48 protein-coding genes and 2 tRNA genes (2 of these 50 cut by a window edge) are annotated in these 57,671 nt (G+C 39.5%); 17 read left to right on the forward strand and 33 right to left on the reverse strand.

What is annotated here, in order from left to right; genetic code table 11:
• Positions 1-2,154, forward strand: the 3' portion of a protein-coding gene (locus LDB17_RS04995) for a two-component regulator propeller domain-containing protein (protein ID WP_252638395.1). The gene continues 1,893 nt to the left of window position 1, outside the view; the window shows 2,154 of its 4,047 coding nt (coding positions 1,894-4,047); its start codon lies beyond the left edge, outside the window; it ends in the stop codon at positions 2,152-2,154.
• A gap of 85 nt (positions 2,155-2,239) precedes the next feature.
• Here LDB17_RS04995 and LDB17_RS05000 read toward each other — a convergent pair whose 3' ends face one another.
• From LDB17_RS05000 to dut, 16 genes are all read right to left on the reverse strand, one after another.
• Positions 2,240-2,743, reverse strand: a complete 504-nt coding sequence (locus LDB17_RS05000; protein ID WP_252638394.1) for an OmpH family outer membrane protein — start codon at positions 2,741-2,743, stop codon at positions 2,240-2,242.
• A gap of 55 nt (positions 2,744-2,798) precedes the next feature.
• Positions 2,799-3,314 (reverse strand): OmpH family outer membrane protein, encoded by a 516-nt coding sequence (locus tag LDB17_RS05005; RefSeq protein ID WP_006843849.1) that lies wholly within the window; start codon positions 3,312-3,314, stop codon positions 2,799-2,801.
• Between the two features lie 89 nt (positions 3,315-3,403).
• Positions 3,404-6,079 (reverse strand): outer membrane protein assembly factor, encoded by a 2,676-nt coding sequence (locus LDB17_RS05010; protein ID WP_006843848.1) that lies wholly within the window; start codon positions 6,077-6,079, stop codon positions 3,404-3,406.
• A 68-nt stretch (positions 6,080-6,147) separates the two neighbouring features.
• On the reverse strand, positions 6,148-6,897 hold the full coding sequence (locus LDB17_RS05015; protein WP_252638393.1) for an isoprenyl transferase: 750 nt from the start codon (positions 6,895-6,897) through the stop codon (positions 6,148-6,150).
• A gap of 17 nt (positions 6,898-6,914) precedes the next feature.
• Positions 6,915-7,619 (reverse strand): DUF6089 family protein, encoded by a 705-nt coding sequence (locus LDB17_RS05020; protein ID WP_135104580.1) that lies wholly within the window; start codon positions 7,617-7,619, stop codon positions 6,915-6,917.
• 89 nt (positions 7,620-7,708) lie between these two features.
• Positions 7,709-9,091: a DUF6242 domain-containing protein gene (locus LDB17_RS05025; RefSeq protein WP_252638392.1), complete on the reverse strand. Its 1,383-nt coding sequence runs from the start codon at positions 9,089-9,091 to the stop codon at positions 7,709-7,711.
• Positions 9,092-9,184: 93 nt separating this feature from the next.
• Positions 9,185-10,231 carry a bifunctional diaminohydroxyphosphoribosylaminopyrimidine deaminase/5-amino-6-(5-phosphoribosylamino)uracil reductase RibD gene (ribD, locus tag LDB17_RS05030; protein ID WP_252638391.1) on the reverse strand — a complete coding sequence of 349 codons (1,047 nt, stop codon included), beginning with the start codon at positions 10,229-10,231 and terminating at the stop codon, positions 9,185-9,187.
• A 74-nt stretch (positions 10,232-10,305) separates the two neighbouring features.
• Entirely contained in the window at positions 10,306-10,683 is a 378-nt protein-coding gene (locus LDB17_RS05035) for a RidA family protein (RefSeq protein WP_006843843.1), read from the reverse strand.
• Positions 10,684-10,709: 26 nt separating this feature from the next.
• A complete protein-coding gene (gene rlmB, locus LDB17_RS05040; protein WP_252638390.1) occupies positions 10,710-11,450 on the reverse strand; it encodes a 23S rRNA (guanosine(2251)-2'-O)-methyltransferase RlmB in 741 nt (246 codons plus the stop codon).
• 77 nt (positions 11,451-11,527) lie between these two features.
• Positions 11,528-13,213, reverse strand: a complete 1,686-nt coding sequence (locus LDB17_RS05045) for an amino acid permease (RefSeq protein WP_252638389.1) — start codon at positions 13,211-13,213, stop codon at positions 11,528-11,530.
• Positions 13,214-13,299: 86 nt separating this feature from the next.
• The gene (locus LDB17_RS05050) at positions 13,300-14,235 is read right to left on the reverse strand and encodes a GNAT family N-acetyltransferase (protein ID WP_252638388.1); all 936 of its coding nucleotides are present in this window, start codon (positions 14,233-14,235) and stop codon (positions 13,300-13,302) included.
• Positions 14,225-14,953: an FdtA/QdtA family cupin domain-containing protein gene (locus tag LDB17_RS05055; protein ID WP_252638387.1), complete on the reverse strand. Its 729-nt coding sequence runs from the start codon at positions 14,951-14,953 to the stop codon at positions 14,225-14,227. Before LDB17_RS05055 ends, LDB17_RS05050 begins: the two co-directional genes overlap by 11 nt.
• A 5-nt stretch (positions 14,954-14,958) precedes the next feature.
• Complete coding sequence (locus tag LDB17_RS05060; protein WP_252638386.1) at positions 14,959-16,260, reverse strand: murein hydrolase activator EnvC; 1,302 nt, start codon at positions 16,258-16,260, stop codon at positions 14,959-14,961.
• Complete coding sequence (locus tag LDB17_RS05065) at positions 16,257-17,102, reverse strand: DUF4292 domain-containing protein (protein ID WP_252638385.1); 846 nt, start codon at positions 17,100-17,102, stop codon at positions 16,257-16,259. The genes LDB17_RS05060 and LDB17_RS05065 overlap by 4 nt, the downstream gene beginning before the upstream one ends.
• Positions 17,099-18,880: a tetratricopeptide repeat protein gene (locus tag LDB17_RS05070; protein ID WP_252638384.1), complete on the reverse strand. Its 1,782-nt coding sequence runs from the start codon at positions 18,878-18,880 to the stop codon at positions 17,099-17,101. The genes LDB17_RS05065 and LDB17_RS05070 overlap by 4 nt, the downstream gene beginning before the upstream one ends.
• Positions 18,881-18,899: 19 nt before the next feature.
• Positions 18,900-19,334, reverse strand: a complete 435-nt coding sequence (dut, locus tag LDB17_RS05075; protein ID WP_006843835.1) for a dUTP diphosphatase — start codon at positions 19,332-19,334, stop codon at positions 18,900-18,902.
• A 200-nt stretch (positions 19,335-19,534) separates the two neighbouring features.
• On the opposite strand from dut, the gene ribH reads away from it, so the two are divergent.
• The 5 genes from ribH (at position 19,535) to LDB17_RS05100 (ending at position 21,937) form a co-directional block, all read left to right on the forward strand.
• Positions 19,535-20,032: a 6,7-dimethyl-8-ribityllumazine synthase gene (gene ribH, locus LDB17_RS05080; protein WP_252638383.1), complete on the forward strand. Its 498-nt coding sequence runs from the start codon at positions 19,535-19,537 to the stop codon at positions 20,030-20,032.
• A gap of 35 nt (positions 20,033-20,067) precedes the next feature.
• Positions 20,068-20,150: transfer RNA gene (locus LDB17_RS05085), tRNA-Tyr, on the forward strand.
• Between the two features lie 25 nt (positions 20,151-20,175).
• Positions 20,176-20,248: transfer RNA gene (locus LDB17_RS05090), tRNA-Gly, on the forward strand.
• Between the two features lie 742 nt (positions 20,249-20,990).
• Positions 20,991-21,428: a hypothetical protein gene (locus LDB17_RS05095; protein ID WP_135104593.1), complete on the forward strand. Its 438-nt coding sequence runs from the start codon at positions 20,991-20,993 to the stop codon at positions 21,426-21,428.
• Between the two features lie 167 nt (positions 21,429-21,595).
• Positions 21,596-21,937 (forward strand): hypothetical protein, encoded by a 342-nt coding sequence (locus tag LDB17_RS05100; protein ID WP_135104594.1) that lies wholly within the window; start codon positions 21,596-21,598, stop codon positions 21,935-21,937.
• A gap of 95 nt (positions 21,938-22,032) precedes the next feature.
• Here the strand turns inward: LDB17_RS05100 and LDB17_RS05105 are convergent, their stop codons facing one another.
• Positions 22,033-23,283: a DUF5018 domain-containing protein gene (locus tag LDB17_RS05105; protein ID WP_252638382.1), complete on the reverse strand. Its 1,251-nt coding sequence runs from the start codon at positions 23,281-23,283 to the stop codon at positions 22,033-22,035.
• A 403-nt stretch (positions 23,284-23,686) separates the two neighbouring features.
• Here LDB17_RS05105 and LDB17_RS05110 point away from each other — a divergent pair, with 403 nt between their 5' ends.
• The gene (locus LDB17_RS05110) at positions 23,687-24,949 is read left to right on the forward strand and encodes an ABC transporter permease (protein ID WP_252638381.1); all 1,263 of its coding nucleotides are present in this window, start codon (positions 23,687-23,689) and stop codon (positions 24,947-24,949) included.
• A 13-nt stretch (positions 24,950-24,962) separates the two neighbouring features.
• The gene (locus tag LDB17_RS05115; RefSeq protein WP_252638380.1) at positions 24,963-26,228 is read left to right on the forward strand and encodes an ABC transporter permease; all 1,266 of its coding nucleotides are present in this window, start codon (positions 24,963-24,965) and stop codon (positions 26,226-26,228) included.
• 118 nt (positions 26,229-26,346) lie between these two features.
• Here the strand turns inward: LDB17_RS05115 and LDB17_RS05120 are convergent, their stop codons facing one another.
• Entirely contained in the window at positions 26,347-28,014 is a 1,668-nt protein-coding gene (locus tag LDB17_RS05120; protein WP_252638379.1) for a nucleoside kinase, read from the reverse strand.
• A gap of 112 nt (positions 28,015-28,126) precedes the next feature.
• Positions 28,127-29,164 carry an aspartate--ammonia ligase gene (gene asnA, locus LDB17_RS05125; RefSeq protein WP_252638378.1) on the reverse strand — a complete coding sequence of 346 codons (1,038 nt, stop codon included), beginning with the start codon at positions 29,162-29,164 and terminating at the stop codon, positions 28,127-28,129.
• 750 nt (positions 29,165-29,914) lie between these two features.
• Here asnA and LDB17_RS05130 point away from each other — a divergent pair.
• The 3 genes from LDB17_RS05130 (at position 29,915) to LDB17_RS05140 (ending at position 37,158) form a co-directional block, all read left to right on the forward strand.
• On the forward strand, positions 29,915-33,319 hold the full coding sequence (locus LDB17_RS05130; RefSeq protein WP_252638377.1) for a SusC/RagA family TonB-linked outer membrane protein: 3,405 nt from the start codon (positions 29,915-29,917) through the stop codon (positions 33,317-33,319).
• Positions 33,320-33,337: 18 nt separating this feature from the next.
• Positions 33,338-35,245, forward strand: coding sequence for a SusD/RagB family nutrient-binding outer membrane lipoprotein (locus LDB17_RS05135; RefSeq protein WP_252638376.1), 1,908 nt, complete (start codon positions 33,338-33,340; stop codon positions 35,243-35,245).
• Between the two features lie 158 nt (positions 35,246-35,403).
• Positions 35,404-37,158, forward strand: a complete 1,755-nt coding sequence (locus LDB17_RS05140; protein ID WP_252638375.1) for a hypothetical protein — start codon at positions 35,404-35,406, stop codon at positions 37,156-37,158.
• 85 nt (positions 37,159-37,243) lie between these two features.
• Here LDB17_RS05140 and LDB17_RS05145 read toward each other — a convergent pair whose 3' ends face one another.
• The 4 genes from LDB17_RS05145 to LDB17_RS05160 form a co-directional block, all read right to left on the reverse strand.
• Positions 37,244-37,678: a copper resistance protein NlpE gene (locus tag LDB17_RS05145; protein WP_252638374.1), complete on the reverse strand. Its 435-nt coding sequence runs from the start codon at positions 37,676-37,678 to the stop codon at positions 37,244-37,246.
• Positions 37,675-38,004, reverse strand: coding sequence for a heavy-metal-associated domain-containing protein (locus LDB17_RS05150; protein ID WP_252638373.1), 330 nt, complete (start codon positions 38,002-38,004; stop codon positions 37,675-37,677). The genes LDB17_RS05145 and LDB17_RS05150 overlap by 4 nt, the downstream gene beginning before the upstream one ends.
• 167 nt (positions 38,005-38,171) lie before the next feature.
• Positions 38,172-41,024: an aminomethyl-transferring glycine dehydrogenase gene (gene gcvP / locus LDB17_RS05155; RefSeq protein WP_252638372.1), complete on the reverse strand. Its 2,853-nt coding sequence runs from the start codon at positions 41,022-41,024 to the stop codon at positions 38,172-38,174.
• A gap of 17 nt (positions 41,025-41,041) precedes the next feature.
• Positions 41,042-41,683, reverse strand: coding sequence for an MBL fold metallo-hydrolase (locus LDB17_RS05160; RefSeq protein WP_135104605.1), 642 nt, complete (start codon positions 41,681-41,683; stop codon positions 41,042-41,044).
• A gap of 513 nt (positions 41,684-42,196) precedes the next feature.
• Here LDB17_RS05160 and LDB17_RS05165 point away from each other — a divergent pair.
• A complete protein-coding gene (locus tag LDB17_RS05165) occupies positions 42,197-42,499 on the forward strand; it encodes a hypothetical protein (RefSeq protein WP_252638371.1) in 303 nt (100 codons plus the stop codon).
• Positions 42,500-42,683: 184 nt separating this feature from the next.
• A complete protein-coding gene (locus LDB17_RS05170; protein WP_252638370.1) occupies positions 42,684-43,733 on the forward strand; it encodes a bifunctional transcriptional activator/DNA repair enzyme AdaA in 1,050 nt (349 codons plus the stop codon).
• A gap of 66 nt (positions 43,734-43,799) precedes the next feature.
• On the opposite strand, the gene LDB17_RS05175 is transcribed toward LDB17_RS05170, so the two are convergent.
• The 4 genes from LDB17_RS05175 to LDB17_RS05190 form a co-directional block, all read right to left on the reverse strand.
• A complete protein-coding gene (locus tag LDB17_RS05175) occupies positions 43,800-44,453 on the reverse strand; it encodes an NAD(P)-dependent oxidoreductase (protein WP_252638369.1) in 654 nt (217 codons plus the stop codon).
• Between the two features lie 74 nt (positions 44,454-44,527).
• Positions 44,528-44,938, reverse strand: coding sequence for an Rrf2 family transcriptional regulator (locus tag LDB17_RS05180; RefSeq protein WP_252638368.1), 411 nt, complete (start codon positions 44,936-44,938; stop codon positions 44,528-44,530).
• A 355-nt stretch (positions 44,939-45,293) separates the two neighbouring features.
• Positions 45,294-45,914, reverse strand: coding sequence for a 16S rRNA (guanine(527)-N(7))-methyltransferase RsmG (gene rsmG / locus LDB17_RS05185; RefSeq protein WP_252638367.1), 621 nt, complete (start codon positions 45,912-45,914; stop codon positions 45,294-45,296).
• Positions 45,914-46,642, reverse strand: a complete 729-nt coding sequence (locus LDB17_RS05190) for an RsiV family protein (protein WP_252638366.1) — start codon at positions 46,640-46,642, stop codon at positions 45,914-45,916. Before LDB17_RS05190 ends, rsmG begins: the two co-directional genes overlap by 1 nt.
• Positions 46,643-47,030: 388 nt before the next feature.
• Between LDB17_RS05190 and folD the strand changes: the two genes are divergently transcribed.
• Positions 47,031-47,912: a bifunctional methylenetetrahydrofolate dehydrogenase/methenyltetrahydrofolate cyclohydrolase FolD gene (gene folD / locus LDB17_RS05195; protein WP_252638365.1), complete on the forward strand. Its 882-nt coding sequence runs from the start codon at positions 47,031-47,033 to the stop codon at positions 47,910-47,912.
• Between the two features lie 114 nt (positions 47,913-48,026).
• On the opposite strand, the gene LDB17_RS05200 is transcribed toward folD, so the two are convergent.
• The 4 genes from LDB17_RS05200 to LDB17_RS05215 all read right to left on the reverse strand — a co-directional run bounded on the left by LDB17_RS05200 (position 48,027) and on the right by LDB17_RS05215 (position 52,493).
• On the reverse strand, positions 48,027-49,970 hold the full coding sequence (locus LDB17_RS05200; protein ID WP_252638364.1) for a carbohydrate-binding domain-containing protein: 1,944 nt from the start codon (positions 49,968-49,970) through the stop codon (positions 48,027-48,029).
• A gap of 124 nt (positions 49,971-50,094) precedes the next feature.
• Positions 50,095-50,967, reverse strand: coding sequence for a ribonuclease III (gene rnc, locus LDB17_RS05205; protein WP_252638363.1), 873 nt, complete (start codon positions 50,965-50,967; stop codon positions 50,095-50,097).
• 5 nt (positions 50,968-50,972) lie between these two features.
• Entirely contained in the window at positions 50,973-52,235 is a 1,263-nt protein-coding gene (gene fabF, locus LDB17_RS05210) for a beta-ketoacyl-ACP synthase II (protein ID WP_135104616.1), read from the reverse strand.
• A gap of 21 nt (positions 52,236-52,256) precedes the next feature.
• Positions 52,257-52,493 (reverse strand): acyl carrier protein, encoded by a 237-nt coding sequence (locus tag LDB17_RS05215; RefSeq protein WP_006798850.1) that lies wholly within the window; start codon positions 52,491-52,493, stop codon positions 52,257-52,259.
• Positions 52,494-52,647: 154 nt separating this feature from the next.
• On the opposite strand from LDB17_RS05215, the gene purN reads away from it, so the two are divergent.
• Positions 52,648-53,220 carry a phosphoribosylglycinamide formyltransferase gene (gene purN, locus LDB17_RS05220; protein WP_252638362.1) on the forward strand — a complete coding sequence of 191 codons (573 nt, stop codon included), beginning with the start codon at positions 52,648-52,650 and terminating at the stop codon, positions 53,218-53,220.
• Here the strand turns inward: purN and LDB17_RS05225 are convergent.
• The gene (locus tag LDB17_RS05225) at positions 53,217-54,230 is read right to left on the reverse strand and encodes a hypothetical protein (protein ID WP_252638361.1); all 1,014 of its coding nucleotides are present in this window, start codon (positions 54,228-54,230) and stop codon (positions 53,217-53,219) included. The two genes, purN and LDB17_RS05225, sit on opposite strands and share 4 nt — an antisense overlap.
• Positions 54,231-54,450: 220 nt before the next feature.
• Between LDB17_RS05225 and LDB17_RS05230 the strand changes: the two genes are divergently transcribed.
• The gene (locus LDB17_RS05230; RefSeq protein WP_252638360.1) at positions 54,451-56,091 is read left to right on the forward strand and encodes a fumarate hydratase; all 1,641 of its coding nucleotides are present in this window, start codon (positions 54,451-54,453) and stop codon (positions 56,089-56,091) included.
• Between the two features lie 101 nt (positions 56,092-56,192).
• Here LDB17_RS05230 and LDB17_RS05235 read toward each other — a convergent pair whose 3' ends face one another.
• Positions 56,193-57,272 (reverse strand): hypothetical protein, encoded by a 1,080-nt coding sequence (locus tag LDB17_RS05235; RefSeq protein WP_252638359.1) that lies wholly within the window; start codon positions 57,270-57,272, stop codon positions 56,193-56,195.
• A 228-nt stretch (positions 57,273-57,500) separates the two neighbouring features.
• Between LDB17_RS05235 and LDB17_RS05240 the strand changes: the two genes are divergently transcribed.
• On the forward strand, positions 57,501-57,671 hold the 5' end (the start) of the coding sequence (locus LDB17_RS05240; protein WP_252638358.1) for a carboxymuconolactone decarboxylase family protein. The gene runs 273 nt beyond the window's last position; 171 of the gene's 444 nt are visible here — the first part of the coding sequence; its start codon is at positions 57,501-57,503; its stop codon lies beyond the right edge, outside the window.

The following is a 57,671-nucleotide window of genomic DNA, read 5'->3' on the forward strand; positions in this document are numbered from 1 at the left end:
GGGGCTTATTTTAAGGATGAAGAATTCGATATCTTATTCTTTGGTGGCATCAATGGCTTTGTGGCTATCTCGGAGACGGGTATGGCTCAGCCCGAGTATTTTCCTCGCATTCAGTTTGACAATCTGATGATTTTTGGTCAGGAGAAAAATATATTCGACTTCTTACAGTCGAATGGAGAAAATGAGACGCTTGAGCTTAATTACAATCAAAACTTCTTTTCTATATCTTTTACTGCACTCGACTACGTAAACGGGAATAATTACACATATTATTACAAACTGGATGACCTGAGTAAACAGTGGATTGATAATGGAACGTCTAATAATATTTCGTTTACAAGTTTATCGCCGGGAGAATACACATTGTTTATAAAGTACATGAACCGTCTTACCGGCAAGGAAAGCCCCGTATATTCGATTACAATAAAAATAACACCTCCGTGGTATCTATCCCCGTTGGCGTATGTGTTGTATGCAACAATGGTGATATCCGTTATATATTTGCTTATACGAGCAGCTATCATAAAAGACAAGAAGAAAAAATATAAGGCGATGATGAAAATAAAACAACGTCATCAGGAGGAAGTACACGAGTCTAAGCTGCGTTTCTTTACCAATATCGCCCATGAATTTTGTACTCCACTGACGCTGATATATGGCCCTTGCAACCGTATCTTGTCGCATGCCGGGTCCGATAGTTTTGTGAGGAAATATACACAGCTTATACAACGGAATGCCGAACGCCTGAATGACCTGATTCAAGAACTTATCGAGTTTAGGCGGATCGAAACCGGTAATAAATCTCCTCAGATAGAGCCGCTCTCGATCACAGATATAGCGCATGATATAAGCGACTCGTTCAACGACTTGGCCGAATCGAAAAACATACAATTCAGCAAGGATATTGAAGGCTCTTTGATTTGGAATTCAGATCGGGGATTCGTATATACCATTTTGTCTAACTTGGTATCGAATGCATTCAAATATACGGCTATCAATGGGTTTATACAGGTTGAAGTATATCAGGAGAACGATGAGCTGTTGATGATTATATCCAATACAGGGAAAGGAATTAAAGCCGAAAATATAACAAGGATTTTTGACAGATATAGTATCCTCGACGACTTTGAGAATCGTGAAGGCAAGAGAGAGTTCTCCCGCAATGGTTTGGGATTGGCCATCTCTTATAGTATGGTAAAGCTGCTGGATGGCACGATTGAGGTAAACAGCATACTCGATGAGCGTACCGACTTTATTGTGAAACTACCGCAAAAGGAAGTTTCCGATGTGCTGATTGATAAAAATCAGGCCTTACCCGAAATCACTATCAGAAAAGATTATGAACCGATGATGGAGCTTCCGAAATATGCATTTGATAAGTTGAAGCCAACAATCTTTATTATCGACGATGATGTGGAAATCTTATGGTTTATCAGTGAGATATTTGCCGATGAGTATAATGTAATTCCTATAGATAAACCATTGCTTGTAGATGAGATGCTGACACAGATACATCCTAACATTATCATTTGTGACGTTATGATGCCCGGCAGGGATGGAATCTCTCTTACGAAGGAAATAAAATCGGATAAAAAGACAGCACACATTCCGATGATATTGGTTTCGGCAAAACATACAATAGAGGAACAAATAGAAGGTTTGTCATCGGGCGCAGAGATGTACCTTGCCAAGCCTTTTAATGCAGACTATTTGCGCACATCTGTAAAGCATCTTATTTCGCGCAAAGAGACGCTGAAGGACTATTTCAGTTCACCGTTAAGTGCATTTGACCTATCCGAAGGTAAGATGACTCACAAGGAGAATACAAAGTTTATTCAGGATATCTACAATATCATCGAAAAGAATATAATGAATAGCAAACTCTCGGCTCAGTTTATTGCCGCAGAACTGAATATGAGCCCACGTCACTTGTATCGTAGGTTGAGCGAAGTAGAAAGTGATAGTCCCGCAGATATGATACGGGAGAGCCGTTTGTACATAGCCCGAAACTTATTGCTAAATACTAAAATGACAATTGATGAGATAATTTATAAATCGGGATTCTCCAACAGAGCCACCTTCTTCAGGCAGTTTGCTCAAAAGTATGGGTGTACACCTAAGGAATATAGAGATAGGGAAATGTATGATGTGTAGTGTGAAAATATAAAGTAAAGTCACAATAAAAAAGCTCTGATAAAACTATCAGAGCTTTTTTTGTATGATTTATAACTAACGAAGATTAGTTAGTAATGCCTAATTTAGCTTTTACTTTAGGTGCAGCATCTACAGCAGCCGTAGGGCTTGTATAAAGAGTTGCAGCAGCATTAAAGATATAAGTATAGCCATTTTCGTCGCCAACATCTTTGATCGCTTTTCTCAATTTTTCTTGCAATGGAGTGATCAATGCTTGTTGTTCTTTTTCGTATTCTTGTTGGCTTGTTTGCAAGAATGTTTGATATCTGTTTTGCAGATCTTCCAACTGTTTTTGTCTGTCAAGTACGATCGATTCGGTAAGCCCGGTTGTATCTGCCTTGAAAGCCTCAACTTTATCGTTGTACTCTTTTTCTAAAGCTGTCAGATTTTTTCTTATCGTCTCGCTTTTTGTTGCAAGTTTAGATTCAACTTCTTTTAGTTCCGGCATTTTAGAGAACACCTCTTCTGCATTTATAAATGCCAATTTATCTTGTGCAAATATTGAAACCGGAGCAACAATCAGCAGCAATAAAAATAGTTTTTTTAACATAGTGTATAAGTCTATTTGATTAGTTATTCTTTATTTAGGTGACAAATATAAATAATTATTTTGAATATCCGAGCTTTGCTAAAACTTCATTACTTATATCTATTCGGGGGGAAGCAAAAATAACACTTTCGGCTGATGATCTGTCCATCACTAGCTGATATCCTTTGGCTTCCGATATCTCTTTTATTGCGTTGTAAATGTCGTCCTGTATGGGTTTTACAAGGGCTTCTCTTTTCTTGAAAAGCTCGCCTTCGGGCCCAAAATATTTACGATTCAATTCTTGCAAACTCTTTTCTTTTTCTACAATTTCGTTTTCTCTTTTAGTCTTTTGTTCTCCCGATAGAAAAACAAGGTCAGACTGATACGACTTGTACATATTTTTTACTTCCTGCTGTACTTTGTCAACTTCTCCCTGCCATTTTTTAGACATTACGTTTAGTTGCTCCTGAGCAGTTTCGTACGTGCTTATATTTTTTAATATATATTCCATATCTATCAATGCAAACTTCTGAGCATAGCTTCCGGCTGCAATTCCGATAAATAGAGCAAATAGTAATAATAATCTTTTCATAACTGTCAAATTTAATGTGTTATATCTATTAGACGCACAGTTAATCTTTTAGTTTAGTAACTTGCTTATAAATAATGTTAAAAGGCTTTTTAGAACTCTTGTCCAATGATAAAGTGGAATTGGCTTCCGCTGTTATCACGAGATCCATTGATCGGGTCGAATCCGTATGCCCAGTCTATACCCATTAGTCCGATCATCGGTAGCATGATACGTGCTCCAAATCCTGCCGAACGTTTAAGATCGAATGGATTGAATTTATTCAGATCACTCCAAGCGTTACCTGCTTCAACAAAACCCAGTAGGTAGATCGTAGACGATGGTTCTAGGATAAGCGGATATCTCAACTCAAGAGCCAGACGAGAATATGCACTGGCCTGTGTGCCCAACGATCCGTTTTCATATCCACGAAGTCCGATTGTTTCTGTTGCGTATGTGCTCGAATACCCTGACATACCATCACCCCCCATATAGAATGTTTCGAATGGAGATTTCTTATTCTTGTTGAAATAACCCACAAATCCATACTCGGCACGAGTCATCAATACAGGTGTTTTCACCACATCAGATAATGATGTATATGTTCTTGCTTTAAATTTCCATTTGTGATATTCTATCCATGTGAATTTTTCGCTTGGCTCATAATAGCCATCGATTTTCTTCATCGACGCATAGTCTTTGCCATCCCACAACGAGAATGGAGGTGTTACCTGTAAGCTAAGAGATAGGTCTGTTCCGCGACGTGTGTATATCGGGTTGTCGGTAGATCTTCTGCTCAGTGTAAGATTCAAGCTTAGGTTGTTTGCAATACCATCTTTAACGATGAAGTATGCCCAATCTTTCATGCTATATCTTTGGTAAGACAACTCTGTTTGGAATGTAAAATAGTCATCAGGCCATGTCAAACGTTTTCCGTAACCTACCGATAGTCCGATCATTGTTATCGATTTGTTCGGGTCGGCTGCAAAACTGTAATCTCCGTAGCCACTGCCATAGCCACTACCATAGCCACCATAATAGTTGCTTAGAGCAGAATAACCATAACTGTTGTTTATGTAACGGCTGTTTATGTCTGTTTGACGAGAATAGTAAGCACCTACAGATAAGGAGTTAGGACGTTTTCCTCCAAACCAAGGATCGAAGAATGAAACGGAATAGGATTGATAATACTTAGCATTTGTTTGTGCGCTAAGAGTCAATGTTTGTCCTTCACCTTGAGGAATAATTCCTTTATATGTGCCCGGATTGAATAAGTTTTTCAGAGAGAAGTTTGTAAATTTCAAGCTCAGTTTACCTATAATACCTGTTTGTCCCCATCCCGCAGAGAACTCTACCTGGTCGTTTGCTTTAGACACCAACGGTAAGCCTACATCTACTGTTCCTGAATCCTGATCCGGTTCTATTTTCGGATTATTTAATTGCTCAGGGTCAAAGTGTCCCATTTGAGCTATTTCACGTATCGAACGGATAATGTCATCACGGCTGTATAGAGCTCCCGGCTTTATTCTTAATTCGCGGCGTACGATATCTTCATATACCCTATCGTTACCCGATATAGTTACTTTACGGATTTTAGCTACAGGGCCTTCTGTAATACGTATCTCGAGGTCGATAGAGTCATTTTCTATATTTACCTCTACTGGGTCGGCATTAGAGAATAAGTAACCGTGATTTTGATAGAATACATTCATCACAGCACCTTCGTCTACCGAAAGACGCTCGGTTAGTTTCTTCTGATTGTAAACATCACCCGGTTTCATATTCAACTGAGTTTGCAATTGCCATGTCTGATACACGGTATTACCTACCCATTTGATGTCTTTAATGAAGTATTGTTTACCTTCATCCACTTTTATGTCGATGTTTACCTTATCAGGTTTGCCTTCTGCATCAGCTGTATATACTGTATCCCAAAGGATTGTAGCATCACGGTAACCCAATTCGTTATATTTGGCGATCAAGTTGTTCTTATCTTCTTCAAAGCTTTCAGGTACATACTTTGTAGAACGGAGGAAGTTGGCAAGCCAAGACTTAAAATTGCTTTTATGTCTGGTCTTTTTCATCGCTTTCTCCAGCGTTCTGGTGGCTACCTCTTCATTCCCTTCTATGGTGATTCTGTTCACCTTGGTCTTGTTTTTCTTAACCACATCAATGTTAAGAATAACATGATTTTCTTTCGACAAATCAGGCGTTTCAGTCAGAGATATCTCTGCTTTGTTGAATCCTTTTTCGTCAAAGTATTTTTTTATGATTGTCTTGGCTCTGTCCATTTGGTATGGGGTGATTTGCAGATTTTTCACCATCCCAACCTTAGCGGCGATATCCTGACGTTCCGACTTCTTCATTCCTGTATACACGATATCAGAAATACGAGGCCTTTCTTTCAGGTTGATTTCGAGCCATATTTTATTACCTTCTATTTTTGTAGCGGCAATTTTTACATCCGAGAATAATCCTTGTCTCCAAAAGCGGCGAACTGCATTTGTTACTTCAGGGCCGGGTACCTCTATTATATCTCCGACTTGTAGCTGTGCAAAACCAAACAATGTGTAATCTTCATACATCGGATTCACTAAACCGGTGAGTTTAAGGTCGGCAATTTCATACTTCTTACTGGAGTTGTATGTAATTAGCGGTAAATCCTGAACATTTGCTTCAAGAGCCTTATTCACATTTTTGATTTCGGTGCTGTCTACCCCTTGTGCTTGTATTCCTGTGGATACAAGGCATAGAATAACAGTCAGAAAGAATAAACCTTTATTTAACATATTTGGTCTAAGAATTATTATCGAATAATATTTTTATTAGTATTAATGCTACTCTTATATTTGTGAACCTATGGTTTTGTTGATACCTGTTCACTGGTTTTACCAAAACGGCGTTCCCGGTTTTGGAAATCTACAACGGCCTTGAATAACGATTCTTCGTTAAAGTCGGGCCAAAGCTCATCTGTGAAATAAAGTTCGGAATATGCTATTTGCCAAAGAAGGAAATTGCTGATGCGCAGCTCGCCTCCGGTTCTTACTAATATATCAGGATCGGGAATTCCTTTCGTAGACAAATACTGTGGAATTAGAGATTCTTCGATGTCTTCCAATTTTATTTTTCCGGCTTTCACATCACTTGCTATTGTCTTCATGGCCTTTGTCAATTCCCACTTCGAAGAATAACTCAGAGCCAGCACAACTGTAGTGCCTGTACATACCGATGTTTCATTCAAGCAGAAATCCAGCGCTTTCTGTGTGTCGGCGGGCAGGCGGTCTATATCACCTATCACCTTTACCCGTATATTGTTTTTTATCAGATCAGGGGTTTCGTTGGCTACAGCCTGTATCATCAATGCCATCAGTGCCTTAACCTCTTCTTCGGGTCTCTTCCAGTTTTCGGTAGAGAATGTGTAAAGGGTTATATAGGCTATCTCGGCTTTGGCCGCTGCCTCTATTGTTCTGCGTACAGCAACAATGCCTTCTTTGTGCCCAAAAGAGCGATCCAGATTTTGACTTTTCGCCCAACGCCCGTTGCCATCCATGATTATGGCTACATGTTTGGGTATTCTAGTTTTATCTATTTGGTCAAAATATGACATTTATATTTTATTTTAAATTAATCAGAATTTAAGCAAGGACACACTCTACGTCCGAAATCCCATGTTATGGTAAACATTGTAAGGGAATACCAATCGTTGTTCTTGAATATGCTACCTTTTATCCCATAAGGGCTATCGAGGTCAAATTTACTGTTTTTCTCGGTCACGTCAAATGAGTCGCTGAATAATTTCCTGAAAGAGAATTCAAATCCTATATTCAAGCGATCTTTCATTTTGTATTTCAGCCCGATGCCTATAGGTATATTTGCATCTAAGAATTTCTTCTCTCCCGAAGCAAAAGTTATTCCTACACCTGTAAACACGTATGGTGTTATCCGTTTGGTGCCAAGGTAACTGAACTTATCACTATAATTAAATAAATTGAACTCAATCTGGCTTCCTAATTCGTAAAACATCCTGCTGAAGGATGCTTGCTGATCATGCGGAAATTTATTTCCCATGTTTTTGGTGTCGCCCGATACTTTGCCTATTACAAAGTTGTTTTTTACAGACCATCTTAAGTCTTTATTATATCTGAAAATAACGCCGGCCGATAATCCCGGGTTCTGATATAATTTTGTCTTATTGGCATCTCCCATATAGAAAGATGTGCCCGCCATTCCGCCAATCTCATATTTGTAGTCGTCTTGTGCGTTGAGTGTGATAGACGAGAAGAGAGAGGCTGAAATAAGTATAAAAATTAAAAGTATCTCTTTTCTCATTATAAATTTATTATTCAATATCTATCTTTATCTAACGCAAAAGTAAGACAATAAGTATATCGACTGCCAGTTTTTAACCTGGGGGAACCTTACGGAATAAGACGATTTAAGCGACCTCTCCAAATCTCTTTGACTGGCGTAGATCCTGTTTTTGGTATTCCGCCGAATATCCAAACATAGTTCTCACTATCTACTATTACCGATTGCCCCGAGGCTTTAGGTATACTTGTACTTAAACTTTCTTTGGATGGAGCTAAAATCCATTTAACCCCCATGCTGTCACTTTTATATAGTATATTTCCTGTTAGCGCAAACAAGTATGTGTCGTATAAGAAACAACTGACACCGTCATTCGCACCGAATAGTAAGTTCACTTGGTTTGAACCTAGCTCCAGAAGATTGTCATCTCCGACACGTAAAGACCATGTGAGGTTCGATTGCTGATTGTTGAACCCTCTACCTCCTGTGATGGTTAGCATATTGCTGCTCAGATTTGCCCTGTTGACAAAAGTAACCGGAGAGAAATCTGAAGCCGGAAAGCTTTGGCTTATTTCGTTCGAGGATAGATTGCTACTTAAGTTCTTCACAAGAACCAACGTTTGCATATCTGCTGTTTTAGCGAAGTAGTATTTACCGTCTTGCTCCGTAGCTACTAAGAGTGAATCTTTTGCTGCAGTGGCTCCCGGTAATACGCCATAAATAGCTTTTACTTCGTTGTTCTTGGCTGTCCAATTGATACCATCGGTAGAACTGTATGATTGATTGTTCTTATCTACAACATAGAACGTATTGTTGAATAGTGTTATACTTTCTATTACAATATTTGCAGCCGAAGGTCCTGTTGTTATTGGATGTTTAGACCATGCAAGAGCACTTTTTGATGCTTTATATACAGCTAGGTTGCCGTCTGCAACAGTAAATGTATAGAAGTCATTGTCTTTCAATACTGTTTTTTGTTGTATTCCAACTGCATCGGGTAGTGTACCTACCTTGTGCCATATAATTGTATCGGGGTCTATTTTATGTATTCGTATATCTATCGTATACTCTCTGCTGTCGAGACCATTTGCCGCATATACCTTGATTTTAGGATTTAATGCATAGTTGATAGAATCTGTACCGTTCCATTCTGCAATAGAATCGGGGTATACGAGCTGAAGCTTACCGATGCCGTAAGACGAGTATGTGAGCGTAGTGGCAAATTTCTTTATTTTTGTTTTATATGGCAATGAGTCTATGTTGTAAATGAGGTTTCGACTCTGATCGATTGAAAATTTGGTTTTTGCCATTATAGGATAGTTGACAGAGTCGATAGAAGATACCGCTATGGCTGACAACTTGAACGAATAAATCTGAGCATCGGCAGAACCGCCTTCAGTTGTAGTAGTCGTATTATTATCATTACAAGAACTTAATGCAATGAGTGAAAAAGTTACGAAAAGTAGTAGGTAAGAAAATTTCTTCAACTTCATTATTTTAATCAGTTTTATTCAATATCAATGTGCAAAAATAGAAAGAATTTCGGCTTATGCGTCAACAAATCTAATATTTATATAATTTTATGGTTAGGCTAAACGTATATGAATGTGTTTAGAAGCCCCCCAATTTATCTCATTTAAGACATGCCCCGCAATGATGGGAGCTCGTACTCCATTGTTGAATGTAATGCCCGAAATTTCTATGAAGGCTTCATCCCACAATCGTTTATCTATAATATTTTGAAGCAGTTCTTGTCCTCCCTCAACGAGTACCGAAGTGATTTTCCGCTTTTTAAGCGTCGTGAATATGTTTTCCAATACATTTTCGTCGAATGGAATTTGGATGAAAGTAACCTTCTCCAGCTTCGGAAAAGACTCCTTTTCGGTGAATACAATCGTTTCTACTTTTCCATCAAAAATCGTATAATCGAGCGGTATGCGTCCTTGCCTGTCGAGTATAACACGTACGGGGTTTTTTCCATACCAATGTCGTGTTGTGAGCGACGGATTGTCTTTTATTGCTGTATTTGTACCTATCATAATTGCAGGAACAACTGCTCTTTTCTTATGTACAAGCATTTTCGAAAACTCATTCGATATCGGCGTTGGCTGAGGAATGTCTTTCTCGTCTCTGGCTTTGTCTATAAAACCATCCTGAGTCTGTGCCCACTTCAGGTATATATATGGCCTGCCTTTTGTTTGTATGGTAAAGAATTCTTTGTTTAGCTCCCATGCTTCCCGCTCTAATATTCCTATATCAACCTTTATGCCGGCATCTTGCAGCATCTTTATTCCTCGTCCCGAAACAGCAGGGTAGGGGTCGAGGCATGCGATAACTACATGCGGAATCTGGTTGTCGATGATCAGTTGGGCACATGGAGGTGTTTTTCCTTGGTGTGCACATGGTTCGAGTGATACATAGATGGTAGACTCTTTGAGCAATGATTTGTCTTTCACGCTGGCGATGGCGTTCACTTCGGCATGGGCTTTGCCATACTCACGGTGAAAGCCTTCTCCTATTATCTTATCGTTGTGAACTACCACAGCACCCACCATCGGATTGGGACTTACAAATCCTTTTCCATTGAGTGCCAGTTGCAGGCAACGATACATATATTTTTCGTCAACAGTCATTCTTTTGAGTTTCTACAACAGAGAAACGCAATTATTACGAGGTTATTTTACTGTAAAGATTTTTTTATAAAATATTATTTGGCTGCGATTACTTCTATTTCCACCAATGCTCCTTTTGGCAGGTCTTTGACAGCAAAAGCCGAACGTGCGGGGAATGTTCCCGAAAATTGTGTAGCATACACCTCATTCATTGCTCCAAAGTGAGCTATGTCGTTTAGCAATACGGTAGTTTTTATGATATTATCGGTTGTAAGACCTGCTTCGGCAAGGATCGCTTTAATGTTTTTGAAACATTGTTCGGTTTGTTCCTTAGCACCACCTTCGGGAAAATCACCCGTTGCCGGATCGATAGGAAGTTGTCCCGAAAGAAATACCATACCATTTACTTCTACAGCCTGACTGTATGGCCCTATTGCCGCAGGTGCATTATTCGTTGAAATTATTTTTTTCATTGTACGCTGAGTTTGAATGATGAAAATTATTTTATGCCCTTCTGGCGTATCACTTCATAGATCAGTACTCCGGCGGCAACAGATACATTGAGAGAGCCTATTGTGCCGAATTGAGGTATTTTTACAAGATTGTCTGCTATTCTCAAGTTGTCGTTCGATACTCCCGTGTCTTCCGCACCCATCACAAAAGCTATTGGACCAGAGTAATCAACAGCTGTATAGTCGTCAGCACCACGCTCGGTGGCTGCAACTACTTTTATTCCGCTATTTTTCAGGAACTGAATCGCATTGGTAAGGCTTTGCTCCTTACATACAGGAATTTTGAGCAATGCTCCTGCTGATGTCTTTATGGCATCGGCATTTACGGTTACGCTACCCTTTGCCGGTATAACGATTGCATCTACACCCGCTACTTCACATGTGCGTGCAATAGCTCCGAAGTTGCGCACATCGGTGATTCCATCCAGCACCAAAATGAAAGGGTCTTTCCCTTGCTCATACAAGAAAGGAATGATGTCTTCGATATGCTCGTATGTGATAGCCGAAAGGAAGGCAATTACTCCCTGATGGTTTTTGCGTGTAAAACGGTCGAGGCGTTCGTTGGGTACACGTTGCACCGCAATGTCTCGTGATTTCAGCAAAGCAAACAATTCCTTCGAAAGGTCTCCTTGAAGTTCACGTCTTACAATTACTTTATCTATTTCTTTTCCGGCTTCTATGGCTTCTATTACAGCACGTATGCCGAAAATCATTTCTTTCTCTTTCATTCTGTTATGTTTAGGGTCGCAGACCTATTTGTTATTTTTGTATGTATGGCAACAACTGTTCGTTGAGATTGATAATGTTACATTAAATCTCCCGGGTTGCCTATCTGTTCTCTTTGCAATGTTAATTTACTTTTTTTGTATCCATATCCAAAATATATGATCAATCCGATTGCAAGCCATATAAGGAACATTACCCAGTTTGACCATCCCAGCTCTGTCATCAGATATAAATTGGTAAGGATTCCCAATACGGGGAGCAACGAAAACTTATATCTGAATGCCGCAACAGACAATCCCAGCCAAACAGCCCAAAAGACTATCAGCAAGGGTTTTCTGGCGACAACCTCTGTATAATCGGTTTTACCAATAAACAAAGATACTCCAACTATGAATAATATAAAAATGATATATTGTCCATTTATGTAGGGAACCTTAAATTTAGCTTTTTTGCTTTCTCCTTTATGATCGAGAAACAGCACTCCCGAACACACAAGGATAAATGCAAAGAATGTGCCTACACTGGTAAGATCGACCACAAATTGCATGTCGAGAAACAAAGATGGTATACACACTACAACTCCTGTAATGATAGTGGAGAAGGACGGAGTCTTGTATTTGGGATGGATTTTCGAGAACTTAGGCCATAGCAATCCGTCGCGGCTCATTGTCATCCATATACGGGGCTGTCCGATCTGGAAGACAAGTATTGCGCTCGTGATAGCAATTATCGCTGTAAAAGATATTACCCCTGCCACAAAATCCATATTTACCAATTGGAATACGTATGCTAAAGGGTCGTCTACACCCAAGTTTTTATAGTTTACCATTCCCGTGAGTACAAGTGCTATCGCAACATACAATATGGTGCATATCCCCAAGCAGTAAAGCATTGCACGAGGCATGTCCCGTTGTGGATTTTTGCTTTCTTCGGCTGTGGTAGATATAGAGTCGAAGCCGATGAAGGCAAAGAATACAGCAGCCACACCCCCGAGAACGCCTTGTATGCCATTTGGCGCAAAGGGAGACCAGTTTTCGGGCTTTACAAAAAATGCTCCGATAAGGATTACGGCCAGTATTATCCCTATCTTGAGATATACCAGCAAATTGTTGAGCGCTTTAGATTCCTTTATTCCCAAAAAGACAAGAAAAGTAAGTGCGGTAACTACAAGTCCCGCAGGCAGGTTGATCAATATTTTTGAGCCGAATAGTTCGGGAGCATTCTGGTATATTTGGGCAGCCTTTAGTATGTGTGCAGGCAGGTCTGTACCTCCATGCAACACTGCATTATGGGCTTTGTATGCCGTGGCGTATCCTATGGCAAGCCAGTCGGGCCACTGTACGCCAAACCCTTGCAGCAGGGTGGTGAAATATTCCGACCACGAAATTGCTATCACCATATTCGATACGGCATATTCGAGTATCAGCGCCCAGCCTATTGTCCATGCAAATATTTCGCCTAACGACACATAGGTGTATGTGTATGCACTACCGCTCACTGATATCATAGATGCAAACTGAGCATAACACAGCGCTGTGAAAATGCAGGCTATGGCAACAAAAACAAAAAGGAGCGACACTGCCGGTCCTCCATGAAAAGCTGCACGTCCTATCGTGCTGAAAATACCTGCGCCCACAATGGCAGCAATACCGAAAAGCGTCAGGTCTCTCACACCGAGTACTCTTTTCATTCCCGAGCCCATAGAATCGCCCTCGCCAGAGATGCTATCGATGCTCTTTTTTCGTATAAAAGAATTTAAATTCATCTATGTAAATATTCTTTTTCTATATTATAAAGGACTTGTAGATATATCAGGAAGCGTAAATATATCGCTAATTATAATTTTGATTTTTAGAGATTGATCGTATAAATATCATATACTGTGGCTCTCGCTCCGAACCCTTCTTTTTGTTCTATCAGTCCTTCGTTGAGATACAGTCCACTGTCTTCGGTGGAAACCCCATAGTCGAAATACTTCTTGTCGGGATATGCTTCACTGATTATGTGATCTACCAGCAAATCTGTAGCTCCCTTCTTCTTTCCTTCGTCCGATGCTGCAATGTATTGGATATGTGCGACTGTTTTGGTTTCGAAAATAAGGCAGCCTGCAACTATATCTTTATCCTTATTTTTTACCGTAAAGAGATGTATATTTTTAGGGAATTTCTTTTTCAATAAAAGAATTTCTTCCAGAGAATGTACCGGCTGCTTGTTGTATCGTGTTTGCAGATTGTGTTCCAAGATTTTCCAAAAACCTTCCCAATTGTCAGATTTTTTTACTTTCAGATCGCTCTTTTCGGCTTTTTTTATCCCTCGTTTTCGTAGTTCCGAATATTTTATTTTTTCGGAGATGAGTATCGACGATGATATATTTCGTTCTGTAAGCTCTGCTTTGTTGCGAAAGAGGGCATACAGGTCTTCTTCTGCTGGTTGCTGATGATAGATATGAGGAATAGCTTTGTAAACAATCTTCTTTATCCCTTGCCTGCGAAATGTGATGGTAAGGTACTCAAATGCAGATAATATATTTTTTGCTTTTGTGTCCTTGCTCATTATCATACCGCCGTATGTCAATCCCTTGTGAGAATAAAACACTTTGTTTTCGAGATGTCCGGGCAGAAGAGCAATCAATTTCCCTTTTTCGAAGAAGAGTAGAGAATAGTCTCTAAAGCGGTTGCCGTGATATTCTATAAAATCCCGATATAAAAGAAATGTGCCATTTTTCGAATTGCGAACAAAATTATCCCATTCGAGCTTGAAGTCGGGCGTGTATATTTTAATTTCCATCCTGACGGTATTTGATGAAATCTGAATAAGAATGAATGTAATTCATAGGATCGTATTCGTCCGATGCTAATGCCATACATCTTGCGTTGGTCGAATACTCTGTCTCTAACGCCCATATACCGGGAGGAATATGAAGCCCGTAAGAAGAGCTATCAAGGGTAACTGTTTTTTTATTTATCCCGTCATTCAACTCTACTACGAAACTGCCATTTATAGCAATCAGTATTTCGTGACAAAGTTTATGGGCATGCATCCCTCTTCTTTCTCCTTCGGGGATATCATAGATATAGAAAACACGCTTTACTGAAAAGGGGATATCGTTTGCTATATTTATATTCTCCTCCAGAGGGATCAGCGCACAATCTGATACTGTATATCTATTTGACGAAGAAGCTTTTTTAGCGGAAGCTTTAGTATTCTTTTTTGATGAAATAATCAAGCCAACAGCATTGTCGGATATGTTTTTTATCTCGCTTTTATCTTGAATATAAAGTGCTTGGTGAGGCTCGTCGAGAGTATATCTTCTATCGTTAACGGATATTTCTACAACGCCTTGCAAGGCAATCAATATCTGCTCGTTCTTTTCTAAGTCTTGCTTTTGCGTAATCAGCGAAACACAAGAGATATCGAACGGTATATGCTGCCCTATTTCGGCAAAGGTAAGCTTGCCCCGATGGTCTGTGATGATTGGTAATTCGATAAAACTGTCTCTCTCCATATCCATTATCTTAGCCAAGGTTCAGGATTCATCTTGTTTGTACCTTGCCAGAGTTGGAAATGCATTTGAGAGTAGCCCGTGTCGGGATCGGTATATACTTTACCCAACGACTGGCCGGTTTTTACGGTATCACCTTGTTTCACATATATGCTCTGTATATTGCCATAGAAGGTGTAATAGTTTCCATGACGGACAATGATACAGGTATTATATCCCGGAATTGCGGCTACGTAAGTTACTTCACCATTAAATACCGATTTGGCATCGGCTCCCGCCTGAGATCGAATGTCTATACCTCCGCTTGAGGTGGTTACATTCCATTTGCTGTGCTGGTGTGTACCAAAACGTGTGGTGATGGTTGCGTTTCCAGATATAGGGTAAGGAAGTCTACCCTTATTTGCCGCAAAGTTGTTCGATAATGTTATATTTTCGGGAGTAGAAGTGGCAACAGGAGTACGTGTTGTTGTTCTGCTTTCACTCGATCTAGTCCGAGTCTTATTCTTATTATTGGTTGTCGCATTATTATTTTTCGCTGCTTCTGCACGTGCTTTTTCCTCAGCTATTCGTTTTGCTTCACGTTCCTGACGGGCTACCTCTTCGGCTATGAGCTTGGCTATTTGTCTGTCGAGGGCTTCGGCTTGCTTTCTCTTCTGAGTCAGTATTTTTTGGAGGTCTTTCTGTTTGCTTTGTGCTTCGCTAACCTCTTGCTGATAATTTGTTTCTTCTTTCTTTAGTTTATCTTGTTCCGAAGACCGAAGATTGATTAGCGTCACCTTTTCGGTCTTTACTTTCTTCAACGCTTCTTTTCTTTCTTTGAGCGTTTCGCTCTTTTCTTTTATCTCGTCAGCCTGCTGACTTCTCCACTCCGAGTATTCTCTCAGGTAACGCATTCTTCGGTACGATTCGGTGAGTGATTTGCCCGATAGGATAAACAGTAATTTGTTTTCTCCTTGCCTGTTGCGTTGCATGGCATCGATTGCTTTGGCGTAATTGGCTTGCTTCGCTTTAAGCTCGGCTTCGAGAATTACAATTTCCTTCCCTATCTGTATTTCTTCGGCAGATATACCGCTCACTTCCTGTTCGAGAAGGCCTAATACTTTTTGACGCGAAAATATTTGGTTCGAGATCAGTTTTATTCTGTCTAGGAGGTTTGTTGTTGTTTTCTTGGTTTCACGCAGTAGCTTATCAGTATTTGAAATCTCACGCAAGGCATCTTTCCTTTGCTGCTCCAGTTCTTTTATTTTGGCTGTTTGAGCAAAAGAAGAAATACTAACGACGAGTGTGAGTAAGAGAAGTGTTTTTCTCATTTCAATTTTATGTAAGCTCCTATAATATCCGAAAATCCAACTTTTTTGTATTTAGAAGGAATCGATGTATCTACACTAAAGTCTTTATCTATATCCAGATTGTCGTATGAAATATTGATGTTGGCTTGTTTTTTTGCAAAGCTAACCTTCGCTTCCATATTTGTGGGGTATACACGATTGTTGTCTTTGATAAAGTTGCTGTAATCCCATTGGATGGAAACATTCTTTTTCTCCTGAATGATAAGAGTAGATATAATTCTGTCGGACGCATCAACTTGGAAGTTGTACAACAAATCGCTTTTGCCTTTTGTTTGCATCAGATACGTATCGTTTGTTGAAGTAACTTTAAATTTGCCGAAGTCTTTATTTACTACCTCTTTATATCCGGGGATAAACAACCTGTTGGTAAACAGTGCCTGAAGGTTGTAATAATTGAAGTCGAAGCCTGCAACTACTTTCGAGTCTTTGTAGCGTTCGGCCATGTATTGTTTTTTTAGGCGGTCTATAATAACTATACTGTCGGGCGTGAAGTTGATGCGCATAGCCTCTCCCCCTATAAACGGTATTCGTACCGAAGCCTGAAGTATACTGTCTTTTATTATTTTAAATACCGCAGGAACTTTTTGTGACGATTTGCCCGACTTGAACTCGATACTGCCTTTTGTGGTCAGCGTTTTATAATCGAGCTCCGATCTCAGGGCGTCGGCAATCACTTCATTGTTGTTTTTCTCGGCTAATGTGCCTCCTGTAGTCAGCGTCTTTTTCGATCCGCAACTGCTGATAGCAAAAGGTATTGCCAGAGTGACAAGTACTATAAGTATATATCTGTTGGATAGTTTCATTTTTCGACAAAGTAAGTTTTTGTTTCAATTTTTTTGTCCAGCGTTTTCGACTTGCTGTCACCTTTCTCTTTTGCCTTTATCCAGTATTCCAGTGCTTTTTCGGTCTCTCCGGTTTTGTATAGTACATCGCCGTAATGCTCGAGTACTTCACTGCTGATTTCTGTCTTTTTTTCTTCGCTATACTTTATGGCGTTTTCTATATATATTTTTGCCATCGTGTAAGCTCCTTGCTCAAACAATACCCATCCGTAGGTATCCAAATAGGTAGGGTTTGTTGGTTCTGCTTTTACCGTAACGCTACTCATTCTCTCTGCCTTGTCCAAGTTTTTCTTGGCTACGGAAAGAAAATAGCTATAATTGTTGAGCACACCCATGTTGTTTGGGTTATACTCTATCGCTTTGTCGTAGGTAAGGAATGCGCTGTCGAGCTTGTTGAGGTGGTAATACAGGTCACCTATTTGCCCGTAGAAGTCGGATAGAAGAGATACGTTTTCTTCGTCTACATATACCACTCCTTTTTGAAGTGTTTCCAGTGCAGTGTTATAATCATCTTTCATATACTCCGAAATACCCAAGTAGAAGTAAAACTGAGGTTGTTCGGGGTTGTATGATATGGCTTGCTTACAAACTCTGATTGTCATGTCTAAGCTATCAGGAAATGCTGTGCTCAGCAGTTGCTCCCATCCTACCGGGTTAGTTGGATTGGCTTCTGCAAATACCTGATATTGGAATCGTGCTTCCTCTTTTTTGTTTTGCATCATCAGCAGATTGCCATACATGAGGTTTAGCTTCGGCTCTTGCGGATGTTGTACCATCAAGGAGTCGAACAGCTGATTGGCGACCTTCGTATCCTGTCTGTTTTGCTGCAAAGTGCCTACATACTGAGCCAGAATAGCCAACTTGGTGTCGATCTCCATCTTGCGGCTCATAAGGGCTGTGTGAAGTTCTTCTTCGGCTGCCTCTTTGTTGTTTGTTCTTTCGTAATATTCAGCAAGTGACGATATCAGATAAGGATCTTCGGGGTCGATGGATTTTGCTTTACTGTAGACCATGTACGCCTCATTGTTTTTCCCTGCTTGCAAGTATAAGTTGGCAAGCAATATCTGATATTTTATTTCGTACGGATATTTGTCTATATACTTTTGTATTTCTGCAAAAGCCTTGCTCTCTTGTTTTATCGCTGTATACAGTTGGTACTTATGCAGGCTGATCTTTTCGTTCAGTCCTACTATTTGCTCCATCTTGTCGAGGGTCGATATCGCCTTGTGTATGTTTCCATCCATGCGATAGGCTTCCGACAGATATACATATAAGTCCGAGTTGTCGGGGTTGGATACAAGAAGCTTTTCGAACTGTTCTATAGCGTCGCTATATTGCTTAAACTCTAGGCAAAGGCTTGCATAGGCCATGTTGTAATAGAAGTTGCTTCCGTCGTAACTTGTAGCCTTACGATAGAAATCCAATGCCTTATTTTTATTATCCAGCGAATTGTAATAATTCCCCAATTCGTAATACACATTGGCATTGGTAGAATCGATAGCCAAGCAGTATCCCAAAAGGTCGAATGCCGAGTCAAATTTACTTGTCGCTTTGGCATTCATAGCCTCGTGAAAGTAATAGTCAAACTTGCGCTTGTCATCTTCCGACAGTTTAGCCATCGGCAGGTCTTGGGCTTGAGATACGACACTGTTTTTGACGGTCTTCTTCTGTGCCGATAGATCGGAGAATGCTGAGACAACAAATAAGAAGAGAAGGACGCTGTATATAGTTCTTTTCATATAAGAATATAGTTCTTTTTTATTTTTTTCCTGTGTGTCCGAATCCTCCGTCGCCACGCTCAGTCTCACTGATCGAGTCTACTTCTTCCCATACTACTTGCGCATGTTGGGCTATAACCATCTGGCAAATTCGTTCACCATTGTTTATAACAAAGTTGTCGTTGGATAAGTTGACTAAGATAACACGGATTTCGCCCCGATAGTCGGCATCTATTGTTCCCGGAGAGTTCAGTACGGTCAATCCGTGTTTGGCAGCCAATCCGCTGCGAGGGCGTATTTGCGCTTCGTAGCCCTGTGGTAGTTCCAGATAGAGCCCTGTAGGAACCATCGTTCTTTCGAGGGGTTTTAGCGTGATCGGATTTTCTATATTAGCCCTGAGGTCTACTCCTGCTGAATAAGGGGTGGCATACTCGGGAAGGGGATGTTGCGATTTATTTATGATTTTTACTTTCATTGTAATGATTTGTAATACCTTATTATATAGTGTGCGAAATTAGTTAAATCTTTGCAATCTACTTCGCTAATTGATAAAAATTAAGAATTAAAGAAGTTGTTTAAAGTTTTTAGATAAAGCTTTTGATCGATAAAGCTTTTTTGAGTTTTGGATATTTGTTTACAATCGGTATCTTTGCAGCCTAACAAAATATATAAAAAATGGCAACAGCATACCATAATTTATCATCGTACGATCCGGCTACAGTGCCCAGTGGAGTAGAAATGACAGTCGGTATCGTGGTATCGGAATGGAACGAGAATATAACGAAGCCTTTGCTTGATGGAGCGTATAGCACATTGAAAAAGCATGGGGTGAAAGAAGAAAATATTCTGATCGACTTTGTTCCGGGAAGTTTTGAGCTTGTTTTTGGTGCAAAACATCTGGCAGAAAATAAGCCGGTGGATGCCGTTATCGTTATCGGATGCGTAGTAAGAGGAGATACTCCACATTTTGACTATGTATGCAGTGGCGTAACTCAGGGTATCGCAGATATGAATATTCGCTATGATATTCCATTCATATTCGGACTTTTAACTACCGACGACATGCAGCAGGCTATAGATCGTGCCGGAGGCAAGCATGGTAACAAAGGGGATGAATGCGCAATAACTGCGATAAAAATGATAGATTTTTACCGTAGAAATTTGGAGGAATAAATAAAAGTATTACCTTTGTATCCGCAAAGCAAAAAGGGCAGTTACCAAAGCGGCCAACTGGGGCTGACTGTAACTCAGCTGACTTACGTCTTCGGAGGTTCGAATCCTTCACTGCCCACTTTTTGAGATGCAAATTATACATTGCGGAAGTAGCTCAGTTGATAGAGCATTAGCCTTCCAAGCTGAGGGTCGCGGGTTTGAGCCCCGTCTTCCGCTCTGATGACAGAAAAGCAATTACAGAAATGTAGTTGCTTTTTTTGTCCTAAAAAATACTGCTTTTAGGTGTAAAGTTAGTAGGGTATTGTAAGAACGTTAACACAACCACGATTATGGGTATTGAGATTGTACATGAATTTTACAAAAAGCAGATCGCTTACTACTGAAGTGTGAATAAAGTTGTCAATGTTTTCTGTCTACAGAAATTCTTCCAATATATCAAATTCAGTATTTAAATAAGGGGGGGATGTCTTCTGTTTGAAGATGTGACTTTTTGTGTGAAATTGCAAGCAAAATAAAGAATTATAACGAAGCGTATAGCCAGCTATTTGTTCATTAGTGAATATTGATATGATAATTTAACAAATTCGTTTTTTATCGAAACTATTGATTTGAAATATTTTGAAGGGTCGCGCATTTCGTCTAAATTTGTGTTAATTCTAATCTGTCAGCGGATTGTATTGGGATTATATAGATTTTAAACGAGAAGTGTTAAGGTATTATCCCATATTCGGAAAATCGCCAAATTTTAATCGCATAGGGGTAGTAGCAATTGGCTCTCACGTTCATTTGGTTTATACGTTTTTTAGTATGAATTATATATGAGCGTGGGGTTAGTTGTCTATCTATGCGATGGGTGTTTGGCGATACCTCTGAATGTGATAGTACGGCTGATTCCCACGCTTCCATATATATTTATCCTGTCTTTCGAGGGGAACAGAAAGGCGTAAATAAAATAAAAATGGACATTAAAAATGAATTCTACAATTGTTTACAAGAGAGAGGTTTATTTCCTGAGTGTCATGTTGATCGCTTTATCACTTTTATTTATAACGGAAATACATTTAGTATTCGTCCGCTTCATAATGTTGTTGGAGCCGATATCGAGAATGTAGTTTGTATACCTTTAGAGACTGAAATGTTCAGCCTGATCCTTTATAACCTGCACAGCTACGAACTACCCGAAGACAAGAGAGGGGAGATGCTTAATATTGCAGCAAATATTAATTTGAAATATAAAGGTATTAAAACAATTCTGGGTATCGATGACGATTGCCATGTTGAAATTCATCTGCAATTATTGAATAGTTTTTCGCGAGAATTGAAGAATAATTTGGAGAAAATTCTTGATAACATGATATTGGCGAATAATGAAATTTCCGGATTGTTAGAATCATAATAATATAATCCCAAGAGGGTTTGTTATATCTTATAAGAATCAAAACAAACTGAAAGGATAAATTCTTGTTTGTTATTTTTCTTACTATATTTTTAAAACTTTTACATTTAAACCTTTTCTTCGTATTTTTGTCTTAATAACAAGGATACATCATAAAAATACATGCTATGAAAAGGATACTACTGAATAAATTTTTCCTGTTTATTTTATTCTGTACGGTTGCTCTATGTTCTTGTGGAGTGTGGAGTTTAGACTCGAAAGTAAAACAACTCAGATTGGGCATGACCAAGCAAGAGGTTGTGAATGTGTTGGGTACGAGCTATACACACCTTGAGGCTGTTGCGGTTCCCGAGGGTGACTTGGAGACAATTGCATACTCCGACAACTTGTATGGAAATAGCTATACAATTCGTTTTCTGAATGATAAATTAGTAGAATGGTTTGCCGGTACTCCCAATAGGACTCCTGTGCCTGTTGTTGTGCCTGTACCTCATTCCGGGCATAATTAATTGTATACGATGCGATCTTAGCTTCAATAGCTAAGTGTTAAGGACATATCAAAAGCGATTACATTTTTGGTTTGCAATCGCTTTTATTGTATTTATTATTCGTAGAAGAAACTGACGCTTGTTTTTACACCTTCACTTGTATAAGAATAGTGATAGAGGTTGTATGTGATGTTGTATTGATTTTTATAATTAATTGTTTCTTTGAGTTGTCCGTCTTTGGTGTATGTAGTTACAGAGGTAATCTGCTGAGGATTTGCCTTGGCCGGTGATACTGTGAACAGTGATAGCCATTGTTGCTTGAAACTGTCTTTGAATGCACCGTTTCTGTTTTCGAAAGTCATTGTTTCGAAGTCTCCGTTTGCATGCGTATACTTTATTATATTTCCCTGTTTGTCATATTCAAATTTTTCGATATCTCCATTGTTTTTTGTATACTCGGTTACTTTTCCCCAATCATTCAATTTTATTTTAGATATCGCATTTGTTGCTTTATCAGTGAGGTTAACCGTCTTGTTGTCGGGATAGGTAACACTTAGATCGGATATAACACTTATTACTTCCGGCTCGTTTTCTTCAGTAATGAGTATCTCGCTTACTTTTCCCTTGTCGTAGATAAATTTGGTTATAAACCGTGGTGCTGAATGCCCGGTGGCATACTCTTGTATTTCTCTTGCCCAGTTGTATGAAAAATAATAGCGGGTTGACTCTTTATCTACTGTTTCTATCATTGTAGATACTGCAACGGGTGTGGCTCTTGAGATGGCATCATATATTGTAACCACATATTCAACCTTGCTGCCGTCTTCTGCTGTAACAGTATATTTTACGGGATTCGTAAAGTCAACTTCTGTTCCCGAAGCAGGATATATCGTCGCACCTTCCGACACGGTTATTGTAGGCGTTATTTTAGTCCAATCTGTATCCACGGGAACTTCGGCGTCTACCCTGTTTTTTTGCCAATCTACGTCGCCTGAGTTCTGACCGATCTTGAAAACAAGGATGTATTTATCTGATGATTTTGCCGTGGTTATAGTCACAAGATACTCTTGCTGAGAGCCATCCTCTGCCGTTACTATATATTTTACAGGATTGGTGAAATCCAGCTCCATTTCTGAATTCGGGCTTACGGATGATTTGGGCGATACTTTAATCGTCGGTTTTATCTTTTTTAAGTCACTTCCCTTCGGCAGGGTTAGTCTTACCGTTTTATTTGTTTGGTCTATTGTAGCTTCTATTGCGTTTACACTAAAAGCTCGGATCTCTTTAATGTTACTTTGTGTATCGTCATCGCAGGCTGTAGCTGTTGCAATCAATAATATCAGATATAAGATTTTTTTTAGTCCCATGATTAGAAAATTTAAATTTTAGAAGTATTAGGCTCTGCTAATCTCTATATGCTTAATTCTCAATTAGCGGTTAGGTTGTCGGGTACTTTTGTGTATCTGACATGAACAATGGTTATGCAAATTTAAAACTTTAAGGTTGTTTAGCGAACTATTTGCGTGTTTATTTTTATTGTAATTTTCGAATTTGATAAAGCATAATCGTACAAAGTTCCGAAATCGAACACTGATTTATTGGTTATTTATTTGTTTATTAGGTATTTATGTTTTTGGCAGGACGTTTGATTATATACTTCGGAATAAATATATCGACCGATGATTAAGTAATAATGTATGAGGATAAATATTAGCAACTCTATTTTGTTGTTCGTTTTACAGAGCAGTAATAAAATAAAAAGCATTGAGTATGTATAAGCAGTATTTTAAACAAGCAATCGCCGGGCTGAGGGAAAATCCTCTAGTAGGCTTTTTTACTATTTTAGGTACTGTTTTAGCTGTAGCCACAATGATGATTTTGGTCTTGACTTATCAGATAAAAACGGCTTCTTTTTCGCCGGTTTCGGAACGAGGTAGAATGCTTTATATAGATGTAATAGAAGGTCTTAATAAAGATAATGTAGGGTATAGTGGAGGTGGAATGGGATATAATATCGTGCAGCAGTGTTTTTATAAAATGACAATTCCGGAGGTAGTGACAGCTGTTACCTCTAATGTGACACAAAAGCAAGCCTCGGTTCAAGGCAATAAAAAGATCAGGGAATGTGATGTAAGAGGAACGGATGTAAACTTTTGGAAAATATTCGATTTCCATTTTATAAACGGAACCTCTTATACAGAGTCGATGTTTGCTTCGGCTATGCCGGTAGCCGTGATAAGCGATAAAGTGGCACGAGAATTTTTCGGAACAACGGATGTTGCCGGTAAAACCATGCAATTAGACTATGTCGATTATAAAGTCTTAGGAGTTGTAGCTTCTGTAAGTGATGCCGTTAGTGAAGCCTATGGTGAAATCTGGACTCCTTATTCGCTGAATGATGAGGTGATGAAAGCTGACTTTACCGAAGGGATAGGTGGTGAATTTCAAGTATTTATATTGGCTAAATCTAAGAGTGATTTTGATGCCATACGCCAAGAAGCCCAAAGTAGGGTGGCTACTTTTAACTCGGGACAGAAAGAATTCAAAGCCAATATATGGAAGCAGCCTATTACGAGTACTCAACGCATGTTTTACTATGTGCAGGGCGACCATCTGGATGGTAATTTTTCGGGAATGCTCTCGCTTGCTGCTTTATTTCTTTTCTTGCCTATATTTAACCTCTTGGGTATTATGTTTTCTCAAATTAAAAAGCGAAGCCCCGAGATTGGGTTGAGAAAGGCTTTTGGTGCAACATCTACAAAGATTATCGGGCAACTTATTATAGAGAATTTTGCAATCACCTTCATCGGAAGTGTTATCGGGGTGGGAGTGTCTATCTTATTCTTATATATGGCAAAAGATAGTTTGTTGGGGTATCCTGATGTTAACGTGCATTGGTCTATGATTCTGAAACCTACTCTTTTTGTTGCCGCCATATTAGTTTGTCTGCTCATTAATATCCTGTCTACCATCTTGCCTGCATGGAGAATAGCCAAAGCAGAAATCGTAGAGTCATTAAATACTGAGAATTAAAAAACAATTAACGATGATAAAGAATCTTTTTAAACAAATATGGATAGAGCGTCGGCATAATGGTTGGCTGATATTGGAGTTGATTGTTGTGTTTCTCTTTCTACTGCTTATGTCCGACTTTTTGTATGTCAGGGCTAAAAACTATCTGGAACCTAAAGGCTTTGATATAGATAATACTTACGTGCTGAAACTAAAAGCACTATCCCCTATTGCCCCTAATTATGTTGCGCCCGAGCAGATTACACAAACCCCAACGGAATCATTACTCAGCTTGCTGGATCGGATAAAATTATATCCCGATGTAGAAGCTGTGGCAATATCTTTTCATTCGGCGCCTTACTCGATGGGAGGTGTGTGGGCCTCGTTGAAAGTGGATTCTGTTATCACAAAAGCTATTCGCGATAGGTATGTCACTCCTTCTTACTTTGATGTATTTCGTATCCGTACAGCTGATGATAAGCCTATTCGGGTTCAAGAAAGCGGGCAGAATCAAATTATTCTGACACAGGATATTGCAGAGCAGCTCTATGGGAGCGCAAATGCTGCCATAGGAAGGGATGTTTTTTTTCCCGAAGAGGGAGGTCGAGGAACGAATCCCAACCGAGTTATAGCTGTTAGTAGCATAATGAAGCGTCAGGAGTTTTTCCCATACGAGGGAGCTTTCTTTGAGATTATAACAAATTCAAGGCTTGAAGATTGGAGCAAAGAAAATGATGTAACCAGAGTTGATATTTCTATTCGTGTTAAGTCGGGGAGTGCAAAGCATTTTCAGGATAATTTTCAGAATGATATGGGCGACCGTCTGCGAGAAAATAATCTTTATGTAGCGTCTGTTACACCTTCTTCTAAGTTTAGAGAGGATGTTGTAGGAAAAGAAATCAGGGAGTCTATCCTGCCTATGGTTTATGTCGTCGTTTTTGTACTTATTACTGTGTTTCTGGGTGTTTTCGGTACATTCTGGTTGCGAACATATCAGCGTCGAAGTGAGATTGGTATCCGTATGGTGGTAGGCGCAGATAAGGGAAAAGTGCGTCTCCATATGATATTGGAGGGGTTGTGCCTGATGTCTTTGTCTATCGTTCCCGCTTTTATTGTCTATATAAATATGCTTATCGGTGATGTTTTAGACGTTTGGCGAGTTCCTGTTTCTATCGAGCGTATATTGATTGCGTTGGTAGTTGCGCTGATGGTGATGATATTGATTATTGTAGCGGGGATATTGTGGCCCGCCAATCGAGCAGCTTCTATACAGCCTGTTGAGGCTTTGAGAGCTGACTAGGTGTTGGGATTTAGATTCCATTGATCATAAAAATAGTCGCAAAAGAGAATGATGTATTCATTTAAAATGACAAAGTAAGTAATACTATTCTTCCTTTTGCGACTCTTTATTTTATATCCTAATACTTGAAGCTGCTTCCTCCAAGAAACTCCCTCAATAAAGATGTAGGAGGTAATTCTTTGTCGTTGATGTAGTTGAAGTATCTCAGGAACTTAAGTAGCCGATGGGCTTCCGCATATTCGGGTGCGCTGTTGGGTACTTGCATCAATACAGGTTCGGCATGGCGGCGCAGTGCTGCCAGTTCGTACATCATAGCCGAATTGAACATTACATCAGCATTTTCCTGATATGGGAAAATCCATTTATCCTCACCTCTGCGTACGCTCTGCCAACGCGAAATAGTGTCGATTGCCGAATAGCTTCGGTATTTATAGTCGCGTATCAGCCTGCGCAATAGTCGGTTGTCTGCCGTTGGTATCCAGTTGTGGTTGTCTAACGAAATGGTAGTGAGGGCAGATACATATATCTTGTATTTCTGGTTGTCAGGTATATCTCTTGTCAGTTCGGGGTTAAGTCCGTGGATGCCTTCGATCACAAGGATTGAGTTTTCTTCAAGCAGGAGTTTGTCTCCTTTATACTCTCGTTTTCCCGTTGTGAAGTTGAATGTCGGTAAATCTATTTCCTCCCCTTTCAGTAATTTCTGAAGGTCTTCATTAAACTTAGCTATATCCAATGCATACAATGATTCGAAGTCATAATCTCCATCTTCGTCCAAAGGGGTTAATTCCCTATCTACAAAATAATTGTCGAGCGATAGTCCTACCGGTTTTAAGAGGTTAACCATCAGCTGTACTTCCAGCCGCATTCGGAATGTTGTTTTTCCCGACGATGAAGGGCCGGATATAAGTGCTACCTTGACACCCTCTTTTGCCCGTGCTGCTATTTCGGTAGCAATATTTGCTATCTTCTTCTCCTGATAGGCTTCCGATACCTTTATGATATTAGGCATTGTACCCATCTTATTCGCTTTGTTCATATCTCCCACATTATCGAGCCCAATGATATTCAGAAACTTGAGATGCTCTTTGTATACATTGTACATTTTATCTTGCGAAATGACAGGTTCAAGTTCAATCGGGTTGCTTCGGTTTGGTACACGTAGCAACAAGCCATCATTGTAGAGTTCGAGCCCGAAGAGGTGAATATATTTTGTAGAAGGCACGAGGCATCCGTAAAAATAGTCGACCGATCCGTTGAGCCTATAATATTTGGAGTATAATTCTCCCGAACTTTCGAGAAGCAAGGCTTTGTCTTCAAACCCTCTGTTTCGGAACATTTTCACTACTTTGTCGGTTTCTTCCTCAACGGCTTCGAAGCGCATATCGGCCTCGATATATTGTTGCATTTTTGTCTTTATGGCCACTATTGCTTTTTCGTCGATCGTACCTCGGTCGCTGATCTTACAAAAGTAACCCAGCGATATGGGGTGCTCGATATAAAGCTGAGCTTCGGGGAAAGTTTCGGAAACAGCTTTTGCCAGCAGAAAGCAAAGCGAGCGTACATAAGCCCGCATGCCCGATGGGCTTGTTAGGTCTACAAAGGTTACCGTTTTGTTGTGATACACGCAATAGTCGAGAGGTTCGGTTTTATTATTGACTTTTGCGTTTACGATGGTAGATTCTGACTTGACGTCAAAGCCTTCCAATATTTTTATAAGATTGCTTCCTGCAGGAAAGTCCTGATATGTATTTGTGTTTGTACAAAAAATCGTTACTTTTTTCTCCATAATCTGAATGTAAGTTATAAACATATCGAAGGATGTTCTTAGTTATAAAAAACATCCTCCAGATTATAAAGTTAAGTAAAAATATTTATTTAAAAAACATGCCTGTGCAGAACTATATTAATGGCATGCCCAGCTTTAGTGCTTCAGAGCACATTTCTTTAGGCCATAGTCCGGCTTGTATCTCCCCGATATGCCCTTTTCTGAGGTAGAACATGCATAGTCGCGATTGTCCTATTCCGCCGCCTATCGATTGTGGGAGCTCTTCGTTTAGCAAACGCTTGTGGAAATAAAGCTCTTTTCTCGATTCCTGACCTGATATCTGAAGCTGCTCCAATAGTACTTCTCTATTTACACGTATTCCCATCGATGATAGTTCCATGCCTTGTTCCAAAACAGGATTCCATACGATAAGATCTCCGTTGAGTCCTTTGTATCCGTTTTCGGACTTGGTAGTCCAGTCGTCATAGTCGGGAGCTCGTCCGTCGTGTGGTTTGCCATTGCTAAGCTCTCCGCCAATACCAATGATGAATACGGCTCCGTATTCTTTTGCTATTTTGTTTTCTCTCTCTTTTACAGGGAGGTCCGGATACATTTGCAATAACTCTTCTGCATGTATGAATTTTATGTTGCAAGGCAAAATAGGAGTGATAGTAGGGAATATCTCATATACTAAATACTCTGTTCTTACCAATGCAGCATATATTCTGTTTACAATTTGTTTCAAGAATTCTAAGTTTCGGTTTTCGGGAGACATAACCATTTCCCAATCCCACTGATCTACATACAAAGAATGCAAGTTGCCCAGCTCTTCGTCTGCTCGGATGGCATTCATGTCTGTATATATGCCAAAACCTTCATTTATATTGTAGTCGGCTAGGGTCAACCGTTTCCATTTGGCTAATGAATGAACTATTTCGGCACGTTCGTCACCCATATCTTTTATTGGGAAATTTACAGCTCTTTCTACGCCGTTGAGGTCATCGTTGATGCCCATCCCTTTGAGAACGAACAAAGGAGCTGTAACCCTTCTTAAGCGTAATTCGGAAGATAGATTTTGTTGGAAGAAATCTTTAATCTGCTTGATGCCCATCTCTGTTTGCTGTAAATCTAAGAGGGCACGATAGTGTTTGGGTTTAATTAAGTAGCTCATTTTTATTAATTTGCCTATTTACGTGTTAAATGATTTGCAAAGTTAGGCTTTTTGTGTTAATGTGAAAATTTTATGGGCTTAAAATATGCATTTTGATCGTTTTGATGATCTGTTATTATTTTCTTTGTGAAGAGTTTATCGTTAAATTATCTTACACTATTTTCTATATATTCTTAATATTGCGTCGAATAGACAATCCTGTCTTATGTCGATATTGTCTTTGTTTTTGCTTGTTCACTTACTTTATATATTATGCGTTAATAATCTTGTGTATATTTGTTGTTTGAACTTTATTTAGATAAATTTGTTTAATTTTTATACTATATACGAAGTCGATATAGTGCTATCAACTTGTCGAAATCTTGTCAGTTTTAATGAAATTTAACTTCTATTTTTGTGATTGTAAGTTGATCTTAAATAATTGTCTCAAAATGTTAAGATGCTTTATTTTTGATAATTAGCTGTTGTATTGTTTTTTTTATGCAGGAATAAGCATTGGGGAGGTGGTTTAGGAAAGTTATAAAATGAATTTAGAGAGTTATACCAAATGTAGTATAACTTTATTCATAAAAAGACATTGTGACTAGTAGTTTTATTAAATATGAAAACAGCATGTGGGTGAAATTGTTTTCGTTAAATAAAATCGGATAACCTTTTTTGTATTGCTTATTTAGAAGCTTACTCAGAGCTTTTGAGCAATCAATTTTATTACTTCTTTATTATTAGTGAGGAACTTTAATTTTTTTTATTATGAATGATTACCTAAAGGAAAGGAAAGTTGGTAAGGGCATATTCAAAATATTGCTTTTGTGCAGTATTTTATTTTGTTCTTTTACCATTGTTCAAGCTCAGACAGTTACGGGTGTCGTAAAAGATGCTAACAATGAGCCTATTATTGGTGCTAGTGTAGCCGTGAAAGGTACTACTACAGGTACTTTGACGGACACAGAAGGGAGCTATAAAATATCAGCAGGGTCTAACTCTGTTTTGGTATTTTCATTTATTGGTTATACTTCGAAAGAGGTACCGGTAGGTTCTCAAAAAGTTATAAATGTAACTTTGGAAGAAAGCAGCCAGCAGCTGGATGAAGTTGTTGTGACAGCTCTTGGGATGAAAAGATCTACAAAAGCTTTAGGGTATGCGATGACTGAGTTGAAAGGGGATGATTTAGCAAATAACTCAAATAATCCGATCGATGCTCTTCAAGGAAAAGTTGCCGGACTTGAGATTTCAGGATCCGACGGCGGTATGTTTGGATCATCTAAAATCCAACTTCGTGGTATTCCAACATTGAATGGAGTTAACAGGCCTATTTATGTTGTGGATAACGTTATTTTGAGTAACTCAAATGCAGACGCAGGTGACGCAGACTGGAGTTCAGGCGCTAACGACTGGGGTAATGAACTAAAGAATCTAAATCCAAGTGATTTCGAGACAGTATCTGTTCTGAAAGGAGCTGCTGCTACTGCTCTTTATGGATCTAGGGGTTTGTTTGGTGCTATCGTTATCACTACAAAAAGTGGAAAAGCTACAAAAGGATTTGGTGTTACATTCAACCAATCTTTTGGTATAGATCATGTGTATAAACAACCGGATCTTCAAAATGTGTATGGTGTGGGAGCTCTGTCAGGTTATGTAGACTATGGTAAAACCAACTCAAGTGGTGCTTATTACGGATGGGATAACCAACATCAGTTTAAATACAATGGAGATGGAAAGGCTATGTTCAATGACTGGGGTATGGGATATGGACCTCGATTTGACGGAAGCGCTATTCTTGGATATGACAATGAGGAAACTACTTACAGAGCGATAAAGAATAACTATAAAGATATGTATAATTTAGGTTTCACTACCAACTCTAACCTTACAGTGCAGGGTGGTAATGATAAGACAACATTTTATACATCTTTAGCCTACAGACATCAAACAGGAACATTGCCTAACAATGAGTTTAACAGGTTAACTTTATTGACAAAAGCATCTCATAAGATTTCTGATAAAGTAATGCTTGATGCTTCTGTAAACTTTGGAAAATCAAATCCTAAAAATGTTCAGCCAAACGTGGGTGAATACTTTGCTAGCGGAACATTTACACGTGAATATGATCCTTCTTATTATCGTAACAAATATAAAGGAACACATGGCGGTTTGGCTAACTCTTCCTACGATGATAAATATGGAAATGTACCGGGACGCGACTTATGGTGGAGTATTTATGAGAATAATACAACACAGGAAGAGGTATCGATCCGTCCAAGCTTAGCATTAACTGTTGACATCTTGGATTGGTTGAAGTTCAAAACCGAAGGTAATTATAATTACTATTATACAAACCGTGAAACAAAAAATCCTAACTCAGGATATGCTAGAACTTATGACGGTGGTAACGGTTACTATGCTATGACTAGCACAAAGAAAAGACAAACAAACCTGAATGCTAGCGTACTATGGGATAAGCCTCTAAATGCAGATTTCAATTTTACCGGATTTTTGCGTGGTGAGTACTATGACAACTGGCAGAGCTATATGACAACCAGTACAGATGGAGGTTTAGTTGTTCCGGATCTTTATTTTATCAAAAACTCTGTAAAAGCCGCTAAAACTGAAGCTTATACATTGGGTACAAAGAGAATGTTCTCTGTAGCCGGACAAGTTGGAGTGAGCTGGAAAAATAAACTATACTTAGATGTAACAGGACGTAACGACTGGTCTTCTTCATTGGTTTACTCTGATGGAACAGGCAACTTCTCTTACTTCTATCCGTCAGTAAACGGCTCAGCTATTCTTTCAGAATTGTTGACTTTGCCTGAATGGGTTTCGTTTGCAAAAGTTCGTGCATCATGGGCACAAGTAGGTAATGATACCGATCCTTATAGTTTGAATAATGCTTATTTCTTGAGAACTACAGTGATGGGCGACAAATATATAAGCTCTTTACAGATAGAAAATCAGGACGGTGTTGATATTCTTATCTCTAAAAACTTGAAGCCGGAACGTAAGAATGCATGGGAAGTAGGTCTCGATTGGCGTTTCTTCAACAATAGAATCGGTGTTGATGCGACATACTATAAAGAAAATACTAAAAACCAGATCATGACAATTGCAGTGCCTGAGGTGTCTGGTATCTCTCGACAAATAGTAAATGCCGGTAATATTCAAAACTCAGGTATCGAGTTAGCTCTTCACACTGTTCCTATCGAAAGCAAAGACTGGCAATGGGAAGTAGACTTCACTTATACCCGTAACCGTAATAAAATAGTATCTCTTCACGAGAATGTAGCAGACTATATTAGCCTTAAAGGAAATACTAACTATGGTAACTACCGTGTTGGTTCAGTTGCAAAAGTGGGTGCTGAATATGGTTTGTTGATGACAGACTCTAAACCTAAAATTGATGAGGCTACAGGCTTAGAAGTTTTAACTTGGTCTAACGGTAGACGTATGGCTTATGCACAACGTAGTGGAAAAGAAGAAATAATAGGTTCTGTTAATCCGGACTTTTTAGGTTCAGTTTCTACAACATTGCGTTACAAGAAAATGTCTTTGAGAGTAGGTTTAGATATGCGTTTTGGTGGTTATGTGGCTTCTTATAACTCTCGTTATGGTACTGCATACGGATTTACAGAATCATCTCTAGCTTATTCTGATGCTAGCCATGGTGGTGTATCTTGGCAATCGAAATTTGATGGAATGACTTACACTGACGGATATATCCCTCAAGGTATTTTCCCTGCAGGAACTGTAATCAATCAACCGAATGGAGGTACATATACTGTAGCTGCAGGAGGAGAAACATTCCAAGACCTATATGATAGAGGACTAGTAGAGCCGGTACATGCTTCAGCGTGGACTTATTTCAGAAACAGCTGGGGACAAGGTGTGGTTAACGACGATTGGTTCAAGAAGCTTAATTATATAGCACTTCGCGAGATATCATTCAATTATGCATGTCCTACAACTTTTGCGAATAAATTAGGAGCAAGAGCTTTGTCTGTTGGAATTACAGGAAGAAACTTAGGTTACTTATTGAACAGTATGCCTAATCATGAGAATCCTGAAGGGCTTCGTGGTACATCAGCTGCTGAATTCCGTTATCGTTCTTTCGCTGGATTTACAGCAAGTTATATGTTGAATATATCAGCCACATTCTAATTTTTAAAAAGTACAGATATGAAATTTAAATCTATTATATTTATTTCAGCTATAGCCGCCTTATCCTTTGTTACATCAGGGTGTAGAGATGATTTTGCTACAATCAATACAGACCCTCAAACGGTGGCTCAAGGTGATGTTAACTTTTTGTTGACAGAAGGAATACGTAAATTTGAACCTTCGGGGTATCTTTTATGGTTCTATAATGCTCCTATGATGGTTAAATGGGCTCAATTGGGAGCTGCTTCCGGAGGGTTTTCTTCTAACTATCATCTAACTACAGCTACTGGAGATCAAGGTCAGATGGCATATAGAGTGATGAAATATCTTCGCGATGTAGAGTATATTCTTTCTAAAAAATCAGAAACAGAAGCTGCTACTTATAAACAACATGTGGCTGCTTTGAATGTCCTTACTATCTATATGGGTATATTCGATACCGATATGTACGGAGATATGCCTTATAAAGATGCTGTGAAGGCTCGTTATTCAGATCCTATTATCCTTACTCCTGATTATGATAAGGTAGAAGATCTATATAATCTTTGGTTGACTCAACTGGAGGAAAATATGGCTACATTTGCCGATCAGGATATTACAAATAATAGAAACAAATTGTTTAGCCAACAAGACCTTATTTATAGTGGTGATGCTGCAAAATGGGCTAAATTGGCAAACTCTCTACGTTTGAAAATAGCTGTTCGCTTATTGTCTCAAAACAAAGCAAAAGCACTCGAAATTGCTGCTTCTGTAGCTAAAAGCCCGGTAGGTGTACTTGATGGATCAGGTGATAACTTTATTCTAAACAAGGGTACAACTGCTATTTCTGACAATGATAAAGATTTTGTATACCACTTTGGTAATGGCGTGTTTGGAAGTTCTTTATGTCCTTCTGCAACTGTTTTAGACTTTATGCTTTCTAACCAAGACCCTCGTGTTCGTTTCTTCTATAAGAAAAACGGTTATAATTCTAAAGTTGTACAGGCATTCTTCGATCAGGGCAAAGACCTTCCTAATTTTATAGCAGCCAATGTAGAATATACTACAGTGGATGGTAAGAAGAAATTCTCTAAATGGAAAGGTCTGGGTGAACCATGGGTACGTTACTATGGATTGCCGGTAGTATTAGATGCAAATCAGAATAGTGCTTATGATGGTTATTTCAAAACAACTCCATATACATTAACTTCTGCGAGCGGTACTCAATATACATATAATGCTGTTGCTCAGTATAATGAAGAAATGGTAAGAGGACGAGTGGATTATACTATTCCGGTAGCTCCTGGAGACACACCTCCAACAGATACAAACGATAATCCTTGGTACGGAATGTATATGTCAACTGCAGAGGTAAACCTCTACTTGGCTGAGTTTGCTTTACTAGGCGCTGATTTGCCTCAATCGGCTGAAGTATATTACAATAAGGGTGTTAGAGCTTCGGTAGAAGAATATAACCGTTTGGCCTCATTGAATAAGATTCCATATTATGGTACAACTTATGGTTATGACCCTAATGAAAAGGTAATTGATCTACAAAGTGGCGAAATTGATGCGATGATGGCTAATGCTGGAGTTAAGCTGGAAGGAACAACTGCAGAAAAACTTGAAAAAGTTTATATACAGGAAATTCTTCACCTTACATTCTTCCCTTCAGATCAGTTTTGTGTCGTGCGTCGTTCGGGTATACCTGCAAGAAATAGCTCATTGTTCAAATGGGTAGATTTCTCAGAACCGAAAGCTACAGAAATACCACGACGTTTCGAAATAGCTACACCGTCTGTTACAGACCTTATGTACAACAAATCAAAAGCTGCTTACGAAGCTCAAGGATTTACTACAGGAACAAGTATCTCTACATCGTTGCTAAACAGCGAACGTGTATGGCAAGATAAAGGCGCTCCAAACTTTGGAGATGGCCCTAAGTAAGTTGTTCAAACACTAATTTTAATAGAATGACCCTAGGCTCTGAGCTTAGGGTCATTTTTTTTGAGGGTGTTTTTTCAGAAATAACATGTGAAGTAATTAGATTTTGATATATGTTTTTACTATATTTAACATTGTGTTTAACCTATAAATTTTGTGTCATGAAAAAGTATATTAAGATTTGTTTTTTACTGTTTGGCGTTTTGTTTATCGCTGCAGGTTTCAGTAGCTGCTCTGATCAAATTGATGATTATTCAAGTGAGAGTTTAAAGATTTCACCTGTACTAAAATCTTCTTTTGATGGATATTTTGAGTGGGATAGAGTCAATAGTATACAAACAAAAAATCCTTACACTTCAACTCAGATAACATTAACTCTGCCTTGGACAAAAGGTAGCACCCAAAATATTGGGATACCTTCAAACTGGCTGGATGCCAATGCCGAAGATGTAACATATAGTAAAAGGTATTATTCAAGAGAAAAAGGATGGGAGTTGGTTTATAGTAATTTGCATTTAAACACTTCTTCTAAATACTTTGCTATATATAATAAATATACGGGCATTTTAAGATTTTTTCTATATGAAATATCAAATGGATCGGGATATGGGACTACTGCTTCCTTCTGGGGTATTGCAACAGATAAGCCGACTAGTTTATTTAATTTTACAACTGGTTTTGCTACAGGTCAAAGTTTACTTGTTCAGGAACCATCTCAAATTATTACACCCAAAGGGACTTTCACTGGGACTAATTATTCAGGGATAGGTTATAAAGATAATAATTGGTATGGAATAGAACTAGAGTGTGCATATGATCCAAGTATTACGCAAAATAGCGGACATAATTTTTATATTAAAGGCTGGGGTGTTAATAAAATAACACTTACTGGTAATGCTACAACTACAGGCTCAATAACAGGTACATTGAAAACAACCGCTCCTAATTCTTCTGGACTCAATTTGAGCTTGAGTGACATGTTTAATAAATCAGCTTCTGTATCCTCAATGATAATTGATGATAAAGCATTACCGGAGCAAGTAGGTAAAAAATTAGATGAAGGTATCAAGAAGAATGACTCTTTTTCTAAAGGACTATGGAATAATATTAAGAGTAATGCTTCTAAGTGGATCTCTACAGGCTTACAAGCTGGTGCCGAAAAAGGTATTGCTGCAATTTTATCTGGAGGTGGTTCAGCTATAGGTGACGCTATTGGTGGATTTGTTAATTCTTTGATCGGAGGAAAAAGCCAAGAGTCCATAACAAAAGTAGACTTATCGATAAATTCTACAACAAAGATCTCCTTAGAGGGAGAAACTCCGTTAGTCGGTTGGGGAGCTATATCTGCTCTTCCTATACCTGGTAGTACATCTAATGTAAATGATATGCCGCTATATAATAAAAATTTAGGAGTTTGGAATCTGCAAGAAACACCTGTTGTTACTGTTAATATGTATACTGCGACTACATGGCTGCCTATTAGTTATTATTGTCAATATAAATACGTATTGAATACTCCTAAAATAGTCTTAAATCCGGAAATAGCATCTAAATTTGATATAAAAAATACAAAGTTTGATTTAGCTATGACATCCTCTGTTGTTTCTACTTGGGGAGTAACATCTGTTGAACCTGCTGCTTTAATTAACAATATCGAATATTATAAAACTATGAATAACTCTTATAGTTTTAAGTCTAAAGTAATGAAAGCAGAAACCGCTAGCTATGAGTATGGAATTTACACTTGTAAAAATGTAACTGTAAGAGTCTCTTTTGACTTAGTAGATAAGAATGATTCAAATATCGTATATTCTTTTTCCAAATATTTTAGCGTACAACCTCAAAAAGGGATTGATTATCAAAGAAATGACGTTTATCCAGAAGGAAATGGAAATATAATACCATTCCCTATCTGATAATAAGATAGCGATAATCGCTTGAAAAAAAGAGACGTCTCTAACGAGAGACGTCTCTTTTTTATAATTTGATTTTATATTTACATTACTGTTTTTTCAGTACATACAGCTCTGCCATGTCTCCTGTTATTTTGTTACCCTCCATATCCAATTGGGTCAAGGTATTTTCACCAACAAAATATTTGCTCGGAGCATCCTTTATTCCTTCCAAGATTACCGTATTGCCTTCATTGTTCCAGCTATACTTGCCTTTTTCCTCAAAAGTTTCTTTCTTGCCAACATATTGAGTCTTCTTAACGAAGGTGCTGTCACCCAGCTCGATCGTTACATTCATACCTTCTCCGCTGGCTGTAGGGAGCTTACCTGTGTAAGAGCCCATATAGTCTAGCGAGGTTTTTGCATTGTGCGTATCAGCTATCAGCGTACTGTCAGCTTTAGGTTCTTCCTGTGGCTTTTGGGAGCTGCCTCCGCAACTGTACATTAGTCCCACTACTGCAATGGCTATTAATAGTTTTTTCATTTTTTCGCTTCTATTTTCTTATCCGTCTTTACTGCTACTTCATATCCCAGCTTCTCGATAGCTGCCTTCAGTTTATCAACAGTGGTTTGGCTATTCTTAAATTCGATAGTCACCGTTTTGTCATCAAGGTTTACCTTCATATCGGTTACCCCTTTTTCAAAAGCAATATTCTTTTCGATACGCTTCTGGCAGTTTTCGCAAGTCATCGACACCGTGAAAACTACTGTTTCTTTGTCACTCTTCAAACCTTTCTTATCTTGTGCATTTAGTGTAAAACCGGCACTAAGCATCAATATAAAAGAGATTACAAAAATTTTAGCATTCATAGTTCTAAGTTTAGTACTCTGTTATAAAACAGATGTTTATTTATAAAGTTTAAAATAATAATACTTTTTAGAGTCTGTTAAAATTTATACAGACTCTTCGTCGCTGATCGGATATATTATCTTCTTTGCCTATTCAGCGGCTACAAAAAGTATCTCAAAAATATCTTTTATCCCATGTCGCAAAGACATGTCACCAAATTTCTATCACCATACGCATTATCTACGCGTGCCACATTGATCCAGAATTTGTTTTGTTTTACAAATTCGAGCGGATAAGCAGCCTTAGAGCGTGGATAAGCATGTTTCCATTCGTCGGCACATACTTCATATTCGGGGTGAGGTGCATTCACAAGAACATTGTCTTCTTTCGAGTATGTTCCGTTTTCTACCTCCTTGATCTCTTCCCATATTTGGTTCATTGTATCCACAAATCGGTTTAGCTCCGATAAGCTTTCACTTTCGGTAGGCTCTATCATCAATGTGCCATGCACAGGGAACGAAAGAGTAGGGGCATGGTAACCATAATCCATCAATCGTTTTGCAATATCCGATTCTGTGATCCCTGATGTTTCTTTCAACTTGCGGCATTCAAGAATAAGCTCGTGGCCTACTCTGCCTGTTGTACCTCTGTACACTATTCCATACGTATCTTTGAGGCATTCTGCCAGATAATTGGCATTTAATATAGCAATTTTTGTGGCATGAGTCAAGCCCTCTCCACCCATCATGCGGATATAACCGTAAGTGATAGGCAATATTCCTGCACTTCCGTATGGTGCAGATGCTACCGTATTCACGGTGCTGCCATCTACTTCGGGGTGATGAGGAAGGAATGGGATAAGGTGTTCTGCAACGCAGATAGGGCCTTCGCCCGGACCGCCTCCACCGTGAGGAATAGCAAATGTTTTATGCAGGTTCAGGTGACAAACATCAGCTCCGATAAAGCCCGGATTGGTAAGTCCTACCTGTGCATTCATATTCGCTCCGTCCATATATACCTGTCCGCCTTTTTCGTGTACAATCTTGCACATCTCTCTGATCTCTTTTTCGAAGATACCATGAGTAGACGGATAGGTGATCATACATCCCGCCAGATTGTCTTTATGCTGATCTGCCTTTGCTTGCAGGTCTTCTACTGCTATATTTCCGTGGCTATCGCACTCTATCGTTACTGTTTCGTATCCTGCCTGAATTGCCGATGCCGGATTTGTACCGTGTGCCGATGCGGGGATAAGGATAATATTACGATGCCCTTGTCCGATACTTTCCAGATATTTACGGATTGTCATCAATCCTGCATACTCCCCTGCTGCACCCGAATTAGGCTGGAAGCTTACGCCTGCAAAACCTGTGATTTCTTTCAAGTATTCGCCCAATTCTTCTATCAGTTCGTTGTACCCTTGAGTCTGCGACTTAGGAGCTAGAGGGTGAATGTTTTGAAATCCTCCCAACGAAAGTGGAAGAAGTTCAGAGGCTGCATTCAGCTTCATTGTACACGACCCCAAAGAGATCATCGAATGAGCCAAAGAAATATCTTTCCTATCGAGGCGTTTAATGTAACGCATCAATTCTGTTTCGGTATGATAAGAATTGAACACCTCGTGTTGAAGGAATTCGCTCTTACGAAGGAACTCATCTTTTATCGTTATTTTTTCGGGAAGATCGTCTATCATAAACACTTCCATACGTCCTGCTGCCATAGAGAATACGGCGAGCAATTCGTGAGCCTTGTACTCTGTTATTGTTTCGTCTATGCTGATACCTACTTCTCCTGCTTCGTAATAGCGCAGGTTGATGTCACGCATCTCGGCAAACTCACGAACGGTGTATTGCGATACTCCGCTCGGTAAACCTATTTTGAGGGTGTCGAAATACTGCTCGTTCAGTATCGTATAGCTCAATTCTTTCAGCTCGTCGGCGATAAGTGATGTAGCCGAATGTATCTGAGTAGCTATGTTTTTTAAGCCTTTTGGTCCGTGATATACAGCATAGAACCCTGCCATCGTGGCCAACAGTGCTTGTGCTGTACAAATATTGGATGTCGCTTTTTCACGTTTGATATGTTGTTCACGAGTTTGCAGTGCCATGCGATAGGCCGGTTTGCCATACGCATCTTTCGATACGCCGATGATACGTCCCGGAACGTTGCGCTTAAACTCCTCCTTCGTTGCAAAGAACCCTGCCGAAGGACCTCCGTAAAACATAGGAACTCCAAAACGCTGGCTGCTGCCGAATGCGATGTCTGCACCCCATTCTCCGGGAGGAACAAGCAGCGTGAGTGCCATCAGGTCTGTAGCTACAGATACCTTACAGTAGAGGCTGTGTGCCTTTTCGGCAAATGCTTTGTAATCTACAACATTTCCGTTCGAGTTAGGGTATTGGATAATTGCACCAAAGAATCCGTCTGAAAGATCGACGGTATTATAATCGCCAACTACAACCTCAATACCCTGTGGCTCCATGCGTGTGTTGATCACCGCTAAGGTTTGCGGGAATATATTTTTATCAACAAAAAGTTTATTTACATTATTCTTTATCTGGTCACGTGTGCGGAGATTAAACATCATTGTGGCAGACTCAGCTCCGGCTGTTGCTTCGTCGAGTAGCGAACAGTTAGAAAGAGGCAATCCCGTAAGATCGCTTACGGTGGTCTGGAAGTTCATCAACGCTTCGAGCCTTCCCTGCGAGATCTCCGCCTGATATGGAGTATATGATGTGTACCATACCGGGTTTTCGAATACGTTGCGGAAGATAGGGGCAGGGCATACGGTATCATACCATCCCATGCCGATGTACGATGCGCAAATACGATTCTTCGAGGCCATCAGAGCCATTTCCTCAGCATATTCGTGTTCGCTTAATGCTTCAGGCAGATTAAGACCGTTCTGCAATCTTATATTTGCAGGGATGGTTTGATCTATCAGTTCATCCAGCGAATTGACGCCGATTTTAGACAACATTTTTTTTTCATCTTCTGCATTGATGCCGATGTGGCGGTGTTGAAATTTTTGGGTCTCCATGGATTCTAAGTATCGTTTTATTGTAAATAAAAATTGTTTCTAGCTTCTTCTCTGATTGTGGTCAACGGCCCGTGACCGGAATATACCACTGTGTCGGGTGGCAGTTTCATCAATTTTTCTTTTATGCCGTCTATCAGTTGTTTGTGGTTGCCTCCCGCCAGATCGGTGCGTCCTACACTGCCTCTGAACAATACATCGCCTACAAATACACAACCGGCTTCCTGATTGTAGAAAACAATGCTGCCCGGCGAGTGTCCCGGTATTTGCATTACTATCAGCCTTTGATTGCCAAAGGTTACAACATCATTTTCGTTCAGATATTTTCCCACCTTGGGTATTCTCGTGTCTTCATTTGTGAAGCCAAACATTTGTAATTGGGTAGGGAGTTGTTCGAGTAAGAACTCATCACCCTTGTTGGCCATTGTTTCCAGTTTGAATTGCTCGTAAATAAAATTATTTCCGAATACGTGATCGAAGTGTAGGTGTGTATTTAGTAGATGTTTTACAACTAACTCATTGTCTAAGATGAAGTTCAGCAAAAGCTCTTTCTCATCTTGAAAAAAACAACCCGGATCAATGATAACACACTCTTTTGTTTCATCGTATGCAATATATGTATTCTCACTGATGGGGTTAAATTCAAATATTTTTACTTCCATATATATTTTAGTAACTATCTGTTAAAAAAGATTCTACAATGTACAGTCATTGCTCTCGCAAAGTTACCAGTTTTTAGTCAGAACTAATATTGTAGGCTTGACTTTTTATCAGTTTGATAGGAAGTTTACAAGTTGTTAACTAATTTATTATCGTCATTCCTGAAAATAGATGTTATAGCAAATGGTTTAGGTGTAAAATGTTTATATTCATTTGTTTAAATAAAGTGCGGCTAAGTGCTGTCTTTTAGAGCTTCGTCTTATCCCTTTTATGAAGGCGTAGTATATTATTTCTGTTTTATTTTGTATGCAACGGTAGAGGTTATTGTATTAATAGTTGTTGGAGTTGTACGCCGATTTATACCTAAAAAAGGTGTCCTATAAGAATTAAGTAAATGCGTAATGTGAATTTTATTTAAAAGGAGTAATTCCTTAAAATATTTTTCGCGCTCAGGAGTCTACATGAATAGAGCGCTCTTAATAAAATAGATTGTAAAATGTAAAACTGAATAAATTATGAGAACAAGAGGTTTTGGAATGGGATTCTTTGGTGGAAACCCTTTCGATAAAGATGCAAGAAAAGAATTTAAAGAATCATGGTCTAAAATGACAGATAGTGAAAAATTGGAGTTTATGAATAAACGTATGGAAGGCCTTGATAATCACGAAGACCATTTCTCTGTAGAGGGAATAGACTCCCGATGTGAAAAGTGGATGAGTATGTCGAGCGAAGAGAAACAAGCATTTGTTGACGAAAAGAAAAAAGCTTTCGAATGTCGTATGCATGGTATGCACGGACATTTTGGCTTTGGACAATAATCAATAATAATATCAGAGAATCGGTTGTGATGGTATCATTGCAACCGATTTTTTTTGAAGACTAACTTCGATACGGAAACAATTTCAAAGTATTTGGATCGGTAAGGTTTTAATTAAAAATACATGTAAATTTATCGGTTGTAGGTGAGCAGGTCTATTATTAGCTTTGTTATAAAAAGAGGATATGAAAAAAGACGATATATTTTATGAGGCATTGGTTGCCAAAGACCCTTCATTCGAAGGAACATTCTTTGCGGGAATAAAGACAACAGGGATCTTTTGCCGTCCTACATGCACAGCCCGCAAGCCCAAGAGGGAGAATGTAGAGTTCTTCGCTTCTGCAAAAGATGCCATACTAAAAGGTTACAGAGCCTGTAAGGTTTGTCATCCGATGGAGAAAGTAGGGAGCACCCCCGAATATGTAGACCGTGTATTAAGGCTTTTGGACGAAGACCCATCTTTGAAGCTCAAAGATTATGATCTGTTGAAGTTGGATATAGAGCCAAGTAAGATCCGCCGTTGGTTTCTCAAGAATCATGGTATCACTTTTCATGCCTATCAACGTATGTACAGGATAAATACAGCATTCAAAAAATTGCAGACCGGCACATCTGTCACCGATATTGCTTTCGATTCGGGCTATGAGTCTCTCAGTGGCTTCAACGATTCGTTTAAGAAGGTGTTTGGTGTATCTCCCAAAAATAGCAAAGAAAAGCAGGTTATAGACTTCACTCGTATAGAAACAGATTTGGGAACAATGGTAGCTTGTGCTACGGATAAAGGGGTTTGTTTACTCGAGTTTTCGGATCGGAAAGGATTGGAAACCGAGCTGAAGCAATTAGCCAAGTATCATAATGCTAATATTGTACAGGGGCAGAATAAATATTTCAAACAACTGAGAGAAGAATTGGACGCCTACTTTGAAGGAAGACTGAAGGAGTTTAAAGTTCCGTTGGATATATCCGGCACAGATTTTCAGAAACAAGTATGGCAAGCACTCGTTGAAATTCCCTATGGCACTACTTCTTCTTATCTCAGGCAGGCGGAAGTTTTAGGAAAGCCATCGTCGGTAAGGGCTGTGGCTAATGCAAACGGGATGAATAAAATAGCAATTATCATTCCTTGTCATCGGGTTGTGGGTTCCGACGGGTCGTTGACAGGCTATGCAGGAGGATTGTGGCGCAAACGGAAGCTTATCGATCTGGAAAAAGATAATAAACAAAAATTATCCTGAACGAAAAGGAATGTCTCTTTAGCGAGAGAGTCCTCAGTACGCTCAGGATAATGAAATTTTATAGGATTAATATGCTGCAGTAAAGCGTTGGCGGGAAAATTTATGCTTCTCAATTTCGTCAACAATAGCTACAGACAGATCCTCAACAGACAGGATAGATTCTCCGTCTTTGTCGAACACCGGTTCGTCTGTACCCAATCGATACTTGCCTGTCCGTCCTGTTTTGATACCTTGGTGCATATTGATGGCAGGCGAAAACATTGTCCAATCCAGTTCAGTTTCTTTTTTCAAGATATCCAGATAGTCTCTTGCTGCGGTAGCTCCCGGTTTTATTTCTTCGGGAAAACCTTCACCGTCTACAAGTTGTTTGCCGTCTATATAGAGGCTGCCTGCTCCTCCGATTACGATATAACGTTTTACACCTGCTTCTTTTACAGCTTTCTGTATTGCTTCCGATCCTTTAATGAAATCGTCGTATATATTCGGGTTAGTCCATCCGGGATTAAATGCGCTTAGCACAAGATCGTTGCCTTTAAGTGCTTCTACCAATGCTTTCGTATTTGTAACATCCAAGGCAACGGTCTTGGGGTTACCGTCTTTCACCGGAATTTTATCTGTAGAGCGTGCAAATGCTGTTACTTCATACCCTCTGTTTACTAACTCTGTCAACAGGTGTGAGCCTACAAAGCCTGTGGCTCCTATCAATGCTATTTTCTTCATGACTTTCTTTTTTATTGATTAATTAATATTTTTTATACTGTATGTTTTTAAGTTACAGTTTTATTTAAATTTTTTTATTCAAATCTATTGCTGAAATCAGCTAATGTTTGGTTAGCCAATCGGCTTATCATTATATCCTCAGCTTCCTTATTCAATTCGTACAAATGCTCATTTATTTGTTTGCCAACAGGACACTTCGGGTTTGGCGATGCCAATTCGTTGCCCAATATCGAATGTGTGCTTACGATCTTATATACATCCGATAGGAATATTTCGTTGGCAGGCTTGGCAAGCATACACCCTCCGTTTTTACCCTCCTTACTTATAACAATATTATGCTTGCGAAGGTTTGACAGCTCTTTCCTTACCAATACAGGATTGATATTCATACTCCCCGCCAAATAATCGGAAGAGAGCAGCTCGTCCGGAAACTTGGAGAGTAATACTAATATATGCATTGATATGACAAATCTGCGATCGTTCATTCTGTAATTATTTTCATTACAGTACAAAGGTAGATAAAATTTTTACATAACAATATAAAAGTGAAGAAAAATATACTTTTTTATCATAAGAAAGAGATGTTTCCTTTGTCTGTATGACAGGCAACGATCATTCGCGTAAATATTGGACAAAACGCTTAAAATATTTTAATTGCACGGGTCTCTTGCAATTCCATCTTTACTATTTTCTCATTGAGGAATGTAATTACAAAATCTTTGGTGGGCGAATTTGTCCGGACTGTATAGGGGGATGACAAAAAAGAGGCATAGAAAAACAACGAGTAGATTTTTCATCACCGATAAATTTAAGGTTAGTAGTAAGAGATATTTTCGTATCTCAGATCAGCACATAAACGATCTTCTTTGTCTTGAAGTACTCTTCCTCGAAGTACATCGACAGGTCGTCCGCTTCGGCAGTTTTCTTGAATGGCTTTAGCTCCCCTTCCAAGTTTCCCCCTTTGAGACATATCAGTCCGTTTGGTAGAGCATTTTGCTGTTCTTTCGATACGTTTTTTCGTATGATTTTCACCAAATCGGGTAGAGGCATTACTGCACGGCTTACCACAAAGTCGAATTGTTCTTTTACCTCTTCGGCGCGACAATGGCGAAATTGAATATTTTCTAATCCGATGGCGCTCGAAACCTCTGTGGCAACCCTTATTTTTTTTCCGATACTGTCTACCAACAGGAAGTTACACTTAGGAAACAATATAGCGAGCGGTACTCCCGGAAAGCCGCCTCCTGTACCTACATCCATGATCTTAGAGCCGTCTTTGAACTGAATCAGTTTGGCTATCCCCAACGAGTGAAGGACATGGTGAGTATACAAATTTTCGATGTCTTTGCGTGAAATTACATTTATTTTAGAATTCCAATCCGCATACAGATCGTATAGAGCAGCAAACTGTTGTTTTTGCTTTTCTGTAATATTAGGGAAGTATTTAAGAATTATATCCATTATTTTCCTGAGAAGCTAGAAATTGGAGAATTGTCTTTTAATATCGGGTACAACTCACTGTATGTAAACGGAACTTTGATCGTGCCCAGCGATGGTGCTGAGTATTCGCCCTGATTGAATAGGTAAGTTATTCCTTTATCGTCGATCGAAAAATTATTGTTGGCTGCTATGTCTTCTATTCCCCAATATCCGAATTCAAGAAGGTCTTCGGCTGTTTTTACATTGTTCTGTGCCACAATCTTATCGGTAAGCATTGTGTTGAGCAGCTTTTTATATTCGGGGATAAATATGTCTTTCTCTGTAACTACATTTCCTGTCTTCAGGTCTATATTCACATTTTTGTAGAATGTAGACGAATTAGCACCACCTTTAAAGTCCATCGATGATGTCTGGTACGATATGATACCTCCTCTGTCGAATATCACTTGAGAGTTTAGCGTTTTATAGAACGAAAAATAATCTTCACTATCTTCCGAGCTTTCCCAGTCGGGGAACTGCACTTGTGCCGCTTCCTTATAATTTGCAATGTAATTGGTTACATATTTGTCTACCGCATTTGCCGGCGAGAGCGATTCCGAAGACTCATCTTCAAACAGAGCATAGTTAAACTCTTTTTGTATCTTGGCGAGCATAATACTGTCTTCATATTTTGCAGGGAAGATATAATTTATTTTTATAGAACACGAAGGCTTAGTGGAGTCGTTATCCAAATGGTAAATCTTTGACACACTAATAGAATCGTACACTATATTGTTTACTGTATCCGTTTTTTTGTTTTCGCATGAAAAAAATAAAATGGAAAATATAAATAATAAACTGATATGTGTAGAGGTAAATTTCATATGAACATCATTTAGTTTCTACTGCTGTATATACTACTAACGTTAAATCTGTGCTAATAGTTTTTTATTTCTTTTCATGAAGCAAATATACGACAAAAAGGAAAAGGGATACCTTTTTTTGTTAATCTTTTATGAAGTAATTTTTCAATAGAGTGCCTCTAAGGCGTATTTATATTAACTTTTTGGTAGTATGAAGTTTCTGTCAATTAACAGCTATTTGCTCCTATTTTTATATCTTTGTGGCATCTAATAATTCTTATCTAAAGCAATTTATATGCAATTAATCGATGGTAAAGCCATATCGGCTCAAATGAAAAAAGAAATAGCCGAAGAGGTCGCAAAAATAAAAGCCGCAGGAGGTAAAACGCCTCATCTGGCAGCAGTATTGGTGGGGCACGACGGCGGAAGCGAAACTTATGTTGCCAGCAAAGTGCGTACATGCGAAGAGGTAGGCTTTAAGTCGTCTCTTATACGTTTCGAGGATAATGTAAGCGAAGAAGAACTTCTGGCTTGTGTAGATAAGCTGAATAAAGATGCCGACGTTGACGGGTTTATCGTTCAATTGCCATTGCCAAAACATATATCGGAACAGAAAGTAATAGAAGCGATTGACTACCGCAAAGACGTAGACGGATTTCATCCGATCAATGTAGGGCGTATGTCTATCGGTTTGCCATGCTTTGTGTCGGCAACTCCGGCGGGGATACTCGAATTGCTGAAACGATACGATATTCCTACTCAGGGCAAACACTGCGTGGTGCTTGGTCGAAGCAATATTGTAGGAAAGCCGGTTGCAAATCTGATGATGCAAAAAGGCTATCCGGGCGATGCCACAGTAACTGTATGCCATAGCCGCACACCAAATATAAAAGAAGTTTGCCAAAGTGCCGATGTTATTATTGCTGCATTGGGCGTTCCCGAGTTTCTGAAAGGAGACATGGTGAAAGATGGCGTTGTAGTGATCGATGTGGGTACTACCCGTGTGCCTTCTACTGAGACTAAATCAGGATTTAAGCTGAAAGGGGATGTTGCCTTCGATGAAGTAGCCGCCAAAGCATCGTTTATCACACCTGTACCGGGTGGGGTAGGGCCTATGACAATTATTTCCTTGATGAGAAATACTTTGTTGGCAGGTAAAAACGAAATATACAAGTAATATTTTTCTGAGAAAAAGAATCTTATAGAGAAGAACGATGTCGTTTCACTTATAAAAAAAATAAAGGCTGCTTTTCACAAAGCGGCCTTTACGATTATTTATCCAATAGTAAAATCACGGACGACCTCCGTTCCCTCCTGTTGAGGTTCCGATGCTGGTAACCATCGAACTTGGTGTGAAAGTTATAGCTGTCGTTCCTTTTGAATATGTTGCCGATGAATACAGTCCGTGGAAATTGCTGCCCCCTGACACACTGCCCCCTTTGTAAACCGTATACGTTACATCCGACTTCATATTAGGAGAGCTGAATAATAATGTCATTTGGTTGTATGTTCTAGGTACTTTGTAAGTTAATATTCCCGTACCATCGGATGCCTCTATATGGATCAGATCGCCCGAAGTCCCCGTTGTTCCGTAAATAACAGATCGCTGAGTACTCACACCTGACGTAGGATTACTGGTTGCTCCGCCCGTACCAACAAGAATACCTCCTGTGATTTTGAACGTATTGTTGTCGCAGTCGAAACCTTCTTCCGGTACTGTTGTACCCGAGGATATGATGGTGCCACCTGTTATAGTCATTGTTCCGTTCGAGTCTATACCATCATTTGATGTGCTGTAGCAGTATATGTTTCCTCCGTTGATGGCGATGTGGTTGGATGCGTTGATACAATCGTCGTATGCTTCAATTTCGATTGTACCATTGTTGATTGTCAGTATTTTCTTGCTCTCCAATCCCTCAGCCTCTTCTTTGGTTGTTTTGATGATTATAGAACCACCGTTTACGGTAACATTACCGTCGCTCTTTATGGCTTTGGCTGCCGTATCGTCTGAGCCGTATTTGAATAGATCCCCGGTAGTAGATACATTTATAGTTCCATCATTGATGATGAGGTCTCCATCTACACTGATGCCTTTTCCTCCTGCGCCGGAGACTGTTATATTTATTACACCTTTATCTATTGTGAGGGCGCCATCACATTTTATGCCCGCCGCAGATGATATGTCTTTGTCGTCGGTATCGTAATACGCACTGCCTGTTGTTGCCAGTGTAAGCTCACCGCCTCCTATGGTCATATTGCCTCCGGCATTAAAAGCTTTTGCCGCAAGCCCCGAAGTACTGATGTTGATTGTACCACCTGTGACGCCGATTGAGCCGATGTCACTTTTTATGCCTGCCGCTTTTTGACCTGTGGTAGTGATATTTATAGTGCCTCCACTGATGGCTATAGAAGAATCTATGGATGTATCTGTGTCTTCGTAAGAGGCTACAATGGCATCGTCCTCGCTTTTTATAGTGATATTTCCATCATAAATTTTGATGTAGCCTTCGTCGCAGTCTATACCATCGCTCGAGGCTTTGATGTTGAGCGTACCTCCATCCATTCTGAAATAATCTTTTGCATGGATACCGTCACTTACTGCACCCGATATAGTGATATTCCCTCCTTTTATACGGATGTAGTCGTCACTGCTGATTGCGTGCTTGTATCGTCCTATAAAAAGTAGATTTCCATTTCCCTGAAAATTGAGCTGTCCCTCGCTGAAGAAAGCCCCTTTCATGTCTTCGTCGTTGTAGGCTGTGTAAGTGCTGCTGTCTACCAGTCGGTTAGACGTTCCTCCCACTAGCATTACGGTCACTTTCTTGCCCGATTGTACGTTCAGTGCAGGGCCGTCTGTGCTTATTATGCTGACACCATTGAGTCCCAACCCGAACTTGTAATCGCTATAAATTTTGAAAGAACCACTCTTTATCGTTCCCGAAAGTACATAGTTGATTTCTGTGGTTGTGTTTGTAGATGTTACCACCACATTTCCGTTCGATTGGGTTATGCTTACCCCTTCATTTTCGTAAGGGTTTGTAATCGTTACGATATTATCGGTATAGGCAATAGTAACGGCATCCACAAAGGTTGTATCCTTTGTGTTGGTAGTGAAGTCTTCATCAATAACGATTTCATCATCATCGTCATTAACAGATTCATTGTCGTTGCTACACGCTATTAGAAGCATGCAACATGCTGTAAAAAATAAAATAAAGATTTTTCTAGAATTCATATTATTGGTCTTGTGTGAATTAAGACAATAATATTATAATCTTTACGAAGAAAATACAAGCAAGTTCGACAAACAGGGCGATTTGTTCGATGAATATTGCTAAAATAAAGGATGGAAAGTAGGATTACTTTTCCGAAATCGCTTCGGATTCGGTTTTGGCTTCCGTCTCCACATCCGTTTCCGCTTTGTCTTGCATATTCACATATACTTCGTTTTGCAATTGCTGTTGTTTCTCGTACAGTTGCAGTATGTGGTTGCGGAAATTGTTGTCACGTTGAAGCTTGTTGAAAGCTTCTTTTGCTGCCTTTTGTTGCGATTCTTTCTTCGAGTAGCCTGTTCCCAGTCCGGCTTGCTCGCCGAGTATCACAACGGCAGTTTTGAAAATAGGGGTGTTGTTTTCGTCTACAAAGCTGTCGACGAGATCGAAGCTGACCGATATTTTTTGCTTTTGGCTCCATTCTATCAGTCGCGACTTGTAGTTTGCCTCCTGCTCGGCTACCGTGTCTATATTCAGGTGTTCTTTGATGAGGCGTTCGAGAACAAACTTCTTCGACACCCTGTATCCCTGATCTAAATAGATAGCACCTATCAATGCCTCCAGTGCGTTGCCATACATGTGGGTATTGGGTGTTGTATTGCGGGCAGATGTTTTTATTAGTTTGTCGATACCCAATTCGAGTGCTAATTTGTTTAAAGTTTCACGTTGGACGATCTTCGAACGCATATTGGTAAGGAATCCCTCCTTCTTATATTCAAACTCCTTGAATACAATATCGGCAACAATAGCATCGAGGATGGCATCGCCCAAAAACTCGAGCCGCTCGTTGTTGATCCATTTGCCGTCTTTCAACTTTATAGAAGAAGATTTGTGCAAAAGAGCTTGCTCATAGAGCGTTATGTTGTACGGATAGAACCCAAATATTTTGTAAAAAGAAACATAAGGCTCCTTCCCTCTTTTAGGAAGAAGCCTTATTCCACGATATATCTTTCTAAGCACGCGACTTATTTCTTGAACTTCTTTACTATTATACAAGCATTATGTCCTCCAAAACCGAATGTGTTTGAGAGTGCTGCGTTTACAGTCCTTTTCTCAGCCTTATTAAATGTTAGGTTCAGCTTATAATCAATTTCAGTATCTTCGTCTCCTTCGGTGAAATTGATTGTTGGCGGAATTATATCATTCTGTACCGACAGTACGCAGAAGATTGCTTCCAATGCTCCCGCAGCACCTAAAAGGTGACCTGTCATGGATTTTGTAGAACTGATATTCAGGTTATAAGCATGCTCACCAAATACCTCTTTGATTGCTTTGATTTCTGATGGGTCGCCAACCGGAGTTGATGTTCCATGTACGTTTACGTAATCAAGCTCACTTGGGTTCATGTGGGCATCTTCAAGCGCATTTTTCATTACTAGTTTCGCTCCCAGCCCTTCGGGATGTGACGCTGTGAGGTGATAAGCGTCGGCAGACATTCCGCCTCCTACAACTTCAGCATATATTTTTGCTCCACGTGCAAGCGCATGCTCCAATTCTTCGAAAATAAGACATGCCGAACCTTCTCCTATTACAAACCCGTCGCGGCTCTTGCTGAACGGACGAGATGCTGTTTGAGGAGAATCGTTACGTGTAGACAAAGCTGTCATTGCATTAAAACCACCAACACCCGCCGGAGTGATTGCTGCTTCGGCTCCTCCGACTACCATTACATCTGCCTTGCCCAAACGGATTTGGTCGAATGCGATGATAGAACTATGTGTAGATGAAGCACAGGCAGAAACAGTTCCAAAGTTAGGTCCACGAAGACCGTGACGTATCGAAATCAATCCGGCTGCAATATCCGAAATCATCTTAGGGATAAAGAACGGGTTGAACTTAGGTCCCATATCTTCGTGTGTATAGTAGTATGCAACTTCTTCTTCAAAAGTCTTGATACCACCTATACCTGCCGAAAATATAACACCGATTCTGTCACAGTTTTCATTTTCAAAATCAAGTTTTGAATCTTTTATGGCTTCTTCGGACGAACCGATAGCCAATAATGTATATCTGTCACACTTGCGGATTTCTTTTCTATCCATCAATCCTGACGGATCGAAATCTTTAACTTCGCAAGCAAACTGTGTTTTAAATTTTGACGCATCAAAATGAGTAATAGGTCCAGCCCCACTCATTCCTTTCAAAGCATTCTCCCAAGTAGTTGGGACATCGTTGCCTAACGGAGTTACCGAGCCTAGACCTGTTACTACTACTCTTTTAAATTCCATAAATGACTATTGGAAAAAAGATTATTTTGCATTTGCTTCAATGTAAGAGACAGCATCTCCCACTGTAGCGATTTTTTCAGTCTGATCATCTGGAATAGAAATACCGAATTCTTTTTCAAATTCCATGATTAATTCTACTGTGTCAAGTGAATCTGCTCCCAAGTCATTTGTAAAGCTAGCAGTATCAGTAACTTCAGACTCTTCAACACCTAACTTATCAACAATGATTGCTTTCACTTTTGATGCTACTTCTGACATAATTTTTAGTTTTGATTAATAATAAATTTTTTATTTTTAATTTTGTCGATGCAAAGTAACAGTTTTTTATCTATATGTTACAAATATTTTATGGATAAAATAGTTAAAATTGCACATATTTTTTACTTGTGTGCATAATCGCAAAAAAACACTCATGATTAAAATCGCTATTTTTGCCTCAGGTTCAGGGTCTAATGCCGAGAACATAGCAAACTACTTCGCAGAGAGTAATACTGTTTCCATTCCGCTTATAATATCAAATAAGAAAGATGCTTATGTGCACGAGCGTGCAAACAAGCTGGGAATAAAATCGGTTACCTTCTCCAAAAACGAGTTCGAAACATCTGATGCTGTGCTCGACTGCCTGAAAGAGAATAAAATAGACTTTATTGTTCTCGCAGGTTTCCTGCTCAAAGTTCCCCACAATATATTAGAAGCATATCCCGGTAAGATAGTAAATATCCACCCCGCGCTTTTACCTAAGTTTGGCGGTAAAGGGATGTATGGCGACAATGTTCATAAGGCTGTAGTAGAAGCCGGAGAAACAGAGTCGGGCATTACGATACATTATGTGAATGAGAATTACGATGAGGGGGCTATTATTTTTCAGGCAAAATGCCCTGTGCTGAAAAGCGATACCTATGAGGATGTCGCAAAAAAAGTGCATACACTTGAGTATACGCACTTTCCGGTTGTTATTTCCAGTGTCTTAGATCAGACCTTCTAATTCGATTGGTTTTCTGTATTGCCTTCAGGCTCGTTTACTTTCACCTCCTCGTTGTTCACCGTTCTGGCTCTTACGATAGTTCGGCGGTCGCCACTAAGTACTGAGGTGTTATCTTTTTTTGTTTTAATATTCTTATTTGCTGCACCTTGTGTCGGTTGCTGAGCAGGATTGTTCGTTTTTTGCTCTGCTGTTGTCGGTTCGGGCTGATATACAGGCGATGTTACAGTCTGTCGATTGTCGTTATATTGCTCTGCCCTGTCAGACTTTATTCTTCTTACAGAACGTTTAGGTGCTTTTTCCTCTTTTCTGTCTGTTGTTTTGGTATTCACTGTTGGCGTTGGCATTATCGGTGACGGATACACGTAATTGTCGGAGCTCTTTTCGGTTGCCCACAAATTGAGCTTGTTGATAGCCCTCTCGGTAACGGTAATCCATACTTCGCCATTCGGATTGCCCGATGCTGTATTTTGTATTATAAAATCACGCTTCACTACATCGTTAGGTGATAGTCGATCTACAACTTCCGACTGTACCCTTGTACCATTGATAAAGTATAAAGGTTTGTTGCCATACTTAACATATTCCTGAGCCAACTCGTCGGCAGATTTTTTCAGCATTTCCTGCTGAATGCTATCCGCTATTATGCGTGCTCTCTTTTCTTTGTCGCGGCTATCTATATTCGCTTTCGATAGACGATAAGCTAAGCTTGTGTTGCCCGTTTTCAATAGAATTTGGTCTTTTTCTATTTGTCCTATCAGTCTGTCGATATCCATAAGTGCACCTTCCAGCGAGTTATAGTCTGACTTTAGGATAGCTGAAACGGAGTCTGCATCCGCTCCCATTTTATTAAACAAAAATTTGTTCTGGGGGTCTTTTTCGCCTCTGTTGCTAACGATCAGCGTTGTGTCTTTTGTAGTCACTATATATTTGTTTCCTTTTTTTTGGGCATAAGCTAAAAAAGGAAGGAGTGATGCTATCAAAACGAGTATGATATATTTGCTTAAATTCATTTGTTTGTGTTCGCTTTTGAAATTTATATATACGTCAATAATCTTTTACTTAAGTATATAATGCGCAAATATACAAGATTTTTCGTGAATGATAATGGGTCTTACATTTTTTAGTATAAATAAGGTGGCTTTTTAATCTTTTATAAACTTCTTATGTTTGAAACACTGCCTTTATTTTCGTACTTTTGCGTAAAATAAATCAACTATTAAAATATTAATCATGGCAACACCATCATTTAAGTACCAAGAAACGTTTCCATTAGAGAAGGATACCACAGAGTATTATTTACTCTCCAAAGATCATGTTTCTACAGCTAATTTTGAAGGACAAGAGATGCTGAAAGTACAACCTGAGGCTCTTACTTTACTGGCGCAACATGCTTTTCACGATGTAGAATTCTTATTACGCCCCGAGCATCAAGAGCAAGTGGCAAAGATATTGTCTGATCCCGATGCCAGCGACAATGATAAATTTGTGGCGCTTACATTCTTGCGCAATTCCGAAATTTCGGCAAAAGGGGTGCTCCCTTTCTGTCAGGATACAGGAACAGCCATCATTATGGGTAAGAAAGGACAAAATGTGTGGACAGGCGGCAACGACGAGGAAGCCTTGTCGAAGGGTGTGTACAATACATTTACCGAAGACAACCTGCGCTATTCGCAAAATGCGCCTTTGGATATGTACAATGAGGTGAATACAGGAACCAACCTGCCTGCGCAAATAGACCTGTATGCCGTAAACGGAAATGAATATAAATTCCTTTTTGTAGCTAAGGGTGGTGGTTCTGCAAACAAAACATATCTCTATCAGGAAACAAAAGCATTGCTTACACCTGAGAAACTAGAGCCGTTCCTGATCGAAAAAATGAAATCGTTGGGTACAGCAGCATGTCCTCCTTACCATATCGCATTTGTTATTGGCGGTACATCAGCCGAAACCAATCTGAAAACAGTTAAGCTGGCTTCTACTAAATATTATGATGGTCTTCCTACTTCGGGTAACGAAGGTGGACGTGCGTTCCGTGATTTGGAAATGGAAGCCAAACTACTGAAGGCTGCTCAGGAGCTAGGGCTTGGAGCGCAATTTGGAGGTAAATTCTTTGCTCACGATATCCGTGTGGTTCGTTTGCCTCGTCACGGTGCATCTTGCCCTGTGGGCATGGGTGTTTCTTGTTCGGCCGACAGAAATATAAAAGGAAAGATCAACAAAGACGGTATATGGCTCGAAAAAATGGAAGATAATCCAACAAGGCTTATTCCAGAAGAATTGCGTAATGCCGGCGAAGCAGGAGGTGTGAAAATAGACCTCAACCGTCCGATGAAGGAAATACTTGAAGAGCTGTCTAAATATCCTGTTTCTACACGTTTGTCACTCACCGGTACAATCATCGTAGGACGTGATATTGCCCATGCTAAGCTTCAGGAGCGTATCGATAAGGGCGAAGGGCTTCCTCAATACATCAAAGATCATCCGATCTACTATGCAGGGCCTGCAAAAACGCCTAAAGGATATGCAAGCGGTTCGATGGGACCTACTACAGCAGGTCGTATGGACTCGTATGTAGACGCATTCCAAGCTAATGGCGGCAGCATGATAATGATTGCTAAAGGTAACCGTAGCCAACAGGTAACAGACGCTTGTCACAAGCACGGCGGATTCTATCTGGGAAGTATAGGCGGCCCGGCTGCAATACTTGCTCAGAATAGCATAAAGAGCCTTGAGTGTCTCGAATATCCTGAATTGGGAATGGAAGCGATATGGAAAATAGAAGTAGAAGATTTCCCTGCATTCATCTTGGTAGACGACAAGGGTAACGACTTCTTCAAACAATTGAAACCGATTAACTGCTCTATGAGCTAATATATACTATAAGCAAGCAGTCTATGTGTATGAATAAGCGGATATCAAATGAATGATATCCGCTTATTTTTTTTATACCGAAGACGCCACTTTTACATAACTTAATATCTTGTTCTAAGGGCTATCTTGTCCAATTCCTTTATTTCGTCTTGCATGGTGAAAAATACTTTTCCGCCTTTAGATAGCACTTCCCATGCTATATCGCTCACAATATCATCGATTACGTCCGGCTGATTCGCCTCTTTTACCAGTTCGAAGTTCCGCTCATCTATCATCCTCACGGGTTGCGAAAACTTGTCGTATACGATCAGCATCTCGCCATTTCCATCTATTGCAGCCCGGTAGATTTCTTGCAAATCGGTAAGAACTTTATGCTTCGATATTGCTTCTTTCATTTCTACAATGGCTTCCGACCTGTGTTCGTGCATATACTGTTTCATTATCTCCCAGCCGGGTTTGACTACATCGTGTGGCTTCGAGTTGTTGTAGTCTATCGATGTGTATCCTATATAGATGTCGGGCTTATCGGCTACTTGCATCAGTTTACTGAAATTGTCTTCGGTAGAAACAACGACACACTCCAGCTCGGTTTCCTGATTTACTTTCACCACGGCTTTATCAACCTGATTGAAGAACTCACGGACAAGGTCGTCTACACGCTTAGCATTGCTTCTCTCTGCCCTGTTGGGTATGTAATACGGCGATCCTTCAAATGGAAACCCATCGCTCTTTACCTCTTCTTCAATTCCGTCTCCTAATGCTTTATATAGCTGTACCCCTCCTTGCGATAATACAAGTATCAGGTATTCTTTGCTGCGGTTGTACGCTTTTATCAGTGGGCGCAGATTGAATGTGCTGCTAATGTTTAACCTATCTTCGGGTACAGTCCACGATGTTCTGATGATTTCCTCCATGTCGTTCGATAAGAATACATGAAGGCTGTCGAGATTGTTGTTCTCGTTCACTCTATTTTCTACAGTCGCTATCTTCTCTAGAAGGGGAGCTGCTGTTCTTTTTCCATATTCGGCAACTATTTGCTTTTCTGCTTGCGAAAGCAGGTTTTTCAACAATATTTTATCTTTATCGCTGGCAGGGCGTGTTCTGTGTGTATTAAGAGAGATACTAACACAAGGCCCTGCTGTTACAGTTGCCAGTTTTTTTATCTTTTCTTTTAATGCCATAATATATTTATTTTTTAATCACGCTAGTAATATACGAAAAAAAGCCGTTTTTTCCAATCTGTGCGATTGAGAACCTCTTTGAAATAGCTTCTTTTTCATAAGATTATGTTTTTTTAATCTCTTTTTCTGTCGATGGATAGAGAAAGATCTCTTTCTTAAACCAGTTTAAGATTCTAGTCTGTTGGAATGGCTAATTTTGTATTACTAATTCAAAAAAAGATATTGAAAATGGAAAATAAAAGACTGAATATGTACAAAGCTGCCCCCGAGCTATACAAAGCAATGATGTCTCTCGAAAATGCTTTACAACAAACATCTCTGACTCCTATCGAAAAGGAGTTGATTAAAATAAGAGCTTCGCAAATCAATGGTTGTGCCTTTTGCCTGAACATGCATACC

Source organism: Dysgonomonas sp. Shenzhen-Wh21 (assembly GCF_043392705.1).
Lineage (GTDB): Bacteria > Bacteroidota > Bacteroidia > Bacteroidales > Dysgonomonadaceae > Dysgonomonas.

Excerpts from the sequence above, each read along its gene's own strand:
- LDB17_RS05000 (WP_252638394.1), bottom strand. The coding sequence starts at position 2,743 with ATGTTAAAAAAACTATTTTTATTGCTGCTGATTGTTGCTCCGGTTTCA.
- LDB17_RS05005 (WP_006843849.1), bottom strand. The coding sequence starts at position 3,314 with ATGAAAAGATTATTATTACTATTTGCTCTATTTATCGGAATTGCAGCC.
- LDB17_RS05010 (WP_006843848.1), bottom strand. The coding sequence starts at position 6,079 with ATGTTAAATAAAGGTTTATTCTTTCTGACTGTTATTCTATGCCTTGTA.
- LDB17_RS05015 (WP_252638393.1), bottom strand. The coding sequence starts at position 6,897 with ATGTCATATTTTGACCAAATAGATAAAACTAGAATACCCAAACATGTA.
- LDB17_RS05020 (WP_135104580.1), bottom strand. The coding sequence starts at position 7,619 with ATGAGAAAAGAGATACTTTTAATTTTTATACTTATTTCAGCCTCTCTC.
- LDB17_RS05025 (WP_252638392.1), bottom strand. The coding sequence starts at position 9,091 with ATGAAGTTGAAGAAATTTTCTTACCTACTACTTTTCGTAACTTTTTCA.
- ribD (WP_252638391.1), bottom strand. The coding sequence starts at position 10,231 with ATGACTGTTGACGAAAAATATATGTATCGTTGCCTGCAACTGGCACTC.
- LDB17_RS05035 (WP_006843843.1), bottom strand. The coding sequence starts at position 10,683 with ATGAAAAAAATAATTTCAACGAATAATGCACCTGCGGCAATAGGGCCA.
- rlmB (WP_252638390.1), bottom strand. The coding sequence starts at position 11,450 with ATGAAAGAGAAAGAAATGATTTTCGGCATACGTGCTGTAATAGAAGCC.
- LDB17_RS05045 (WP_252638389.1), bottom strand. The coding sequence starts at position 13,213 with ATGAATTTAAATTCTTTTATACGAAAAAAGAGCATCGATAGCATCTCT.
- LDB17_RS05050 (WP_252638388.1), bottom strand. The coding sequence starts at position 14,235 with ATGGAAATTAAAATATACACGCCCGACTTCAAGCTCGAATGGGATAAT.
- LDB17_RS05055 (WP_252638387.1), bottom strand. The coding sequence starts at position 14,953 with ATGGAGAGAGACAGTTTTATCGAATTACCAATCATCACAGACCATCGG.
- LDB17_RS05060 (WP_252638386.1), bottom strand. The coding sequence starts at position 16,260 with ATGAGAAAAACACTTCTCTTACTCACACTCGTCGTTAGTATTTCTTCT.
- LDB17_RS05065 (WP_252638385.1), bottom strand. The coding sequence starts at position 17,102 with ATGAAACTATCCAACAGATATATACTTATAGTACTTGTCACTCTGGCA.
- LDB17_RS05070 (WP_252638384.1), bottom strand. The coding sequence starts at position 18,880 with ATGAAAAGAACTATATACAGCGTCCTTCTCTTCTTATTTGTTGTCTCA.
- dut (WP_006843835.1), bottom strand. The coding sequence starts at position 19,334 with ATGAAAGTAAAAATCATAAATAAATCGCAACATCCCCTTCCCGAGTAT.
- ribH (WP_252638383.1), top strand. The coding sequence starts at position 19,535 with ATGGCAACAGCATACCATAATTTATCATCGTACGATCCGGCTACAGTG.
- LDB17_RS05095 (WP_135104593.1), top strand. The coding sequence starts at position 20,991 with ATGGACATTAAAAATGAATTCTACAATTGTTTACAAGAGAGAGGTTTA.
- LDB17_RS05100 (WP_135104594.1), top strand. The coding sequence starts at position 21,596 with ATGAAAAGGATACTACTGAATAAATTTTTCCTGTTTATTTTATTCTGT.
- LDB17_RS05105 (WP_252638382.1), bottom strand. The coding sequence starts at position 23,283 with ATGGGACTAAAAAAAATCTTATATCTGATATTATTGATTGCAACAGCT.
- LDB17_RS05110 (WP_252638381.1), top strand. The coding sequence starts at position 23,687 with ATGTATAAGCAGTATTTTAAACAAGCAATCGCCGGGCTGAGGGAAAAT.
- LDB17_RS05115 (WP_252638380.1), top strand. The coding sequence starts at position 24,963 with ATGATAAAGAATCTTTTTAAACAAATATGGATAGAGCGTCGGCATAAT.
- LDB17_RS05120 (WP_252638379.1), bottom strand. The coding sequence starts at position 28,014 with ATGGAGAAAAAAGTAACGATTTTTTGTACAAACACAAATACATATCAG.
- asnA (WP_252638378.1), bottom strand. The coding sequence starts at position 29,164 with ATGAGCTACTTAATTAAACCCAAACACTATCGTGCCCTCTTAGATTTA.
- LDB17_RS05130 (WP_252638377.1), top strand. The coding sequence starts at position 29,915 with ATGAATGATTACCTAAAGGAAAGGAAAGTTGGTAAGGGCATATTCAAA.
- LDB17_RS05135 (WP_252638376.1), top strand. The coding sequence starts at position 33,338 with ATGAAATTTAAATCTATTATATTTATTTCAGCTATAGCCGCCTTATCC.
- LDB17_RS05140 (WP_252638375.1), top strand. The coding sequence starts at position 35,404 with ATGAAAAAGTATATTAAGATTTGTTTTTTACTGTTTGGCGTTTTGTTT.
- LDB17_RS05145 (WP_252638374.1), bottom strand. The coding sequence starts at position 37,678 with ATGAAAAAACTATTAATAGCCATTGCAGTAGTGGGACTAATGTACAGT.
- LDB17_RS05150 (WP_252638373.1), bottom strand. The coding sequence starts at position 38,004 with ATGAATGCTAAAATTTTTGTAATCTCTTTTATATTGATGCTTAGTGCC.
- gcvP (WP_252638372.1), bottom strand. The coding sequence starts at position 41,024 with ATGGAGACCCAAAAATTTCAACACCGCCACATCGGCATCAATGCAGAA.
- LDB17_RS05160 (WP_135104605.1), bottom strand. The coding sequence starts at position 41,683 with ATGGAAGTAAAAATATTTGAATTTAACCCCATCAGTGAGAATACATAT.
- LDB17_RS05165 (WP_252638371.1), top strand. The coding sequence starts at position 42,197 with ATGAGAACAAGAGGTTTTGGAATGGGATTCTTTGGTGGAAACCCTTTC.
- LDB17_RS05170 (WP_252638370.1), top strand. The coding sequence starts at position 42,684 with ATGAAAAAAGACGATATATTTTATGAGGCATTGGTTGCCAAAGACCCT.
- LDB17_RS05175 (WP_252638369.1), bottom strand. The coding sequence starts at position 44,453 with ATGAAGAAAATAGCATTGATAGGAGCCACAGGCTTTGTAGGCTCACAC.
- LDB17_RS05180 (WP_252638368.1), bottom strand. The coding sequence starts at position 44,938 with ATGAACGATCGCAGATTTGTCATATCAATGCATATATTAGTATTACTC.
- rsmG (WP_252638367.1), bottom strand. The coding sequence starts at position 45,914 with ATGGATATAATTCTTAAATACTTCCCTAATATTACAGAAAAGCAAAAA.
- folD (WP_252638365.1), top strand. The coding sequence starts at position 47,031 with ATGCAATTAATCGATGGTAAAGCCATATCGGCTCAAATGAAAAAAGAA.
- LDB17_RS05200 (WP_252638364.1), bottom strand. The coding sequence starts at position 49,970 with ATGAATTCTAGAAAAATCTTTATTTTATTTTTTACAGCATGTTGCATG.
- fabF (WP_135104616.1), bottom strand. The coding sequence starts at position 52,235 with ATGGAATTTAAAAGAGTAGTAGTAACAGGTCTAGGCTCGGTAACTCCG.
- LDB17_RS05215 (WP_006798850.1), bottom strand. The coding sequence starts at position 52,493 with ATGTCAGAAGTAGCATCAAAAGTGAAAGCAATCATTGTTGATAAGTTA.
- purN (WP_252638362.1), top strand. The coding sequence starts at position 52,648 with ATGATTAAAATCGCTATTTTTGCCTCAGGTTCAGGGTCTAATGCCGAG.
- LDB17_RS05225 (WP_252638361.1), bottom strand. The coding sequence starts at position 54,230 with ATGAATTTAAGCAAATATATCATACTCGTTTTGATAGCATCACTCCTT.
- LDB17_RS05230 (WP_252638360.1), top strand. The coding sequence starts at position 54,451 with ATGGCAACACCATCATTTAAGTACCAAGAAACGTTTCCATTAGAGAAG.
- LDB17_RS05235 (WP_252638359.1), bottom strand. The coding sequence starts at position 57,272 with ATGGCATTAAAAGAAAAGATAAAAAAACTGGCAACTGTAACAGCAGGG.